Origin of the sequence: Paracoccus aurantiacus, from assembly GCF_007993065.1 — a bacterium.
Classification (GTDB): domain Bacteria; phylum Pseudomonadota; class Alphaproteobacteria; order Rhodobacterales; family Rhodobacteraceae; genus Paracoccus; species Paracoccus aurantiacus.
This window is the reverse complement of sequence record NZ_VOPL01000002.1, coordinates 1-57361: the sequence shown is the minus strand read 5'-3', so window position 1 is coordinate 57361 and position 57361 is coordinate 1. Positions and strand designations below refer to the sequence as shown.

Sequence of the window (57361 nt, the reverse complement as noted above, 5' to 3'; positions counted from 1 at the left end):
CGTTCCACGCCGAAGGAAGACGGATAGAGCCGCCGGTATCGGAACCAATGCTGGCCGCTGCCAGCCCGAGCGCCACCGAAACAGCAGAACCGGAACTGGACCCGCCCGGCGCAAGGGCGGGATCAAGCGCGTTCGGCGGGGTGGCGGTCATCGGGTTCACGCCAAGCCCGCTGAAGGCAAGTTCCGTCATATGCGTCTTGCCAAGGCAGCCCAGCCCGGCGCGTTCCGCGTTCACCAGCACCGCTGCGTCAGTGTCCGGCGTCCGGCCCTTCAACAGCGCGGACCCGCCTTCGGTTGCGACACCGGCGCTGTCGATATTGTCTTTCCAGCTGATCGCCACCCCGTCCAGCAGCCCGCGCCTGAGCCCGCTTTTGGCACGGTCATGCGCAGCAATCGCTTCTGAGCGCGCGCGCTCGGGCGTGAGCCGGGCAAAGATCAGATCCCGGTCGGGATGCCGTTCGACGGCATCGAGATAAGCGTCGGTCAGATCCACCGGAGAGACGAGACCGGCCATGATCCCGCGCCCCTGCTCGCATGCCGTCGCCGTCAGCCAGTCCATCCGCCAAACCCTCAGTTATCGACCTGTTTTCACCCGGCAAACGCTAATCCGAGCGTTGCGCGGCGTCCACCACTTTTGCTGCATGGACGCCGCGGGCGGGTCGGCATAGACTTTGCGCCATGAATGACGATTTTGATGTGGTGATCGCGGGCGGCGGCCTGAATGGGCCGGTACTCGGGTTGGCGCTGGCGGATGCCGGAATGCGTGTTGCAGTGGTCGATGCAGCCCCGGCCCGCGCCCGTGCCAGCGATGATTTCGACGGGCGCGCCTATGCTTTGGCGCTGGCGTCCGTGCGCCTGCTGAAAGCCATTGGGATCTGGGACGGCTTGGCCGATACCGCGCAGCCGATCCGCAAGGTTGTGGCAGAGCAGGCCCGCAGCGGCCAGACCGGGCATTTCGGCCTGTTCTTCGACAGCGCCGAGATCGAAGAGGGCGTTCTGGGACAGATGCTGGAGGACCGCTTCCTGTATCGCGCGCTGATCGGCGCGATGCAGGACCGGCTGGACCACATCCCGGAAACACAAGTTGTCGGTCAGACCGCCGATGCCGGGGGCATCACCGTCGCACTGTCCGATGGCCGAAGCCTGCGGGCGAAGCTGCTGGTGGGTGCGGACGGGCGCAAATCCGGTGTCGCCTCTCGGGCGGGGATCGGCCGATCTGGCTGGGATTACGGGCAAACGGCGCTTGTCGCGGCACTGAAAACCGACGTCCCACATGGCGGCACCGCGTATCAGGTGTTTCTGCCGACGGGCCCGCTCGCGGTGCTGCCTTTGCGCGGCAATCACGCATCCATCGTGTGGTCCCTGACACGTCGCCAGGCGCGCGCGATAGACGCCCTTGATGACCCCGGCTTTCTGGAGGTGTTGCAGCCGCATATCGCAGCAATCACGGGTGCGGTCACGCTTGCCGGGCCACGATTTTCCTATCCGCTGGGACTGACGCTGGCCAACGACTATATCGCCGAGCGTGTGGCCCTGATCGGTGATGCCGCGCATGGCGTCCATCCGATTGCGGGACAGGGGTTGAACCTTGGGCTGCGCGACGTGGCGGCGCTGGCGGAATGTCTGGTCGATGCCAGGCGGCAGGGTCAGGATATCGGTTTTGCAACCGCGTTGGAGCGCTATCAGGGCTGGCGGCGCTTCGATTCGACGGCGCTGGCGCTTGGCATGGACAGCGTCAATACGCTATTTTCAAACGATAATCCGCTTCTTCGCGCAGCCCGAGGGCTTGGGATGGGCGCTGTGAACGCGGTGCCGGCCCTGCGCCGCCGCTTCATGCGGCAGGCGGCGGGACTGACCATGCAGCCGATGCCGCGTCTGCTGACGGGACAGCGGCTTTAGTCGGCCTTGATCTGGCGCGCCTCGTCGATCAGCATGATCGGAATGCCGGCGCGGATCGGAAAGGCCAGACCCGCCGCTTTCGAGATCAGCTCCTGACGGGCGGCGTCGTAATGCAGCGCGCTATGCGTCACCGGACATACCAGCGCTTCCAGCATGTGACGGTCGAATTCGGGCACCTTGCGCCCAGCCTCGGGTGTTTCGGTCGTCATTGCAGCACCTCGTCCTGTTCGCCACCGCGCAATTCGTATTCCAGCAGCCCTTCCAGCAATTCGCGACGCTCGGTCAGGGTCTCTGCCTCCAGCAGGGCCTGTTTATCCTGCAGATCAAGTGGCAGCGCCATGGCAAGCGAATTGACCAGCAGTTCCGCCTCTGCATCGTCGGCGGCATCCCAGTCGGTCGAAAGCTGGTGCGCATCCATATAGCGCCGTGTCAGGGCCATGAAGCTGTCGCGCTGCCAGCCCGGATCACTTTCTGACGGGCCATGATCGGCGTCAAAGCCCGACCAATCGGCAAAGCCCTGCGGATAGGGGGCAAAGCCCTGCTCGGCCGAACTCAGCCGGAAACGCGATACCTGCCCCAGCGAAATCAGGTAGCGCCCGTCATCCTGTTCGGAAAATCCCACGATCCGCCCAGCCGATCCGATATGCGCCAGCGTCTCACCCTCTTCATCAAGCGGCTGGATCATCCCGATCAGCCGGTGCGGTGTGCGCAGTGCATCGTCAACCATTTGCAGGTAGCACGGCTCGAATATGTTCAGCGGCAGCCGCGTGCGCGGCATCAGCACGGCGCCCGGCAGAACGAAAAGGGGCAGCGTTTCCGGCAAGTCGAAGCCGCGATGGCTCATGCGAAGATCATGCTGGACAGCCGGCGGCGCCCCTTCTGCGCAATCGGATCAGTCGGCTTGAGCGCGTCGAAGATGGTGAAAAGCTGAGCACGCGCCGCACCGTCATTCCACTCTCGGTCACGGCGGAACGATTCAAGCAACTGATCGACCGCCTCCTCGACCTGCCCGGCAGCGTGAAGCGCGGTCGCATAATCGAAACGAGCCTGGCTGTCGTCCGGATTTGCATCGACCTTGCTGCGCAGGTCGTCCAGGGGACCGGCATTTTCGGCCTGACGCGACAGTTGCAGCTGTGCACGCGCGGCCTCGACCGGGCCGGCGGACGCGATCGCGGGCGGAACCTTCTCAAGTGTTGCCGCCGCGTCATCGACGCGCCCACCCGCCAGAAGCGCACGGACCCAGCCACCCCAAGCTTCGGCATTTTCCGCTTCCTCGCCGGTAATCGCCTCGAACGTCTCGGCGGCATCGTCGAAAGCGCCTTCGCTCAGCATCGCCTCGGCGGCTTCAAGCGCCTCGGACAGACCGCCATCATCGCCCGAAAGCGCGGTCAGCTTGTCGATGAACTTCTTGATCTCGCTTGGCGAAAGCGCGCCCTGAAAGGCATCGACCGGCTGGCCCTTGTAGAAGGCAAAGACGGTCGGAATGGACTGCACGCGCAACTGCCCTGCAATCATCTGGTTCTCATCGACATTGACCTTGGCCATGACGACACGGCCCTTCGCCTTCGCGACCTCGGCCTCCAGCGCGGGGCCGAGCGTCTTGCAGGGACCGCACCACGGTGCCCAGAAATCGACGATGACGGGCACCTCCATCGACTTTTCGACCACATCGGCCATGAAAGTCGCCTCGGTCACGTCCTTGATGATTTCGCCAGTCGCAGGTGCCGCGGCACCGTTTCCAATCAGCATCTCAGCCATCTGAACCTCGGATTCGTGTTTGAGCCCAATATGGGGCGTCAGGCCCCGCGGTGAAAGGGGCGCTTACAGATCAAAGCTGGCAAGGACGGGGACGTGATCGGACGGCTGTTCCCACCCGCGCACGGGCCGAAGCACACGGCTGCCGTGACCGGCATTGGCGATGTCGGGCGTGGCCCAGATATGATCCAGCCTGCGACCCTTATCGGCTGCGTCCCAATCCTTTGCGCGATAGGACCACCAGCTGTAAAGGCGACCGTCAGGAATATCCTTGCGCGTGATGTCCACCCATTTGCCGGCGTCCTGCGCGGCAGCAAGATGCTCGACCTCGACCGGCGTGTGGCTGACGATTTTCAGAAGCTGCTTGTGCGACCAGACGTCATCTTCACGCGGAGCGATGTTCAGATCCCCCACCATGATAGAGCGCTGCGGGCCGTCATCATGGAAGGCGTCGCGCATTTCAGTCAGGAAATCAAGCTTCTGTCCGAATTTCACATTGACCTCGCGGTCAGGAATGTCGCCGCCTGCCGGAACGTAGAAATTGTGTATCGTCACCCCGTTTTCCAGCCGCGCCGCGACATGGCGCGCATGGCCAAGGCTGGCATAGTCGCGGTCGCCCGCATCCTGCAGCGGCAGACGCGACAGGATCGCCACACCGTTATAGCCCTTCTGCCCGCGCGCCACCATGTAGCGGTAGCCAAGCGCCGCGAACCCTTCCAGCGGCACCTTCTCGACCGGGGACTTGATTTCCTGCAGGCACAGGATATCCGGTGCCTCTTCGCGCAGAAGGCGTTCGACAAGCCCGGCGCGCAAACGGACCGAATTTATGTTCCAGGTGGCGATGGTGAACATGGACGACCTTTCTGTGGGAGGGCGGAGCCTAGCGACACATTCCCTAACTGTCGAGTGGAGCCAGAAAATCCTTTGACCCTGCAGACTTGACCGCTAAAAGGCGCCCATCACGGGCAGGAGGCAGCCATGCAGATGACCATTGACGAGGCGCTGAGCCGGGGCGGCGCGGGCCGTTTCCAGAAGCGGCTTCTCGGGATATTCGGCCTTGTCTGGGCCGCAGATGCAATGCAGGTCATCGCAGTGGGCTTTGCCGCGCCGTCGATCATGACGACGTTCGGGCTGGAACGCGCGGTGGCGCTTCAGGTCGGCACGCTGTTCTTTCTTGGCATGTTCGTCGGCGCGTTCGTCTTTGGCCGGATCGCCGACAGGTGGGGGCGGCGCAACGTGTTGCTGCTGACCGTCGCGGCCGACGCATTTTTCGGGCTTGCTTCGGTCTTTGCGCCCAGCTTCGAATTGCTGCTGATCCTGCGCTTCCTGACCGGCGTCGCGGTGGGCGGCACGCTGCCCGTCGATTACGCGATGATGGCGGAATTCCTGCCGCCGAAGAATCGCGGGCGCTGGCTCGTGATCCTTGAAGGCTTCTGGGCGGTCGGAACCATCGTTGTCGCGCTGACAGCGTGGATCGCTGCCTCTTACGCGGCAGAGGCACCCTGGCGCTGGATATTCCTTGTCGCGGCACTGCCCGCGCTGATCGGGATTTTCCTGCGGCTCTGGGTGCCGGAATCGCCGATGTATCTGCTGAAACAGGGCCAGCAGGACCGGGCGCGTTCGGTGGTGAACCGCGTGCTGACATCGAACGGCGTGATGCCCGTCAGCCCCGATACCGAGCTGATGCTGGCAACCCCGGCAGAAGGCGCGCCGACCTCGATCTTTCAGGACAGCCTGCTGAAACGCACACTTGGCATTCTGGCGGTCTGGTTTCTGGTTTCGCTGTCCTATTACGGGGTCTTCGTCTGGGTGCCGGGCTGGCTTGCAAGCGAGGGCATGGGCTGGGTGCGCGGCTATGGATTCCTTCTGATCCTCGCACTGGCACAGGTGCCAGGATACGCGCTTGCCGCTTACGGCGTCGAACGCTGGGGGCGCAGACCGACCCTTATGGGGTTCCTGATCCTGTCGGCCATCGCCTGCTTCCTGTTCACGCTGTCGCTGAACCCGACGCTCGTCGCCGTTTCGCTGATCGTCATGAGCTTTGCGCTGCTTGGCTGCTGGGGTGCGCTTTACGCCTTCACCCCAGAACTTTATCCGACCAACCTGCGCGGAACTGGCATGGGCACAGCCTCGGCGGTCGCACGGCTTGGCGGCATCTTCGCGCCGACCTTGCTGACCTTCGCCTTCGCCAAGGGCTTCGGCTTCGCCATCGGGGTTTTCGCGGCACTTCTGGTGCTGGCGGCCTTGGCACTGCTGCTGGTCAGGACGGAAACCCGCGACCGCGCCATCGGCTGAGCGGGCCGGACGGGCGGCTGCCGCACGGTTTCAGGGGTGCCGGAATGAAAAAGACCCCGGCTTCCGCCGGGGCCAGTCGAGACAGGGAGGGTGTGGTCGCATCCCCGACCACTGGGCTTCGGGACCATAACTCGTGTTCCCTGAACCAGTTCCCCCCAATTTGTCGGGCGCTCACGCCACCAGCCGATATCCGCCGCTTTCGGTCACCAGAAGGCGCGCATTCGAAGGATCGGGTTCGATTTTCTGGCGCAGACGATAGATATGCGTCTCCAGCGTGTGGGTGGTGACGCCGGCATTGTAGCCCCAGACCTCGTGCAGCAGCACGTCGCGGGCAACGACCCCATCCTGCGCGCGATACAGGAATTTGAGGATATTGGTTTCCTTCTCGGTCAGGCGGATCTTGCGGTCCTTCTCGTCCACCAGCATCTTCATCGCCGGCTTGAAGGTATACGGGCCAAGCTGGAAGATTGCGTCCTCGGACTGTTCATGCGTGCGAAGCTGGGCGCGCAGGCGGGCCAGCAGCACAGGAAATTTGAACGGCTTGGTAATGTAGTCATTCGCGCCGCTATCCAGTCCCAGGATCGTGTCGGCGTCGGTATCATGGCCGGTCAGCATCACGACCGGGCATTTCACGCCCTGCTTGCGCAGCCGTTTGCACAGCTCGCGGCCATCGGTATCCGGAAGGCCCACATCCAGCACAAGCAGATCGAAAATCTGCGATTTGCATTTCTCGACCGCCTCGGCGCCGGTTCCGGCTTCGAATACGTCGAAATCCTCGGTCGCGACCAGCTGCTCGGCCAGGGCCTCGCGCAGATCCTCTTCATCGTCCACCAGCAGAATTTTCTTCAAACCAGCCATGCTCGTGCCTCCTTTGGCGTCATTTGATGGGAAGCTGGCTTGCGCATGCGGCTGCGTCCAGCCATGTTGCGAAATCCTCACGCGGTCTTGTCGCTGAGGCGCGAAATGTTTCAGTTTGTTTCAGAATGAGCCTGCTGCCGACCCTTGAAGAACAGATTTTCCGCGCCCGGGCAGAGCTGCGGATGGGCCTTGCCGTGGCTGTGGACGGCTGGATCGCGGCGTCGGTCGAAACCCTGCGCCCCGACCGTCTGGCCGCGATGCGTGCGCTTGGTCCGGCGGTGCTGGCAATCACTGCGCGCCGCGCCGAAACACTGAAGGCGCGCGCCTATGATGGCGAACTGGCCCGGATCGAGATCCCCGCCGACGCCGATCTTGGCTGGATGCGCGCGGTCGCGGACCCTTCGGCCGACATGATGACACCGCTGAAGGGGCCATTCCAGACAGCGCGCGGCGGCGATAGTGCGCCACATCTGGCGGCGATCATGCTGGCGAAATCGGCGCGACTGCTGCCCGCGATGCTGATGGTCCGGGCACCTGCCCCTGACGGGATGCCAACCCTGCCGGCCCGCGCCGTGATCGACACCCTCGCCGCCGAGGCCGTGCTGCACCCCGTGGCCGCCGCCCGGCTGCCGCTGGAAGCGTCAGAGCAGTCGCGGCTGCATATTTTCCGTCCCGAAGATGGCGGGATCGAACATTATGCGGTGGAAATCGGCGATCCGTCCCGAGACACCGCGCCGCTGGTGCGCCTGCATTCGGCCTGCTTCACCGGCGATGTGCTGGGCAGCCTGAAATGCGATTGCGGCCCGCAACTTCACGCAGCTCTGTCAACGATGGGCGGCGCTGGCGAAGGCGTTCTGCTTTATCTCAATCAGGAAGGCCGCGGTATCGGGCTGGCCAACAAGATGCGCGCCTACGCTTTGCAAAATCAGGGTTTCGATACTGTCGAGGCCAATCACCGGCTCGGTTTCGAAGATGACGAGCGCGATTTCCGCATCGGGGCAGAGATGCTGCGCGAGATGGGCTTTTCCGCCGTGCGGCTGATGACGAACAACCCGCGCAAGGTCGCGATGCTTCAATCGCACGGGATTGACGTGGTCGAACGTGTTCCCCTCATCCTCCCTGCCAACCGGTTCAACCGTGATTATCTGGCGACCAAGGCCGAAAAGTCGGGGCATCTGCTGTGAAGCCCGCGATATGGCTGACGCCGCGCGGGCTTTGGTTCCACAAGCGCATGATCCCGTGCAGCATCGGGCGCGGCGGCGTCACGCGCGACAAGCGCGAAGGCGACGGATCGACGCCGGCAGGGCTGCTGCACGTTGCAGAATGCTGGTATCGGCCTGACCGGATGGCGCGTCCGGCGCCTTGGGCGCGCCCTGTCGGGCCTCAAGACCTGTGGTGTGACGAAAGCGGGCATCCGGCTTACAATCTGCACGTCCGCGCGCCACTTGCCGCCAGTCACGAACGCCTGCGTCGCGCCGATCCGCTTTACGACATTATCCTGACGACCGACTGGAACTGGCCCGATGCGGAACCGGGCAGGGGTTCGGCCATTTTTCTGCACCAGTGGCGCAGGCCCGGCGCGGTCACGGCTGGTTGCATCGCCATGGCCCGCCACGACCTTCGCTGGCTTGCCGCCCGTGCCGAGCCGGGCACACGGCTTTTCGTCCCGCCTTCGGTCCCCAAATTCCTGAACGCCCGCCGTGGCGCGCAGGCGTTCCGGGTCTGACGCCTAGCGGTCGGCGTCGACCAGCCCCAGCAGGCGCAGCGCTTCGGTCACCTGATCCTGCACCGACAGCGCCATATCGACGACCGCGCCATCCTCGTCATCCGAAAGCATTTCCAGCGTGGCCAATTGCGAATCCAGCAGCTTGGCGGGGAAGAAATGCCCTTCGCGGTTCGAAAGGCGATCCGACAGGATCTGTTTCGTGCCATGGACATGCAGGAAGCGCACCCTCGGCGCGCCGCTGCGCAGGATGTCGCGATAACTGCGCTTCAGCGAAGAACAGCCCATCACAGAACTTTGCCCGTCAGCCTGATAGCGCCCGATCTCGGCCGCCAGCGCATGCAGCCAGGGATCGCGATCCGCGTCAGTCAGCGCGATACCGGCATGCATCTTCTCGACATTTGCCGTGGGATGAAAGGCGTCGCCTTCGGTGAAGGGCCAGTCCAGACGGCTGGCCAATGCCTCGCCCGTCGTCGATTTCCCCGCGCCCGAAACGCCCATGACAACGATATGCTGAACAATGGCGCTCATAGCAGCCACCAGCCGATCAGCGCGAAGCAGAAGCCGATCGTGCCCAGCAGTGTTTCCATCACAGTCCATGTCTTCAGCGTCGTCTTGGTGTCCATGTCCAGGAACCGCCCCACCAGCCAGAAGCCGGAATCGTTGAAATGGCTGAGCACGGTCGCGCCGCTGGCAATCGCGATGACCAGAAAACACAGGTCGAACTGGCTGAGCCCGGTGGTCGATGCGACCATGGGAGAGATCAGCCCCGCAGTCGTCGTCAGCGCAACCGTCGCCGAGCCTTGCGCGACACGCAGCGCGGTGGCGATGACAAACGCGGCAACGATCAGCGGCAGACCGATATTTTCCAGACTGCTGGCAAGTGCCTGCCCGATGCCGCTGGCGCGCAGCACACCCCCGAACATGCCGCCCGCGCCGGTCACGAGGATGATGGCGCAGATCGGGGCAAGGGCGCGGTCCATGATCCGCTCTAGATCGGCAGGACTGCGCCCGCGCCGCAGAAGAAACATCGCGACGATGACCGTAATCAGCAGCGCAACCGGGGTCTGGCCGATCAGGCGCAGCAACACCACAACCGGCGATTCGGCATCGACAAGCTGCATCGTCGACAGCGTGTTCAACCCGGTGTTCAGAAAGATCAGCCCAAGCGGCAGCATCAGGATGGTCATCACCCGCCAGAATTCGGGCGGCGAGACAGTTGTATTGTCGTTCGGGTCAGCGCCCAGAAGCTCGGGCACGGGAAGCACGACACGCTTGCCGATGAACAGGGCGAACAGGTAGCTGCCGAAAAACCATGTCGGGATGGCAAGGACCAGTCCCACGATCAGCAGCAAACCGATATCCGCGCCCAGCAGATCACCCGCCGCGACCGGCCCGGGATGCGGCGGAACGAAAGCATGCATCACGGCAAAGGCGCCGGCTGCCGGGAAGGCGTAAAGCAGAACCGAGCCGCCGAAGCGCAGCGCGACGCTGAAGATGATGGGCAGCATCACCACAAGGCCGGCATCGAAGAAGATCGGAAAGCCGAACAGTAGCGATGCGACACCAAGCGCCAGCGGTGCACGGTCTTCGCCGAACTTGTTGATGAGTCGGTCGGCCAGCACCTGCGCCCCGCCCGTGACCTCCAGCAGACGGCCGATCATGGCACCAAAACCGACCAGCAATGCAACCGAAGCGAGTGTTCCGCCAAAGCCTTCCATCATCGTCGGCACGACTTTTGCCAGCGGGATACCGGCCGCAATCGCCGTGACCAGACTGACCAGCACCAGCGAAACGAAGGCGTGCAGCCTGAATTTCATGATAAGAATCAACAGCGCCACGACGGCCAGCGCTGCAATCAAAAGCAATACCGTGGTACTGTGAACCGGCTCAATCGGAGTCATATTCCCCTCCCATAAAAGAACGGTTCATAGTTCCTCTCATTCCGCGCCGGTTGCAACCGCTCGTGCCAACAAGCGCCTGCATTTTGGGCAGCCTGATGCCGATGCGTTCAACAGATCGGTATCGCTAAGGTTGCGCCTTGAGGTCCGCCTTGCCTTTGCCCTATACGCCTCGCTGACAGGTTCGTTGGTGCATTGCGCGAACCGTCCGCTCCGGCGGTGACATGTCAGGTTTTTAAAGAACGGCCACGCGCGGCGAAGGAATCCGGAACGGTTTCGGGCATGCGGAAACCGTGGCGATTGGGCAAAGGCAGGCAGGCGTCGCGGGCCGAAATCCCGCATCTGCAGCGGACAAGGTGATTAGGAACGTGCTGATGAATCCGAGCAACATATTCCAGCGTCTGGCTGGTCGGAATTCCGCCCGCTTGGCCGAGGTCGAGATCGTGCGGCCCTATGTCGACAGCGAGTTCTATTTTGCACGCAACCCGGACGTCGCCGCGACCAATTCGGACGCTGCACAGCACTATCACCTTTACGGCTGGAAAGAAGGTCGCGACCCGTCGGCCGACTTCTCGACGCGGAAATACCTGTCATCCCATCCAGAGCTTCTGGTCAGCCAGACCGATCCGTTGCTGCATTACGCAAGCTCCGTCGACGCGCAGCGCCACACGTCGGATGAAGCTGCCGAGGAACGTCGGCGCGACGCTGAAACCCTGCGCCCGCATTTCGATGCCGGGTATTATCTGGAGCGCAACCCCGACGTCGCCGAAGCAGGGGCCGATCCGCTGCTTCATTTTGTGCAGCATGGCTGGCGCGAGGGTCGCGACCCCAACCCGGAGTTTTCGGTCGCGGATTATCTGGCCGCGCACGAAGATGTGGCCGAATCCGGGGGCAACCCGTTCCTGCACTATATCCGTCATGGCAAGGCAGAAGGCCGCGTGCTTCGCCGGGAACTACCTGAAGAAACCAATCTTTCTTCCGTGAGCGAGCCCTCCGCGGCAGAACCCTCCCCCGCAGAACCCGCCCCGCCCGAGGCCGGCCCAATCGGAAGCATGGAGGATATCCGCCCGCATTTCGACGTGCAGTATTACCTCGTCCATAACGAGGACGTGCGCGAAAGCGGTATTGATCCCGTGGCCCATTACTGGGGAAGTGGCTGGCTGGAAGGACGCGACCCCACGCCGGAATTCTCGACCCGGCATTATCTGGAAACGAACCCGGATATTTCGGGGCAGCCGCGCCCGATCAACCCGTTCTGGCACTATGTGATCGCAGGCCGGAACGAGGGGCGCACGCCGCAGCACCCCGGCGGCTACCGCGTCGAACAGCTTCGCCACACGAAGCCTCTGGAACAAAGCGTTGCCGACTGGATCCGGCGCACCGAGCCAGGCGACCTGCTGGATCAGGCAGAGATCGAAGCGCTGATCGCAGCCGAGCGTCCCGAGGCCGACGGCAAGCTTGTCGTGGCGCTTGGCCATGACAACTATCAGCGGGTCAGCGGCGGCGTGCAGTTCTGCATCAACCACGAAGAGCAGATCACCCGTGAACGTGGCGGGTCTTATCTGAACGTCCATCCATGGCAGCCCCTGCCCCGCCTTGCGCACGCAACGGATAACCCCGACCCCATAATGGTCATGGTTCTTGACGGAAACCAGATTGGCCTTGCGCATATGTCAGCCCTGATAGGTGCGATCCGCGCGCTGACGACGCGCCTTGGGCAGGTCCGCGTCGTCGTCCACCACCTTCTGGGCCACCTGCCAGAGCAGGTCTGCGAACTGGTTGAGGCAACTGGAAGCAGTGATTGCTGGTACTGGCTGCACGACTATTTTGCCATCTGTCCGGGCGTGACACTGCGGCGGAATGGCGTCTCATATTGCGGCGCGCCGCCGGTCACGTCGAATGCATGCACGCTGTGCCGCTTCGGTGCCGAACGTGTGACCCATCTTGAGCGGATGCAAAGCTTCTTCGACAGGCTGAACGTGCATGTCGTCGCGCCCTCGTCCGTGGCGCTGGATCTGTTCGATGCCCGCGCCGATTTCACGACCGCGTCGGAAACGGTGCTGCCGCATATGCTTCTGACAAATATCCCTCGCGACGCGAAGGGTTCAGAAGATGTGCCTTCCGATGAAAGCGGCGATCCGGACGATGATCGTGTCATCACTGTGGGCTTCCTTGGGACACCCGCGGCACACAAGGGTTGGCACGTGTTCGAACGGCTCATGTCGCAATTGCGCCGGAACCCGTCTTATCGCTTCGTATTTTTCGGCACCGCGACCCCGTCGATGCTGTGGGGGACGCGCACGCCTGTTCACGTCACCGCCGCAGACCCGAACGCGATGATCGACGCCGTTGCGGCGGAAAATTGCGACCTCGTGCTGCATTGGGCGACGTGGCCGGAAACCTTCTCTCTTTCCACATACGAGGCCTATGCCGGCGGGGCATGGGTGTTGACCAACCGCATCTCTGGCAATGTCGCAGCGACCGTGCGCGCGACCGAACGCGGCGAAGTCTTTGCAACGCAGGACGATCTGATCGCCTTCTTCGAGGATGGCCGCGCCGAAGCGATGGCGGAAGCGCTGCGTGCCGAACGCGCCACGAACAAGGTGGAGCATCAGTTGAGCCAGATGATTTACGACATTTGGGACGCCGAGGAGGCAACCGCATGAGCATCCACGCCTTCACGAGCTGCTCTTACAGCTATCTGAACCGCGCGCGCGTCCTCGCCTCGTCGTTGAAGCGGCAGCATCCCGACTGGGTGCTGTGGCTGGTCATGACCGACAAGGAGCCGGAGGGCTTCACGCTCGATCTCGACAAGGAAGACTATGACCGCATCGTCACCGCAGAAGAACTCTTCGGCGATGAAACCGAAAGCTGGCTGTTCGGTCATGACATTGTCGAGGCCTGCACAGCCGTGAAGGGTCGCGCCTGCGTGCATATCCTGTCACAGCCTGATTGCGAGAAGCTGGTTTACTTCGACCCCGACATCGCGGTGTTTAATCCGATGGACGAGGTGCTTGACCTGCTCGACGATTATTCCATCGTGCTGACGCCGCATCAGACCGACCCCGATGCGATGAAGAACCGTACGGCAATCATTGATAACGAGATCACGTCGCTCAGCTACGGGATTTTCAATCTCGGGTTCATCGCTCTGGCCAATGACGACGAGGGACGCCGTTTCGCGCAGTGGTGGGATGACCGGCTGCATGACTGGTGCCACGACGACCTGGAACACGGCATTTTCGTCGATCAGAAGTGGTGTAACCTTGTCCCCTGCTTCTTCGACGGTGTGAAGGTCCTGCGCGATCCGGGCTATAACGTCGCAAGCTGGAATCTCAGCAACCGAGAGATGCGCTACGATGCCGACGGCAATGCGCTCATCAATGACAGGCCGCTTCGCTTCTATCACTTCACGAAGCTTGGCCCGGTTGGCGATACGATGACGCAGCGCTATGCCGGCAACAATATCGAGATCTATGAGTTGTGGTGGTGGTACCGCAACGCGGTCTTGGCCGCTACGAGTAATGACATTCCAAAAGGCTGGTGGTACTACGGAAAATTCGATAGCGGCGTGAAGATACCAAAGGCTGCACGCGTTCTGTACCGACAACGCCAGGATTTGCGTAACGCATTCCCGGACCCGCTGAAAACTGGTGAGTCATCCTATTATGGCTGGCTGCAAGCAGAGACGGATCTGATGGAAGCTGGCGGCGATATGGGACGGTTCATCCCTGTTTAAGGACGGTAATGTAACATGAGTCTGATGAACTTCCTGACCATGGGCAGCTCCCATGAGCGTGACATCTTGAATCATTTCGATGGTCGTGTCCGTTTCGAAGGCGAAAAACCCGTTTTCGACACGCCGCTTGTGGTCATTCTGTTCACCAATCGCTGCGGGTCCAACCTGCTGGCCGATTATCTGCTGCATACCGGTCGCTATGCCGGTCTGACAGAAGCGCTGAACGGCCCGCATGTCGCCGAAATCTCGCAACGCATCGGCGTTGACAGCTTCCCGGAATATGTGCGTCGCGAGGCTAACAGCGCGTGTCACAGTGCGGCAAGGCAAACGGGTAACGAAAGCCCGGTCTTCGGCGTCAAGGCAAGCTCCAGCCAGCTTGCGATGCTGCTGCGCTGGAATATCACCAAGATGTTCAATGGGCTGGTGATCTATCACGCGGTTCGACAGGACATCATTGGACAGGCGATTTCGATGGTGATTGCCAACAGCACCGGGAAATGGATCAGCTCAATGGAGGCTGAAACCGCCGACGCGCCGGAATATTCCTATGACGAGATCCATCGTTGGGTGAATCGTTTCACACTGGAAAATGCGTCCGGCCATTTGCTTGCCGCATCGCTCAACACACCGCGCAGAACCTTTGTCTATGAAGGCTTCAGCAAAGATCCGCTGCCGGGCGTCAGGGCGGCCGTGGAAATGCTGGGGCAGGATGCGAGCGATATTTCCGTATCCGAGCCTTCGATCCAGCGTCAGTCAAACGCGCTGAACGAAGAATTCCGGCATCGCTACCTGGCAGATGTCAGGGCGAAGATGATGGCCGGCGGACCTCATAACGGAGTTCTCTGACGGCTATCGTCCGGTCGGCCTTCGGCGGATCGGACGTATTTCCGCGTGCCCCTCAGGGATGCATGGCGACCATTTCGGCGCGCTCGTCTTCAAGCCGCGCGACGAAATCATGCTTCTCGGCGCGGAACCGCGTTGCGTATTCGCTGTTCTTCTCGGTTCCGATCTTGCGATGCGTGGTCGGAAGTTCATCGGCGGCGGCAAGCTTCGCCCCAAGCGCGTCGGCGAACAGCCCGACTGTCTCATTCGCGCCGGCAGCGGTAATGCCTTCATAGCTCAGCCGGACCGGCGACAGCCCGAAACGCGCGATCATCGCCTCTGTCTCGATCTCGGCGTGGCGAATATGCTTGATCCAGCGCTCGATCTGACCGGCATCATAGCTGTAGGAGGCGTCGCTTTTCGCGATCGCGTCGGCATCGCTGTTGGCAGAGTGGCCAACCTGCGTCTGCACCATCTTGTGCAGCGAAACCCCCTGCGCGACGATGTCCTTGCGGATCAGCCAGAAGAAGAAAGCGTCGCTGAAATGGGACATGAACCCATCGGCACCGCCGAACGTCGCCCTGATCTGATGAGATGTGATTTCGAAGCCGAACATGTCACCGTGAATGTTATGCCGGCTGATCGCCGCGACAAACTGGTCGATGTCGCGCGCGCCCTTCGCGCGCGTGCTGGTAACCATGAGCTGGGGATTGAACCACTCCGTAGGGGTGCCCATCGCCTTGGTTTCGGTCAGGATGCTGGTCAGCCAGCTACTTCCGCTGCGCGGCGTGAACAGGATCGAATAGGTTTTCTTCGGCGCATCGCTGCGCGTCCAGAAGCGGTATTTCGCCTGATCCGCTTCCGGGTCAAAAATCTGCTCAGCCATCGCTCTTCCTCGTCTGGTCGTACCGCTTCGTGCTGGGCGCGCGCGCGCAACTGCACTGGAACCGGTCGGCTGTCCTGCGCGCAGGACCGCGCGCCCGCTGCCGGTGCAGGGGTTAACGTAATCGGAGGGACTTGAAAAGAGGACAGCGCGGGACAGACCTAGTCGATTTGCGGCGGCTTTAGAAAGTCCTTCAGTTCCACTCCGTGGAGGATGCGGCCCATGCGCGCCAGCATTTCGGGACGGCTGAGGCCCTGCCAGTCAGGGCGACCCCAGCGGGGCGTGTCGTAAAGCGCGCGGCGCAGGTCGAATTTCTCGGCGATGGGACGAACGATGATGTCGTCAAGGACCGTTGCGGGGGCAAAACGCTCCAGCACATCGTCGGGTGCTGCCAGCAGCGCCGCTTCGTAGGCGAAGGGGTGCAAAAGATCCTCGGCCCCGCGATAATTGTCGGCGCGAAAGGCCGGAAACGCCACATAGACAGTGCGATATCCCAGCCAGTGCAGCGCCTCGAACAGATCGAGGCTCGCGATCTCCTCGTTGCATTCGGCCCAGATCACCGGCTTGTTCTCACGGATATATTCGTGATCGCCGATCAGAGCCTGGCGCTCCATCCCCTCCAGATCCATCTTGAGGAAATCGTAGCCGCCATGCCCGGTACGCAGATCGCGAAGCGCCCGGCACGCAATCGCGCCCGGTGCTGGCTCTTCCTGAAAAGCAAATGACTGCGCACCGTGATTGGCTTCCAACGCGCCTTCGTTGCGGGGGACGATCCAGCCGGAACTTTGCCCGACACCGCCCGAAAAAACCTGAACAGGCACATTCAGGTTCGTCTCCAGATTGGCGCGAAGCGGCGCTGCAAGTTCTGGATTGGCCTCGACCGCCAGAACGCTGGACAAGCTGGCGGATCGCGCGACACCCATGCTGAACGTGCCAAGGAAAGCGCCCAGATCCCACAGCCGCGCCGACTCTGGCACGACGGTCGCTGCCAGCATGGCCTCGATCGCGGCCCATTCGCCATGCATCCGCAGTGCGCGCACGATCAGATCGGAAGGCCAATCAGGCAGTTGCAACGGTCCGTACAGGCTGTCTGGCGTTTCCAATTCAATCCCCATGAAAAATCGCGCAAATAAACGTTGCAATCATAGCGAGTAATACACTGTCGCGCAGGACCGTATGCCATGCCGTGACGCCTGCGGCAACGTCAACTGTCGCTTGCTTGACCCGGTAGGGCGTTCTGCTAGAGGTAGTTCTCCCGCAACACATTTGTGATCACAGGCCCCGCGTATGGCTGACCATAACGATCCCGCCGACATTCATCAGCGCTTTCTGAAGCTGCGCAGCTGGGATGAGCTTGATCAGTTCCTATCGGAAACCCCGGCATCTACGCCCTTCAACCGCGCGCTGCACTATTACGCCACGACATGGACGCCTTTCCGGAAAGATCCATTCGATCCAGCTGATCTGATCTCGCTCGATCAGGCGGCGGCGATGTATGGCCGCTATCCGGTCATCTTCATGGGCAGCAACCAATGGGCGGAAAAAAGCTTTGATCCGCTGCTTGATGCCGACGGCAATCTGTCGCGGCTTGTGGACCGCGCGGCGCAGGTCCGCGCCCAGAAGCCCGATACGCCCTGCTGCGTGATCGTGGTGCCGGAAAAGGATTATGTCATCAGCCGGCTGATCCTTGGCGAGGCACGCTTCGATGCCATTCACGCGGCGATGGAAAGGCTAGGAGCGCGCCTTCAGGCTTTGGATATTCAGCTGATCTTTGACCAACCTCTTCGGAACCTGCTGGGCGGGGGACACAGCGCCGATCTGGAATTCCCCGACAGTCATCTGTCCGGCGCGCATTACCTTGATATTTCCGCCACGCGCTTGTCGCCTTGGGCAAGGACGCGGGCGCCGTCGAAGATCGGCTTCGCACGGTGACGTTCCAGACCCATCCGGACCTGCTGCCGAAATTTTCGACGAAGGAAAGCACCACGCTTCCAACCGTCTGTGCGGATTTCGCCGGTGCCGATGTTGCGCTGAGCGAGGGACAGGCGCAACTCGTGACGCCGCTTGGCAAGAACCGGCAGCGTTTCGCGAACTCCGCGCCCGCATATTCCGATCAGGTCACGGTGCTGGGCGACTCGCATTCAAGCATCTTCGCGCAAAGGCGTCTGACCTATCTTTTCGCTTCGGCGTTCGAGACGGTGGAATTCGCTTGGAACCCCACCGGCAATGCCGGCATCCCCGATCTTTCCGCATCGCGCAATATCGTGCTGGAAATGTCGCAGCGCTTCCTGTTCCCCGGCAGCGGTCGCGCGGTCGCGCCGGCAATCGTCCGCACCCCTCCCGCCTCGCGCGAGGCGTCGGATGTTCGCGCAGCGCTCGCGCGCGCGATCTGGCGGCTCGGCGTTGATGACGCATCCCTGCCGGATGATCTTGTCGAACGGAACGAAATGTTCCTGGCCGGTTTCGACAGCCATATCGGGCAGGCAAAGAAGCTGGAAGCGCTGCTTGGCGCTTATGGCTACAAGATCGTGCGAAACTGACCCCGGCGCATCTCAGGCGCTTGGGGCGTCGCTCAGGATAATATCCAGCGCGGCCGATATCTCGTCCTGATTGGTTGGCAGTGGGATGATGCCGCCCTGACCACGCTCGCGCGCGACTTTCTCGACCGCATCGCCCTGCGCGCCCAGATCGAAGCTCCAGACCGGAAGGCCGGTCGCAAGCGCTTCATGGGTCGCATAGGAAAACGTCTCGGGCCAGATCGAGGGGATCAGCCAACGGTCGATTCCATAGCGGGCGACAAGGCCCGGAATGTCTGCGACCTGGTAATTTCCGTGTATGCGCGCGGGCTGCGCAAGCGGATAGCTTGGATCGACATTCCCGACCACGACCAGCTTGGCTTGACCGTGGCGCGACAGCAGGGACGACATATCCCGCAGAACAGCGGCACCCTTCTGATGACCGATATTGCCAAGAACGCCGATCACCGGCGCGTTGGCGCTGTTGGCTGGCCGTGTGACGGCGGGCACGTCGTGCAGCAGCTTGTGTGGCGTGATCTCGATCTTCGAGGACTGTTCCGGATAGGCCGCTTCGACCCGCTCGCGGCTGTCCTGCGAAAAGACGCGCAACACGTCGGCGCGCGCCATCAGCCGCCCCCAGCCCTCGCGCCAGTCGGACAACGTCACCGTGCCAGCAGACGTGGCACGCCATTCATGGGCAGGGTCGGTGTTTTCCTGCGCCGAAGGAACACCGCGAAAGATCCCGTCGGAATCGAGCAGCGTGTAGGATGGGCTGAGCGGAAAGAAATCGTGGAAAAGCACCTCGACCCGGTCATTCGGACCATCGGCGATCCTGCCGAGCACATCGGGGATTTCCAGCGGTGAACGGTCGCCGACGCCGCAGGAATACACGACCGTCTTCTGCGCCGGGATGCTCAGCAAACGTTCGATAAGGTCGGTGTCATTAGTCTGACCCAGCGTCACGCCGCCCGGCGTGACCAGTTCGATCTGCCAGCGCGACATGCCGCCAACCCGCAACATGATCGCGACATTTCCGTCAGCGACGTCATCGGCGGCGCGACGCTCGACGTAATGTTCGGCCCCGCCGCCCATCGAATGCACGAGATAGATGAGCACGTCTGCGCCGGGCGCGGAGGCCGCCAGGGCGATCCCCATGGCCAGGCGCGAGGTGAGAAGCGGGTCGGTGCCGATAAAATCCTGTACATCCGCGTCGAATCGCGGATAGCGCCGGGAAATCATCATGCCATTGCTGCGCATCAGGCGCTGCTTTTCTTCGCTGCCAAAAGACACGCCGCCGCGATGTTCGACAAACAGGCCACCAAAGCCGAGATTGCGCCCGCCGCGCAGCGCCGCACGCTGGCACCAGTCCACTTCCTCGCCATAGCCCTTGCCAAAGACGGTATCGAGTTCGGGCAGCGCGCGCAGATAGTCGATATTCATCGCCATGCAAAAGCCAACGCCGGTCGGCACATCGACCCGCTCACCCGTGCCGGGCAGTGTCGCTATACGGCTGTTGATAAGGTCAACCTGCCCCGGCTGCAGGTCAACACGTTCGCAGATGACGGGCGCGTTGAAGATTTCCGCGTCATTCGACATCGGCGTGACGGTCGCGACGCGGCTTTCTTCCAGCATTGGGCGCATCAGCTTGCTGGCCCAGCCTTCGGGGACAAACGCATCTGCGTTCAGCAGCACGACATGCGCGCCCGCCGGGATCGCTTCGGCGAAGGCCCTGTTGACCGAACGAATGAAGCCAAGGTTTTCGTCATTCTCGATCAGCGTCACCTGCCCGCGCATCTCGGGCGTAAGACCCTCGTGCCACGACCTCAGCCAAGGCCGCACGCGGTCGTCACTGGACCGATCCTCGACCAGAAGAAGATGAAAGGGCAGATCGGTATGTTTGATGACCCGCGCCAACACCTTTGGCAACAGGTCGAAACCGTTATAGACCGGAACCACGATGGTGATGCGCCCGCCCGGCAGGTCAGGCAGCGGCCCGATCGGGGCAGAATCCGGCGCGAAAGCGTCCGCGTTCAGTTCGCCGGAACGCGTGACGGTATTCAACCCGAGCGCGTCCTTGATACGCATCGCTGAATGCGTGTCGCGATGGCGCAAGTAATGCAGGCCCGGCGCAACGACCTTCAGGCTGTCGCGTGCGAAGGGCAGCACCTGCGAAAGCCGCATTTTGGTCAGATCGCGATGTTCGATTGCGGGCATCGGATAGACGAAGCTCTGGCCGTCATGCTCGACCCAGAAAACGGTGTTCGACTGCGACAGCGGCAGGTCCAGACGGAATCCCGGCAACATGTTTTCAGCGCCGACAAACTGGCTACTGACATCATTCCGCTGCAATGCCGGTTCGCCCGAGACGCTGTTCTCGGTATTGCTGAGCCCCACAGGGCCACCGACGGTCCAGCCTTCTACCCTCAGACGACCATCATTAACCGTGATCGCCTCGACATAGCCGAAGATCATTCCGCGCCTGTCGCGAAGCGCGAAACCGGGCTTCGAAAGACTGCCATGCCGCGCGGTATAGCGGTTGAAAACACTCTGCAGCACTTTGGGAAGCATGTCGTTCTGCCTGTTCAACGTGAGCCCCGCCTTTCACGAAGGTCTCCGCGACGCAGCGGACAACCCTACCCGAAGGGCAACATTCGATGGAGATCGGATCGGACGGCTTCTTCGGCACGGGCAGCATCCGCTCTCAAGCTCCCCTATGACCAATATGACGTGCAAGCGCAACAGCGCGCTGCAATGCGCTAGCCTGCGCGCGCAAGGATTCGCAGAAGATCGTCGGTGTCGAGCGGGGCCGGATTCCCCTTATAGGAAGAACTTTGCGTCGCTGCCACAGCGACATCGGCGTGCCGCGCTGCGGTCAGGCCCTGCGCGGAAAGCGAAGGCAGGCCCGCATCACGTGCCCAATCTGCCAATGCCGCAGGCGCGTCGCCAGCATCGACGCCGAATGCGGTGGCCAGCAGATCGCAGATATCGGCAATGCGGCGCGCGGCCTCGCCCGTTGCGCAGGCGCGATTGGCGTCAAGCACCGGCCCCAGCAGCACGCCGCAGATTGCGCCATGTGCGGCACCCGTTTCGCCCCCGATCACCCCTGCGAAACCGTGCACCGCGCCCAGACCGCCATTTGCAAGCGCGACACCGCCTGACAGGCTGACCCATGCCATGACATCGCGCGCGGCTGCGTCCTCGCCCTGCATCAGTTTTTGCAATGCCTTCAGACCTGGCGCGATTGCCGGGCCAGAGATCGCGTCGGTAAAGGGCGTCGCCTTGGCGGAAACATAAGGCTCGATCACCTGTGCCAGCGCGTCCAGTCCCGAAGCGAGCGTCACCGCGTGAGGGCAATGATCGGTCAGCGCGGGATCGACAATGGCGATGCGGGGCAGCATCCGGGCGTCGCGCAAGGACACCTTGCGGCCATGATCGGGCAGACCGATCACGGCGTTGCGCGTGGCCTCTGCCCCGGTGCCTGCCGTTGTGGACATGGCGATAAAGGGCAACGGGTCCACCAACAGCGGCAGACCGCGACCCACCACCTCCAGATGATCCATCGGGTCAGAGGTCGCGGGGATCAGCGCCGCCAGCGCCTTGCCCATGTCGATTACCGCGCCGCCGCCGATTGCCAACACCCAATCGGGCCGCGCCTCGCGGGCCTGTGTCAGCGCATCCAGCAGCATCGGCAAGGTGGGCTCTGCCCCGCAGGACAGGGTCGTGATCTGCGCGCCCGCATCGCGCAGCGCATCGACAAGCCAGACAGCCCGCGCGGGCGATGCGCCGTGGACGACCAGCCCGCGCCGGCCGAATTGCAGGGTCAGGCCGGGTGCCTTCGCGGCCTCTCCCCTGCCGAACAGCACCTGTCCGGGCAACGCGAAGCCGAAGGCGGGAATTGCGGGCGTGCTCATGTCGCGGAAATCGTCGCCTGCACGGCGCGCTGCCAGCGGGCGTATTTTGCGCTGCGCTCGTCTTCCTCCATCAAGGGATCGAAGCGCCGTTCCAGCGCCCAGCTTGCCGCAAACCCATCCTGGTCGGGATAGATCCCGGCTTTCATCCCGGCCAGCCATGCGGCACCCAAGGCCGTGGTTTCCGTCACCTCGGGGCGGTCGACCGACGCGCCCAGAATATCCGAAAGGAACTGCATCGCCCAATCGGATGCAGCCATGCCGCCATCGACGCGCAAGACGCCCTCTCCGTCGCTTTCGGCGGTCCAGTCCGCGCGCATGGCTTCCAGCAGGTCACGGGTCTGATAACCCACGCTTTCCAGCGCCGCGCGGGCAAATTCGGCAGGCCCGGAATTGCGCGTCAACCCGTAGATCGCGCCGCGGCTGTCGGGCCGCCAATAGGGCGCGCCAAGCCCGGTGAAGGCCGGCACCATCACCACATCCTGAGAAGCGTCCGCCTTATTCGCCAGCGGCTGGGTTTCCGAGGCCTCGCGGATGATCTTCAGCCCGTCGCGCAGCCACTGCACCACCGCGCCCGCAATGAAGATCGACCCTTCCAGCGCATAGGTGGTCTTTCCGTCCAGCCGGTAAGCGATGGTCGTCAGCAGCCGGTTGGTCGACGGCACCATCTGATCGCCAGTGTTCAGCAGCGCGAAGCAGCCGGTCCCATAGGTCGATTTCATCATGCCGGGCTTGAAACAGGCCTGACCGACGGTCGCCGCCTGCTGATCGCCTGCGACGCCGAGGATCGGGATTTCACGCCCGAACAGATCGGCGCGGGTGGTTCCGAAATCATCGGCGCTGTCGCGAACCTCTGGCAGCAGGTCGGCGGGAATGTCCAGAAGCGCAAGGATTTCATCGTCCCAGCGGTTCTCGGCAATGTTGTAAAGCATCGTGCGGGCCGCGTTGGTGGCATCGGTCGCATGCACCTTGCCGCCGGTCAGGTTCCAGATCAGCCAGGTATCGACGGTGCCGAAGGCCAGTTCGCCCTTCTCGGCGCGGGCGCGCGCGCCATCGACATTGTCCAGCAGCCATTTCAGCTTGGTGCCCGAAAAATAGGGGTCGAGCAGCAGGCCGGTCTTTTCAGTCACCATCTCCTCATGCCCCTGATCCTTCAGGGCGGCGCAGATGTCAGCCGTGCGGCGGTCCTGCCAGACAATGGCGTTGTGCAAGGGCTTGCCGGTCTTGCGATCCCAAAGCAGCGTCGTCTCGCGCTGGTTGGTAATCCCGATGGCCGAGATATTGCGCGCCCCGATCCCGGCCTTTTCGATCACCGCCCGCGCGGTCGCGGCCACCGTGGACCACAGGTCCTTGGGGTCATGTTCAACCCAGCCCGACTGCGGAAAATGCTGGGGAAATTCCTCTTGCGCCGTCGCGATGGGCCGCAGGTCGCTGTCAAACAGGATGGCGCGGGACGAGGTGGTGCCCTGATCTATGGCAAGAATATGGGTCATGGCGCAGCTTCCCCCGTGCTGCGGGACGCGGACGTCCCGGCGAATGTATCAAAAGAAAAGGCGGGCGACCGAAGCCGCCCGCGCCTCGCCCGGTCTTACTGCCAGGACTTGATCAGTTCGTCATAGGAAACCGTCTCACCCTGCGGCTTTTCGTTTTCCAGTGCCGCCACAGGTGCGCCGGGTTCGTCCAGCCATTCCTGCGGGTCCTTTTCCTCGTTCATCTTCGGACCGAGATCGCCCTGAACGCCTGCACGCTCCAGCCGCTCCAGCACCTTTTCCTGCTCGGCGCAGAGCGAGTCCAGCGCTTCTTGCGGGGTCTTGGCGCCCGACAGCGCGTCCCCGATATTCTGCCACCACAGCTGCGCGAGCTTCGGGTAGTCAGGAATATTGGTGCCGGTCGGCGACCACTGCACCCGCGCGGGCGAGCGATAGAATTCGACCAGACCGCCCAGTTTCGGCGCGCGTTCCGTGAAGGATTTGTCCTGAATGGTCGATTCCCGAACGAAGGTCAGACCGACATGGGATTTCTTCACATCCACCGTTTTCGAGCCGACGAACTGCGCATAAAGCCAGGCGGCCTGCGCGCGGTCCACGGGCGTCGATTTCAGCAGCGTCCACGACCCCACGTCCTGATAGCCAATCTTGGTGCCTTCTTCCCAATACGCGCCGTGCGGGCTGGGGGCCATGCGCCATTTCGGCGTGCCGTCCTCGTTCACGACCGCAGTGCCTTCCTTGACCATGTCGGCGGTGAAGGCGGTGTACCAGAACATCTGCTGCGCGATATCACCGCGCGCCGGGACCGGGCCGGCTTCACCGAAGGTCATGCCCATGGCTTCCGGCGGCGTGAACTTGTTCAGCCAGTCGATTGCCTTGGTCACGGCATAGACTGCCGCCGCGTCGTTCGTCGCGCCACCACGCGCCACGCAGGACCCGACAGGGCGCGAGTTCTCGTCCACGCGGATGCCCCATTCGTCGACCGGCAGACCGTTCGGGTCGCCCTTGTCGCCCATGCCGGCCATGGACATCCAGGCATCGGTGTAACGCCAGCCGAGGCTGGGGTCCTTCTTGCCGTAATCCATGTTGCCCCAGGCAGAGGTCGGGCCGCCTTCGATATAGGACATGTCGCGGCCGGTGAAGAATTCGGCGATGTCTTCATAGGCCGACCAGTTCACCGGAACGCCAAGGTCATAACCATACTTGGCCTTGAAATCGTCCTTGGTCTTCTGGTCGTTGAACCAGTCATAGCGGAACCAGTACAGGTTCGCGAATTGCTGGTCGGGCAGCTGATACAGGTCGCCATCCGGCGCAGTGGTGAATTTCAGGCCCAAATAGTCGGGCAGGTCCAGGCCGGGGTTGGTGAAATCCTTGCCCTCTTCCTCCATCCACTTGGTCAGGTCGCGGGCCTGCTGATAGCGCCAGTGGGTGCCGATCAGGTCGCTGTCATTGACATAGCCGTCATAGATGTTTTCGCCGGTCTGCATCTGGGTCTGCAGCTTTTCAACCACATCGCCCTCGCCGATCAGGTCATGGGTGACCTTGATGCCGGTGATCGCGGTGAAGGCCGGGGCCAGCACCTTCGATTCATATTCATGCGTGGTGATGGTTTCGGAAACGACCTTGATTTCCATGCCCGCAAGCGGGGCAGCGGCGTCGATAAACCACTGCATTTCCTTTTCCTGATCCTCGCGCGAGAGCGTCGACAGATCGCCGATCTCTGCATCGAGGAAGGCTTTCGCGGCATCCATATCCGCGAAGGCCGGTGCGCCTGTGACCATCAGCGCAAGCGCCATGGCGGTGGTCGTGTAAGTCAGTCTCATGTGATCCTCCCCTTGAGACGTTTTATATGCCGGGGGCGACAACCGCCCCACAGCTTATCGTGATGCCCTCAGACCCAGCGGAACACCGCTGTGGCGTAAAGGGCGCAAAGTCCGAGGCCCCACCAGACCGGGGCACCGAAGAAGAACAGCCAGCCAAGGCAGATGAAGGCTGAGCCGAGAAGCGTGATGAACAGCCGGTCCCCACGCGTGGTTTCGATCCGCAGGATGCCGCGGCGAGGCGTTTCCGGGAAGCGGACGGCAAGTATGGTGAACAGGACCAGCAGGCTTGCGATGATCCAGAAGAACAGCGCGACCGGGAAGGTCCATGCCATCCATCCGCCGGGGATCATCGGATCGGTCCATGCCTTCGCGCCTTCTTCCGTCACCGGCGTGGCCCAGATCAGGAAACCAAGGGTTGCGCCAAGGATGATGATCGCAGTGGCGTAGATCGCGGGCCAGTTCGCGCGGCGGGTCGGGATTGCAGTATCGGTCATCAGACCCTCCCCAGGGCGAAGCCCTTGGCGATGTAGTTGCGGACGAACCAGATGACCAAGGCACCCGGAATGATGGTCAGCACCCCTGCCGCCGCCAGCACGCCCCAATCCATGCCGGACGCGCTGACCGTGCGGGTCATGGTGGCGGCGATGGGCTTGGCGTTGACCGATGTCAGCGTGCGCGACAACAGCAGTTCCACCCAGCTGAACATGAAGCAAAAGAAGGCAGCTACGCCGATGCCGCTCGCGATCAGGGGCATGAAGATGCGGATGAAGAAGCGCGGGAAGGAATAGCCGTCGATATAGGCGGTCTCGTCGATCTCCTTCGGCACGCCGCGCATGAAGCCTTCCAGAATCCACACCGCCAGCGGCACGTTGAACAGGCAATGCGCCAGCGCCACCGCGATATGCGTATCGAACAGCCCGATCGAGGAATAAAGCTGGAAGAAGGGCAGCGCGAAAACGGCGGGCGGGGCCATGCGGTTCGTCAGCAGCCAGAAGAACAGATGCTTGTCGCCGATGAAGTTATAGCGGCTGAAGGCGTAAGCCGCCGGCAGCGCCACCGCAATCGAGATTACCGTGTTCATCACCACATAGATGATCGAGTTGACGTAACCCATGTACCAGCTGGGATCGGTCAGGATCACCGTATAATTCCGCAGCGTGAAGTTGTCCGGGAACAGGGTGAAGGCGCCGGTGATCTCGGCATTGGTCTTGAAGCTCATGTTCACGAGCCAGTAGATCGGCACCATCAGGAACAAGAGGTAAAGCGCCATCACCACGGCAGAGGTCTTGATCCGCATTACAGCTCCTCCGGGATGTCGGATGCCGAACGGTCCATGTTCGTCATCACGGTGTAGAAAACCCAGCTGACAAGCAGGATCACAAGGAAATACATCAGGCTGAAGGCGGCGGCCGGGCCAAGGTCGAACTGGCCCACGGCCATCTTCACCAGATCGATGGACAGGAATGTGGTGGCATTGCCCGGACCGCCGCCGGTGACGACGAAGGGTTCGGTATAGATCATGAAGCTGTCCATGAAGCGCAGCAGCACGGCAATCAGCAGAACGCCCGACATCTTCGGCAGCTCGATATAGCGGAAGACGGCCCAACGGCTGGCCTGGTCGATCTTGGCGGCCTGATAATAGGCCTGCGGGATGGATTGCAGCCCGGCATAGCACAGCAGCGCGACAAGCGAGGTCCAGTGCCAGACATCCATCACCACCACGGTGATCCACGCATCCAGCACATCGGCGGTATAGTTATAGTCGATGCCAAGCGCCGCCAGCGTATGGCCCAGCAGACCGATATCGGTACGCCCGAAGATCTGCCAGATGGTGCCCACCACGTTGAAAGGGATCAGCAGCGGCAGCGACATGACCACCAGCACGAAGCTGGACCAGAAGCCCTTCTTCGGCATGTTGAGCGCCACGAAAATCCCCAGCGGCACCTCGATCGAAAGGATGATGGCCGAGAACAGGATCTGGCGGCCAAGCGCCTCGTGCAGGCGCGAGGAATGGATCATGTCGTCAAACCATTCCAGACCCGCCCAGAAGAATTCGTTATTCCCGAACGTGTCGTTGAAGGCGTAATTCACCACCGTCATCAGCGGGATCACAGCCGAGAAGGCGACCAGCACCAGCACCGGCAGGACAAGGAACCAGGCCTTGTTGTTCTGTGTCTTTTCCATCAGGCCGCCCTCCCCAGCGGAGCGACGCGCCAGTCATCGGCATAGACATTGATCTTGGCGGGGGTGAAGGCGACGCGGGCGTGGCCCTCGACCGGCTGGCCTTCCGGCAGGACGATGTTCAGGGGGGTGCCCATGACCTCGCCGCGCAGGATGCGGTGACGGCCGGCATCCTCGATCCGGTTGATGGTCAGCGGAAGGCCCGCGCCATCGGTCAGCACGGCATGTTCGGGGCGTATGCCGATCTGCACCTTGCCGGCAGCAGGCGCATATTCCGCGCCCAGATCGACGCTTTCACCGCCCGGAAGCAGCGCCCGGTTGCCCTGCACATCGGCATCCAGAAAATTCATGCCGGGCGAGCCGATGAAGTAACCGACGAAGGTATGGGCCGGGGTTTCGAACAGCTCTTCCGGCTTGCCCATCTGGACGACGCGACCATCATACATGACCACGACCTTGTCGGCGAAGGTCAGCGCCTCGGTCTGGTCATGGGTGACATAGATCATCGTATGGCCGAATTCGCGGTGAAGCTGCTTCAGCTGCGTGCGCAATTCCCATTTCATATGCGGGTCGATGACGGTCAGCGGTTCGTCGAACAGAATCGCGTTCACGTCCTCGCGGACCATGCCGCGGCCAAGGCTGATCTTCTGCTTGGCATCCGCCGTCAGCCCCTGCGCCTTGCGCGACAGCATCGTTTCCATCCCGATCATCTGGGCGATCTGGTCGACGCGGGCCTTGATGTAATTCGCATCCATCCCGCGATTGCGCAGCGGGAAGGCCAGATTGTCGCGCACCGACATGGTGTCGTAGACGACCGGAAACTGGAAGACCTGCGCGATATTGCGCTCGGCCGTTGCCGCATCCGTCACGTCGCGGTCATTGAACAGCACCCGCCCGTGACTGGGCCGCAGCAGGCCCGAGATGATGTTCAGCAACGTCGTCTTGCCGCAGCCCGACGATCCCAGCAGCGCGTATGCCCCGCCATCCTGCCAGACGTGATCCATTTCCTTCAGCGCATAATCCTTGTCCGTCTGCGGATTCGGATAATAGCTGTGGGCGAGGTTTTTCAGCGTGATCTGTGCCATGGTCCCCTCAGGCCGCCATTGCATAGGATGCGGGCGCGGCAAGCCGGCCTGCGTCGTCGAACAGATAAACATGGGCCGGGTCCAGCCAGACCGTCAGCGGCTGACCGGGGGTCAGGTCATGCACGCCCTCGACCAGCCCGACCCAGCGGTCGGCGTCGTGATGGACATGGATGAACGTCTCTGACCCTGTGATCTCGGTCACGGACAGCGTGCAATCGAAGGGGATCGCCGCGTCGCTGTGCTTTGCCAGATGCAGGTGATTGGCGCGGAAACCGGCCTGATAGCTGCCGTCGGGCAGATCGCTGAAACCGGCAATCGGGGCGCTGCTGCCGCCAAGCGTGACCTGCCCGCCTTGCTTCTGCGCCGTCACGAAATTCATCGGCGGGTCGCTGAAGACGCGCGCGGTGGTCGCGTCCTGCGGCTGGCGGTAAACCTCGGTCGTGGGGCCGAATTGCGTTACCCGGCCCTCCCAAAGTGTGGCGGTGTTGCCGCCCAGAAGAAGCGCTTCCTCGGGCTCGGTGGTGGCATAGACGAAGATCGCGCCGGAGGCTTCGAAGATGCGCGGGATTTCGACGCGCAATTCTTCGCGCAGCTTGTAATCGAGGTTCGCCAGCGGCTCGTCCAGCAGCACCAGACCCGCGCCCTTCACCAACGCGCGGGCAAGCGCGCAGCGCTGCTGCTGGCCGCCCGACAGTTCCAGCGGTTTCCGGGTCAGCATGGGGGTCAGGCGCATCATCTCGGCGGTTTCGCGCACCTGCCGGTCGATCTCATCGGCGGGTCGGCCGAGGATGCGCAGGGGCGAGGCGATGTTTTCGTAAACCGTCAGGCCGGGATAGTTGATGAACTGCTGATAGACCATGGCCACGCCCCGGTCCTGCACACGCTGGCCGGTCACGTCCTGACCGTCCCAAAGGATACGGCCCGCGCTTGGCTGGTCCAGCCCTGCCATCAGCCGCATCAGGCTGGTCTTGCCCGCCAGCGTCGGCCCCAGCAGCACATTCATCGTGCCCTTCTGCAATGTCAGACTGGTGGGATGGATATGCACCCTGCCCCCAACCAGACGCGACACGCCCTGCAATTCCAGCGTCATTCAACCTCTCCTGCCGGTGACACACACCTGTCCGGTGCTGTCCCGTTCTTCTTATTCAGCCGCGTCTTTCGTCTTTGCCTGCCGCAGATACCCTTCCAGCGCCGCCACCTGGCCGGGCGCCAGATGCAGGCCCAGCTTCGTGCGCCGCCAAAGAATATCCTCGGCATCGTGGGCGTATTCGCGGCTGAGCAGCCAATCCACCTCTGCGCCGGTCAGGGTCGCGCCCAAATCCGGGCCCAGATCGGCCGCGGATCGTGCGTCACCAAGCACGTCAAACGCCTCAGTCCCGTAGGTGCGCACCAGCCGTCCCGCCCAGTCCGGGGTCAGAAACGGATAGTCGGTCAGCAGGCTTTCAGTCAGCGCAGCCACGCCATTCACCGGGAAGTCGCCACCCGGCAGCGGAACGCGCGCGGTCCAGTCCCCGCCTAGATCCGCGAACCAGGGGGCAAGCTTCGCCATCGCGCTTTCCGCCAAGCGCCGATAGGTGGTGATCTTGCCGCCAAAGACGTTCAGCAGCGGCGCGCCCTTGTCATCGACACTGAGAACATAGTCCCGTGTCGCCGCAGTCGCCGATTTCGCCCCGTCATTGTAAAGCGGTCGCACGCCGGAATAGGTCCAGACCACATCGTCAGGCGTGACAGGCTTGTCGAAATATTCGCTTGCGAAGGCACAGAGATAGTCGCGCTCCTCGTCCGAGCAGCGCACATCCTCTGGCGGGGCATGATGGTCCTTGTCCGTCGTGCCGATCAGGGTGAAGTCCTGTTCGTATGGGATCGCGAAAATGATGCGCCCGTCCGTCCCCTGAAAGAAATAGCAGCGATCGTGGTCGTAAAGCTTCGGTGTCACGATATGGCTGCCGCGCACAAGACGCACGCCCTCGGTGGAATCGATATGCGTCACGTCGCGGATCACCTGTTCGACCCACGGCCCGCCGGCATTGACGAGCGCGCGCGCGGTATAGGTGGCGGGACCGTCCGGGCCATCGACCTCGACCCGCCACAAATCGCCCTCGCGATATGCGGCGGTGACGCGGCTTCGGGTCATGATCTTAGCGCCGCGCGCCTCGGCATCGCGGGCATTCAGCACGACCAGCCGCGAATCCTGAACCCAGCAGTCGGAATATTCGTAAGCAATCCGGAAACCGGGTTTCAGCGGCTGGCCCAGCGGGTCTTGTGACAGATCCAGTTTCGACGTGCCCGGCAGAAACTTCCGCCCGCCCAGATTGTCATACAGGAACAGCCCCAGCCGGATCAGCCAGGCAGGCCTGCGCCCCTTCATCCACGGCATCACGAAGGACAGCAGCCGCGAGGTTGGTGTGTCATTCTCGAACCGCATATCGGGCGAATAGGGCAGCACGAAGCGCATCGGCCAGCTGATATGCGGCATGGCGCTCAGCAGGGTTTCACGCTCCTCAAGCGCCTCGCGGACCAGACGGAACTCGAAATATTCCAGATAGCGCAGCCCGCCGTGAAACAGCTTTGTAGAGGCCGACGATGTGCCTTGCGCCAGATCGCCCTGTTCTGCCAGCACGACAGACAAGCCGCGACCAGCCGCATCGCGCGCGATGCCGCAGCCATTGATTCCGCCACCGATAACAAACAGGTCGACCGGGTCTTGCGGCGTGGATTGCGACACGTTTCCTCCCTTGCCGCAGGCCATTTCCGCGACTGGATCAGGGGTAAAGCTTTCGTGAAAACAGTCAAGGAATTTTTTTCGAAAATGTTCGCTTTTATATAAATCGAACATTATGACGCGGCGTATTGGCGTGATATGAACGAAACCGACTGCACCTGACCGCGCTTCTCGACTTGAATGCGCGCTTTCGTTGCGTCAGTTTGCAAGCCTGTGAATGGGGGAGACATGGCGCTCAGCATCCGTCAGAACGAGATCCTTGAACTCGCGCGGGCCGAGGGTCGCGTCGTGGTCGATGATCTGGCGCAGCGCTTCGATGTGACGCTTCAGACGATCCGCCGCGATCTGGGCGATCTGGCAGAGGCAGGACTGGTCGACCGCGTCCATGGCGGCGCGGTGCCGCGCATGGGCATGGTCAATCTCGGCTACGAGGCGCGGCGACGGCTGCATTCCGACGCGAAGGCCGCGATCGGCGTCGCCTGTGCGGCGGCGATCCCTGACAATTCCAGCCTGATCCTGAACCTTGGCACCACCACGGAAGCGGTGGCGCAGGCGCTGATCCACCATTCCAACATCACCGTCATCACCAACAACATGAATGTCGCGAACATTCTCGCCGCGAATCCCGGTTGTGAAATCATGGTCGCGGGCGGTGCGCTGCGACGGTCGGACGGCGGCCTGGTGGGAGAGCTTGCGACCCAGTTCATCGAACAGTTCAAGGTCGATTACGCGATCATCGGCACCTCGGCGCTGGATCTGGACGGTGACATGCTGGACTATGACCTTGCCGAGGTCCGCGTCAGCCGCGCCATTTTGCGGCAGGCGCGGCGCACCTATCTGGTGACGGACCATTCCAAGCTTGACCGCTCGGCACCGGCACGGATCGCAAGCGTGGCAGAGATCGACACCATCTTCACTGACCAGCCCTTGCCCGAAGCCTTGGCGCAGCGCTGCCGGGACTGGGGCACTCGCATCCAGATCAGCGGCAGCGGCGGCTGATCGCGCGCTTAGACAGCACCACGGCGCGCACGGACAGTGACCTGTTCGTCACCCGCCGGATCAGCCTCCAGGCTTTGCAGGATCGGGCAGTCGGGCCGGCTGTCGCCGTGACAGGCATCGACAAGAACGCCAAGCGTGGCAGCCATTTCCTGAAGGTCACGGATCTTGCTTTCCAGAACCGTGATGTGATCGCGTGCGATCTGCTTGACCTCGGCGCTCCGGCGCGTCTGATCGCGCCAGAGGCCAAGCAGCTCGCCGATTTCGGCAACCGAAAAGCCAAGATCGCGGGCGCGGCGCACAAAGCGCAGCGTATGGAGATCGGATTCAGAGTAATCCCGATAGCGCGAGGCCGTGCGAGCAGCATGCGGGATCAGCCCCGTCTGCTCGTAATAGCGGATCATTTTCGCCGAAACGCCTGACGCGGCGGCAGCCTGACCGATATTCATTTCGCCTCCTTCACAAGTGCCGCCGGGATGGGCGGCTGAAAGCGCCGCAGCCGCAGCGCGTTCAGCAGGACGAAAACGCTCGACAGCGCCATGGCCCCGGCCGCGAAAACCGGCGACAGCAGGATACCGAATGCCGGAAACAGCAGACCAGCCGCCACCGGGATCAGCGCGATGTTATAGGCAAAGGCCCAGAACAGGTTCTGACGGATATTGCTGATGGTCGCCTTCGACAATGCAATTGCCGTCGGCACCCCCTGCAGACTGCCAGAGATCAGCACGACGTCCGCAGCCTCGATCGCAATATCGGTGCCGGTGCCTATCGCAATGCCGATATCTGCCTCGGCCAGTGCCGGGGCGTCGTTGATACCGTCGCCGACAAAGGCCAGCGTCCCGTAGTCGCGCTTCAAACGCCGGATCGCCTCGACCTTGCCGTCGGGCAGAACCTCGGCCACAACTTCGTCAATATCAAGGCGCGACGCGATAGCCTGCGCCGTGCTGGCCTTGTCGCCGGTGATCATCGCCACCTTGAGCCCGAGCTCGTGAAGTGCCCTGATCGCGGCTGGCGTCGTGCCCTTCACCGCGTCGGCGACAGCCAGAACGGCTGCCAGACGCCCGTCGATTGCAGCATAAAGCGGCGACTTGGCGTCCCCTGCAAGCCGATCAGCCGCATCCGAAAGCGCGGCGATATCAATGCCAAGCTGGTTCATGAAGCGGTCAGCACCGACCTCGACACGCGCGCCGTCAACAATGCCGCGCACACCGTATCCCGTCACCGATTCAAAGCCCGTAACCTGCGGCAACCGCAGCACCTCGGCCTCGGCAGCGGCTATGATCGCGCCCGCGACGGGATGTTCTGACCGCATCTCGACCGCGGCGACCTTGCCCAGCACATCGCCTCGATCAGAATGGCCGGCCAAAACCAGATCGGTCAGCTTTGGTTTGCCTTCCGTAAGCGTCCCGGTTTTGTCGAGGGCGACGACCTTCGCGTCGCGCAGAACCTGCAACGCCTCACCCCGGCGGAACAGCACGCCCAGCTCGGCCCCACGCCCCGTTCCGACCATGATCGAGGTCGGCGTCGCAAGACCCATCGCGCAGGGGCAGGCGATGATCAGAACGGCAACAGCGTTCACCAGCGCGAAGCTCAGCGCGGGTGAGGGCCCGAATGTCAGCCATGCCAGAAAAGTTGCAGCCGCGACGACCATGACCGCGGGCACGAACCACATCGTCACCTTGTCGACCAGACCCTGGATCGGCAGCTTTGAACCCTGCGCATCCTCGACCATGCGAATGATCTGGGACAGCACGGTATCGCTGCCAACCGCCGTCGCGCGAAATATCAGTGCGCCTTTCTGGTTCACGGTGCCGCCCGTGACGCGCGCCCCCGGAGCCTTGGCGACGGGCAGAGGCTCGCCCGAGATCATGGATTCATCGACATGGCTTTCACCCTCGGTCACTTCACCATCGACCGGAATCCGCTCGCCGGGGCGGACTTCGACCACATCGCCGGCGCGCAGCTCGGCAATCGGGATCTCATCGGTCGCCGCGTCGCGCCGAACGCGCGCGGTGCGCGGCTGCAGCCCCACAAGATGCCGGATCGCATCAGAGGCACGGCCCTTGGCCCGCGCCTCCAACAGACGACCAAGCAGGATCAGCGTGACGATGACGGCAGCGGCCTCGAAATAGACATTGACCGTGCCTGCGGGCAGAAGGCCCGGCGCGAAGGTCGCCACAAGAGAATATCCATAGGCGGCAAGCGAGCCGACAGCGACAAGCGAATTCATATCCGGCGCGCCTTTCAGCAGGGCCGGAATACCCGCGCGATAAAAGCGCATGCCCGGACCGAACATCACAAGCGAGGTCAGCATGAATTGCAGATACCAGCTGTTCTGAATGCCTATGGTCGAATGGATCAGGCCATGAACGCCGGGAATGAAATGTGACCCCATCTCCATCACGAAAACCGGCAGGGTCAGCAGCAGCGCCAGCGTGAAATCGCGGCGCAGCTTATGTTCCTCCTCGGTCTTGCGCGCCTGCGCGTCGCTCCGCTCGTCGGCTGAACTTTCAAGCGACGTGGCCTGATATCCTGCGCCAGCGACTGCGGCGATCAGTGCCGAAGCATCGGCCGTTCCCTCGATCGAGGCGCGTTCGGTCGCAAGATTGACCGATGCCCCGGTGACGCCCGGCACCGCCTTCAGCGCGCGTTCCACGCGCCCGACGCACGAAGCGCAGGTCATGCCCTCGATCCCCAGTTCGACCGCGCCGCGCGGCACCGAATATCCTGTGCGCTCGACGGCTGCGACCAGGGCCGCGGGGTCCACCTGCCCCGACGGTGTGACGCTGGCACGCTCGGTCGCAAGGTTGACGGAAACATCCGCCACCCCCGGCACCTCGCGAAGCGCGCGCTCAACGCGTCCGACGCAAGAGGCGCAGGTCATACCCTCGACCGGCAGCGTTATCGTGGCGCTGCCATCCGCCTTGACGTTCGTGACCGAATTCATCGCCGTTTCCTTCCTTCTCTGACAAGGTCCGGCTCCTCATATGAGGGTTCCAACGATTGGAAGGTCAAGGCCCGGTTCGACATTTTGTTCAGCCCGTCAATCGGGACCGGCTTGACTCGCGCGGAGCCCGCAGCCAATCCTTCAGCGCCAAGCGGATGCCAGCATGTATACACCGCCCCATTTCAATGAAGTCGACCGCGACCGCCTTCATTCGGTGATCGAGGAAAATCCGCTTGGAATTCTGGTCACGAATTCCGCAGGCTTGCTCGACGCGAACCATATTCCGTTTCATCTCGACCGGACCGCGGGCGAATCCGGCACGCTGGCCTGCCACGTTGCGCGGCAGAACCCCGTCTGGCAGGAACTCGCGTCGGGCGACCCTGTGCTCGTCGTGTTCCGCGGCAGCGATGCGTATATTTCGCCGCAATGGTATCCCAGCAAACAGATTCACCACCGGCAGGTGCCGACCTGGAATTATGTGGTCGCACATGTGCATGGAAGGGTGACGATCCGCGATGATCCGGCATTCGTTCGCCGCAACGTGGCGCTTCTGACGCGCCATCACGAACAGGGACAGCCTGCCCCCTGGAAGATGGGCGACGCCCCGCGAGACTATATCGACGCGATGGTTCAGGCGATCGTCGGGCTGGAGATCGAGATCACGCGGATCGAAGGCAAAGCGAAGCTGAGCCAGAACAAGGACATGTCCGACATCATCGGCGCAAGCGTCGCGCTGACCGAACGGGGCGATGCGGCAATCGGTTCCGCGATGCAAGAGGCAGCGTCGCGGAAGGTCCGCGAATAAACCGTATCCGGGCGCCCCACGCCGCCCCGCGCGTCTTGCTTGCCAAAAAGGAAGCAAACCCGGCCGAATGGCAGTTATTTGACTGCCGATACAATCACACTGTGTCCAGATAAAGCTCGACGGTTTCTTCGTCCGTCAGCTCTGCCATGTAATGCAGCTCCTGGCGCTTGGTCATGACGAGGTTGTCGATGAGATGCTGCGAGAAGACGCGCTTGATCTCGGGGCATTCTGCGAAGGTCTCGATCGCGTCGGACCAGGTGCCCGGCAACTGGTCAAGCTGCTTGTCATAGGCGTTGCCTTCAAACGCGGGGGGAGGGTCGATCTGGTCTTCGATTCCATTCAGCGCCGCGCCAAGGATCGCCGCGATCATCAGATAGGGATTCACATCGCCACCAGCCACCCGGTGTTCGATCCGACGCGCGCGGTTCGGGGATGACGGGATGCGGATGGCGGCCGTCCGGTTCTCATAGGCCCAGCCGATCCCTGTCGGCGCATGGGCATTCGGCACCAGTCGGTCATAGCTGTTTTCATGCGGCGCGAAGATCAGGGTCGATCCGGGCATCGCCCGCAGAAGGCCGCTGACCGCGTGGCGAAGCGCGGGTGCGCCCGCCTCGGTGCCATTGTCGAAGATGTTGCGCCCCTCGGCATCGAGAACCGAGAAATGCATATGCAGCCCCGACCCTGACCAGACGTCATAGGGCTTGGCCATGAAGCTTGCAGCAAAGCCGAATTCGCGCGCCACGCCCTTGGTCAGCATCTTGAACAGCCAGGCATCATCCGCCGCCTTCAACGGATCGGCCTGATGCATCATGTTGATCTCGAACTGGCCAAGCGCAGCTTCGGAAATCGCGGTGTCTGCGGGGATGTCCATCTGCTCGCAGCAATCGTAAAGCCGCGTGAAGAACTGATCGAATGCGTCGAGCGCCCGGAGACTGAGCGTTTCGGCACCCGTACGCCGCTTCCCCGACCGGGGCGAGGGCGGCACGCGCAGGGTCTTTCCGGAATCGTCGATGATGAAAAACTCCATCTCTGTGGCGACGACCGGCGTAAGCCCCGCGGCCTTGTAGCGGTCCACGATCCGGGCGAGTGCCTGCCTCGGGTCGCCTTCATAGGGGCGGCCATCGGGGTGGAACATCCAGATCGGCAGCAGCGCCGACGGCGCGCCAAGCCAGGGCATGGGCATGAAGCCACGTTCGGTCGGCATCAGCAGCGCATCGGGGTCGCCGGTTTCGAAGACCAGCGGGCTGTCCTCTATATCCTCTCCCCAGATGTCCATGTTCAGCACGGAATACGGAAATTTCGTTCCCTCGCTGAGGATCTTGTCTGCGAAGCGCGCCGGGATGCGCTTGCCACGCGGCACGCCGTTAAGGTCGGCGGCCGCCACACGGATCGTGCGGACTTCGGGATGCTCGGCTAGCCAGCTCATCAATCACCTGATCAGTTGCGGTCGGTATCTTATCCGGCGCGCCGCGCCCGGAAGATGTCGGTTCAGCCGCCGGTTGACCACACCGAAAATCGAGATGAGCAGCAGCGTCAGCAGGATGAAATAGGCGGCGATAATCGGGTAGGCAACGAACGGGTTGAACGTCTTGTCGGCGAAATAATTCGCGTAATAAAGCGCATCACCCTGCTGTGCGAAGGCCGGGAAGCTGGCGAAAAAGACCAGCGTGGTGGCATGGAACAGGAAGATCGCTTCGTTCGTATAAGCGGGCCAGGCCAGCCGCATCATCGTCGGCCAGACCACCCGGCGGAACTTTCGCCAGCCCGTCATGCCATAGGCGTCCGCAGCTTCCAGATCGCCCTTCGGGACCGATTGAAGCGCCCCGTAAAAGATTTCGGCCGAATAGGCGGCGGTGTTCAGGACCAGCACGATCAGCGCGCCCGCCCAGGCCTTCGTCAGCCAACTGGTCGCGACGGTGATGCCGAAAATCTCGACGCCGCTGCGCGGCAGCAGCACGAAAAGCTGGTAGGCCAGGAAAAACTGGATGAACAGCGGACTGCCCCTGAACAGGAAGATGAACCATTCCGCCGGTTTGCGAAGCAGGGCGTTGTCAGATGCCTTCGCCAGCGCCACCGCGTTGGCAATGAAGAAGCCGAAAAACAGCGCCAGCGTGCCGAAATAGATATTCCAGATCAGGCCAGAGCCGATAAGCGTGAACTGGGTGCAAAGGTCGAAATCCGTGCGCGGCAAAAGCCGCTCGCCAATGCCGATGGAGCGCAGTCCGTAATCGGTGATGGTCTGCGCGCAATTCATGACGCGGCCTTTCGCATCGCTTCGCCGGCCATAGTCGCCTGCCCCAGGGACAGGCGCCGTCTCACGCGCCGCAATACCCGTTCCGAAACCGCTGTCATCAGCAGATAGAACACGAGAATGCCAAGGAAATAGTAAAGCCGCCAGTCGGGATGCGGATAGGAAAACGTGCTTGTCTTGGACGAGCCAAGCTCTCGGGCCCAATACACGATATCCTCAACCCCCAGCAGGAACAGAAGCGGGGTCGCCTTTATCAGGATCATCCACAGATTGGACAGGCCGGGCACGGCATAGGACCACATCTGCGGAATCAGCACCCGCCGCGTCACCTGCCTTTGCGTCATCCCGTAGGCCTCGGCCGTTTCAAGCTGGGCGCGCGGGACCGAATTCATCGCGCCATAAAGCACGTTCGATGCAAAGGCCCCGAAAACGATCGCGAAGGCCAGAACCGCAAGGAAGAAGCCATAGCTGTCATGGACCCAGGGCGCGCTGTCGGAACGCGGCAGCTTCGCAGCGGCACAAACGACGAAATCGTTGCCCTGCCGCACAGGCACCGAGGTGTCGCAATAGACCCGGCTGCGCAGATATTCGAACAGCTGGTCGAGCGCGATTGGCACGAACATGAAGAAGATGATGTCGGGCACACCACGCACCATCGACGTGTAGATCTTGCCGAACCAGCGCACAGGCAGGATCTGAGAGCGAGAGGCAAGTGCCCCGCCAAATCCGAACAGCAATGCCACCGGCGCGGTGATCGCAAGCAGCAGAAGTACCGTGCCGAAGCTTGAATAGAAGCGCAGATGCGTGCCCGTTGTCAGGTAGCATGACAGCCATCGAAGGCCTTCGAGCGATTTCGGATCGGCGCAGTATTCGAACATGTCGGCATGGCCCCGCCGCCGCAAATGGCGGCGGCGGGGCAGCGATCCTTATTCTGCGACCGGGGTGATGGTTGCGTCGGCCTTTGCGACCGGCTCGCCATCGGCGCCGAAATAGGTCGCGCCATCGGCGAACCATTTTTCGATCAGGCCGTTCAGGGTGCCGTCCTCTTTCATCGCGGTGATCGCCGCATCCAGCTTGTCACGCAGCTCCGTGTCGGACTGGCGCAGGCCGATGCCGATACCGCCACCCAGCGGAACGTCCTCGCCGACCCAGGCAAGTTCGCCATTCGATTCGTTCACCGCAGGCTCAAGAAAATCCTTATCGGCAAAGACCGCTTCGGCTTCGCCGTTGCGCACAGCGGCAAGTGTCTCGTCCGGGGTCGCGAATTCCAGCAGCGTCGCGCCCGATTCTGCAACATGCGCTGCCTGTATCGTAGCGGTCTGTGCGGCAACGAGCGCGCCTTCACCGACATTGGTGTCGGCCGACAGCGCCGCATAGGCCGAAGCCGCCGGCGGGAAGTAGTTCTGGGTGAAGTCGATTTCCTGCTTGCGCTCGTCGGTGATCGACATGCCCGCCATGATCGCATCGTAGTTCGACGATTTCAGGTTGGGGATGATCGAATCCCAGTCGTTCTTGACCCACACGCATTCCAGTTCCGCGCGCTTGCACACCTCGTTTCCGACGGCGATATCGAAGCCGTCAAGCTCGCCCGCGTCGTTGACGAGATTATAAGGAGGGTAGGCCCCCTCGGACGCGATGCGAACCGGCGCTGCCGCAGCGAAGCCTGCGCTCAGCGCGAGGGCTGTCGCGGCAAGTATCAGCTTTTTCATGTTGTGTTCTCCCGTTGGTAAAAGTCACACCGCCATAGTGGCGCTGAGGAACTGGCGCAGCCGTTCAGATTTCGGCGCGCCAAAGACCTGATCGGGCGGACCTTCTTCTTCGATCCGTCCCTGATGCAGGAATACGACGTGGTCACTTACATCGGCCGCAAGCCGCATGTCATGGGTGACGATAATCATGGTGCGATGTTCGGCGGCAAGGTCCTTGATAACGCGGACCACCTCCTGCTGCAGCTCCGGATCGAGCGCGCTTGTCGGCTCGTCAAACAACAGGGCTTTCGGCTCCATGCACAAGGCGCGTGCAATGGCGGCGCGCTGCTGCTGGCCGCCAGAAAGTTGCGCCGGCCAGGCGGGGGCCTTGTCGCCAATGCCGACCTTGTCCAGAAGGCTGCGCGCGCGTTCTTCGACCTGCGCGGCAGGCTGACCCAGAACCGTAACCGGCGATTCCATGACATTCTGCAGGATGGTCATGTGCGACCACAGATTGAACTGCTGAAACACCATCGAAAGCTGGGTTCGGATGCGCGTCACCTGCGCGCGGTCAGCGGGCGCACGCGACAGGCCCTCGCCCTTCCAGCGCACCGGCTCGCCCTGAAACAGGATCTCGCCCTTCTGGCTGTTTTCCAGAAGATTACAGCACCGCAGAAGCGTCGATTTGCCGGACCCGGACGAGCCGATCAGGCTTACGACGTGGCCGCGCGGGGCGCTCAGCGAAACGCCCTTCAGCACCTCCAGCGGTCCGTAGGACTTGTGGAGGTCGCGGATTTCGATGACGGGCGTATCTGAACTGGTATCTGTCATGCTGCCGGTTATCTGGCGCGATTTCATCCCGGATTGCAACGCCTAGATGCGAAGCCTAGATTTAGGCAAACATCAAGCAGCGGCGAAACATGAAAATCGGCATTCTTCAAACAGGTCAGGCCCCTGATGGTCTGCGCGGGGCGCATGGCGACTACCCCGATTTCTTCCAGCGTCTGCTTGCCGGGCGCGGGCTGGATTTCCGCAACTACCATGTCGAGGCACTGGAATTTCCCGACACGGTCCGTGATGCCGACGGCTGGCTGATAACCGGCTCTCGGCACGGTGCGTATGAGGATCATCCCTTCATCGCGCCGCTCGAGGCGTTCATTCGCGACGCCTATGCGGCTTCGGTTCCGCTGGTCGGGATTTGCTTCGGACATCAGATCATTGCACAGGCATTGGGCGGCAAGGTCGAAAAATACGCAAGCGGCTGGTCCATTGGCGCGCAGGATTATGACTTCGGCGGCGAGACGCTGACCCTGAATGCCTGGCATCAGGATCAAGTGACGCAGCGTCCGCCCGTGGCCGAGGTCGCGGCAACCAACGGATTCTGCGAAAACGCGGCGCTGATCTATCCCGGCCATGCCTATACCGTGCAGGCACATCCGGAATTCGACGACGCTTTCGTCAATGGCCTGATCGAAACCCGCGCCAGAGGGGTCGTGCCGGATGACCTTCAGGAACGCGCGCGCGCGCGGATGGGTGGCAGGCGCGACAATGCGGTAATTGCCGACAGGATTGCCGATTTCTTCCACGCCATGCAGACTGCGCGGCAAGGCGCAGCGTAACCCGCCTGCCCGCCTGGTGTCCGGTAACGGGACCGGCGGGCATCCAAACTGCGACGGCCAGCCCCACGCCACTCTTTTGCGCAGGGCTGGCCGGACACGACATACAGGATTCAAATGACCCCCGACTGGCTTGAACAGACACCGAAGGCAGCGCAGGACTACGTTGCCAACCGCAGGCTGGACGAGATCGAATGCATCGTCGCCGATATCGCCGGCGTCGCGCGCGGCAAGGCGATGCCCGCGTCCAAGTTCGCGCGTCAGGAAAAGTTCTTCCTGCCAAACTCCATCTTCCTGCAGACCATCACCGGCGAATGGGCGGACAACCCCTCTGGCGCGTTTACCGAACCGGACATGATCCTGACCCCCGACTATCAGACGACCACCGCTGCGCCGTGGACCGCAGATTTCACGCTTCAGGTCATTCATGACGCATATGACCAGCAGGGCCAGCCTGTGCCGGTCGCACCACGCAATGTCCTGAAGCGCGTCGTCGGACTGTTCGAGGCACAGGGCTGGCGTCCTATCGTCGCGCCGGAAATGGAATTCTTCCTGGTCGCGCGCAATACCGACCCCAACCAGCCGATCATTCCGCCGATGGGCCGTTCGGGACGGCGGGCCGCCGCGAAGCAGGCCTATTCGCTGTCCGCGGTGGACGAATATGGCAAGGTCATCGACGACATCTATGACTTTGCCGAAGCCCAGGGGTTCGAGATCGACGGAATCCTTCAGGAAGGCGGGGCCGGCCAGATCGAGATCAACCTCGCCCACGGCGACCCGGTCCGTCTCGCCGACGAAATCTTCTTCTTCAAGCGCCTGATCCGCGAGGCCGCGCTGCGTCACGACTGCTATGCGACCTTCATGGCGAAACCGATCGAGGGAGAGCCGGGCAGCGCCATGCATATTCACCACTCTGTCGTGGATCTTCAGACCGGGCAGAACATCTTTTCCGACGACAAGGGCCGCGAGGCCGCGCCGTTTCTGCATTTCATTGCCGGAATGCAGGCCCATCTGCCCGCCGCGATCGCGCTGCTGGCGCCCTATGTAAACAGTTATCGCCGCTACGTCCCCGACTTCGCCGCGCCGATCAATCTTGAATGGGGCCGCGACAACCGCACCACGGGCATCAGGGTTCCGATTTCCGGGCCAGAGGCGCGGCGTGTGGAAAACCGGCTAGCAGGGATGGATTGCAACCCGTATCTGGGCATCGCAGCCAGCCTTGCCTGCGGATATCTGGGCCTGACCGAGGCCCGCGACCCGCGCCCGGAATGTCTGGGGGATGCCTATATCTCGGAAGATGAACTGCCGCTGACGCTTGGCGACGCGCTGGATCTGATGAGCGAAAGCAAGCCGATGCGGGAGGTTCTGGGCGATGAGTTCATCAATGTCTATGAATCGGTAAAGCGAAACGAATACAAAGAGTTCCTGCAGGTCATCTCGCCGTGGGAGCGAGAGCATCTGCTGCTGAATGTCTGATCGCCGCCGCAGTCATCCTGCGCCCGCCAGACCGGACCCCGAGGCCGAGGACGCGACATGAACCTGCTGTTTTCGAATGACCGGCGGGGCGAATACCCGCCGTCGCTTTACGCCGATCAGGTTGAACCTCTCGAACCGTTTCCATCGCTGCGCGGGGAACGGCGTGCCGATGTCTGCATTGTCGGGGGCGGCTATACCGGGCTTTCGGCCGCCATTCACCTTGCCCGTGCCGGGTTCGATGTCACCCTGCTGGAGGCACATCGCGCAGGCTTCGGCGCGTCGGGCCGCAATGGCGGTCAGATCGGATCGGGCCAAAGGCTCGACGTCGCGGAACTGGAGGCGATTGCCGGCAAGGACCGCGCGCATATTCTCTGGAACATGGCCGAGGAGGCGAAGCGCCTGACGCGTGCCTTTGCGGATCAGGCGGGCGTTCCGGTGCATGACGGCGTGGCGCATGCCTTCCGCAAACCGGAGGAGATCGACGCCGCGCGGCGCGGGCTGGAATTGCTGCAACGCGATTATGGCTATGACCGGATCGACCTGCTTGGCGGCGACGATTTTCGCGCCCTGCTTCCGTCGCCCGCCTATTGCGGTGGCGAGCTGGATCACGGCGCGGGCCATGTGAACCCGCTTGCCCTGGCGCTCGGCATGGCAAAGATTGCCGACGGCGCAGGTGCGAACCTGTTCGAGATGAGCCACGTGCATCACATCGCCTTCGCGCGCACGGCAAGCGACAAGACAATCGTGCAGACCGACACGGGCCGGGTCATCTGCGCTCACGTGATCCTTGCCGGGAACGGCTATCTTGGCAATCTGTCTGACAAGGTTGCCGCGCGCGTCATGCCGATCAACAATTTCATCGTCGCGACCGCGCCCCTGGGCGACACGGCGGCAGAGGTGCTGACACGGCGGATCGCCGTTCACGATACGAAATTCGTGGTGAATTACTGGCGGCTGGATGACGAAGGGCGGCTTATCTTCGGCGGTGGCGAGAATGTGAGCTATCGCTTCCCGCGCGACATTGCCGCAAAGGTCCGCAAGCCGCTGGCGCAGATTTATCCGCAGCTCGCGGATATTCCCTTCACCCACGCATGGGGCGGCACGCTGGCCATCACCATGAGCCGTCTGCCCTGTTTTATCCGCCCCGCACCCGGTGCGTTGTCGGCAAGCGGCTTTTCGGGACATGGCGTGGCGCTGGCGACGCTGGCGGGCAAGCAGATGGCCGATGCGGTGGCAGGCGAGGCATCCGGCTTCGACATCATGTCGGCGCTTCCGACCCCCGCCTTTCCGGGGGGTCAGATGCTGCGTTGGCCGCTGCTCGTCGCGGGAATGGGATGGTATGCGATGCGCGACCGGTTGGGCCTGTAACGCCCACTGTGACATGCCCCCGTCAGGAAAGCCGCGGGAATTCGATCTTCGGGCAGCGATTCTGCACCACGGTCTTGCCCGCCGCTTCGGCCTTGCGCGCCGCTTCCGGATGGGCAACGCCAAGCTGCATCCAGATGAATTTGAGGTCGGGCAGCGATGTCAGCGCCTCATCGACGATGCCGGGAACGGCGGCGGGGCGGCGGAAAATATCGACCATGTCCACCTGCACATCGTCCGGGATCGACGACAGGTCAGGATAGACTGTCTCGCCCAGGATTTCCTTGCCCTCATGGCCGGGATTGACCGGGATGATGCGGTAGCCAAACCCCTGCAGGAACCGCGCAACGCCCCAGCTTGGGCGTTCAGGCTTCGGCGAAAGGCCGACAACGGCGATTGTTCTGGTTTCATCCATGATGCGTCGCATCGTCTCGGCTTCGGACATCACACATACCTCCTGATCGCGCACAACCTTTCATAGAAAAAGCGCCCGGTCCATAAGACCGGGCGCAAGTCGCGGAACGAGGGACAGTGATCTGAGCGCGGCCGTTCCGTGGCAACGCGCCCGTGCAAAGAATATGGGGGCCGATTCGGCGATTCCAAGGCCTGTCGCGGATTTGTGAACGAAGCGGTCTTGAAACCGGCGGCACCAGCCGGCGCCGGTTCAGGGCTTGATCTTCAGCCACATGTCCTTGGCTTTCATCAGCATATCGCGCGGATGGGACAGCAATTCCTGCTTCCGGTTGGCAGAGCCGACGAAATAGACACGCTGCCCGATGGTCACGAACTGGCGCGGATCGCCCGGTTCCGACCGGCCTTCGGTCAGCGCGACGACACAAAGCCCATCGAAACCGGGCGTATAGGCGCGCGGATTTGCCTCGAACAACGCGCGATTGGCTTCCGAGGCAAAGTGATATTCGCGCCCGCGCCAATTGGTGACGATCTCTGCCCGGCCGGATACCGCCTTTTCCTGCGTCACATAGGCAACAGGGTCATACCCGCTCAGCGCCCAATCCTGCGCGAAAGCAGGAAGCGGCAGTGCCAGCAGCGCGGCAATCAGGGATGATTTCAATCGGTTGTCAAACATGGCGCGGTTCGTTTCGTCTGCACATGACATGGCATCCGACCCCGCGCCTGTCCATGATTCGGCGCGTGACCTCAAGCCGATTTGAAACGTCGTGCGGCGGCGTAAAGCCCGACCGCCGCGGCATTCGACACGTTGAGAGAGCCGAATTGCCCCGCAAACGGGATACGCGCCAAGTAATCGCACGTGTCACGGGTCTTTTCACGCAATCCCGGCCCCTCTGCCCCCAGAACCAGACAGACCGGGCGTCCCGCGACACGATCCAACACCTCCTCCAGCCCTTCATCGGTCTCTCCGGCAAGGCCGATGGTGACGAAACCGGCAGCTTTCAGCGCCTCCAGCGCATCGGCGAGGTTGCCGACCCTCAGATAGGGCTGCCGTTCCAGCGCGCCGGATGCAGTCTTGGCCAGTGCGCCCGTTTCGGGCGCGGCGTGGCGTGCAGGTGCAACGACCGCGCGCGCGCCGAAAACCTCGGCCGAACGCAGGATCGCGCCCACATTATGCGGGTCTGTCACCCTGTCGAGCGCCACGACAAGCGGCAAACCGGCGCCGCTGATCGCAACCTCATCAAGATGGCCCCAGCCAAGCGGCTTCACCTCCAGCGCGCAGCCCTGATGCACGCTGTCGGGCGGCAGGCCGACGGTGCGGTCGAAGACGCGGGCGTCGGTGATTTCTGGTGTCATCCCCGCAAGATCGCCAAGCCGGTCAAGCGCGTTCTGCGTCACGACAAGACGCAGCTTTTCGCGTGCGGGGTTCGCCAGCGCGTCGCGCACGGCGTGAAGGCCGAACAGCCAGATCGTTTCTGCCGCCGATGACTTTCTGGCGCGCTCTTTCGCGATCACCCAATCCGGCTTGCGGTTCTTCTGTTCGGCCATTGGCATCCCCTTTTGCCTGCCCTTCTGCGCCATACGGTGCAGCAGGCGCAAGCCCGAGCTGAATTTCTGCCAGATTGCGGCCCGATTCTTGCTTGACGCCCCGCGCCGCCCCGCTTATTTCCCCCTGACGCCGAATGGCTCGGCGGGCGACGTGCTGCAAGGTGCGGCAGCGGACTGTAACTCCGCCGGGGAGACCCATGCCTGGTTCGATTCCAGGGTCGCCCACCATTTTCCCGACGAACCGATCTCTTGGCCTCGATCCAAAGCCCGCGACGACGCGGTCATGTCGTGACGAGGTCGGTGCGCACCAGCTTCTGGCAAGACGCGCGATCTGCCCCGCCGATCTGGCGCAACAGAAGATCGGCCAGTTCCCAGCCCGACTGACGCCTTGAGAAATGAGAGGCATGGATGCGGCCGCCGACATAGCTGGCAAGATTTGTGCCGGCGCGCATCGCAAAGCCGATACCGTCGATCCCTGCGCCGATCCGTGCGCGCACGCCGGCGCGCGCGCCCAGCAACACCATCTCGTTCACGCAGAGGAACGCGTCGGCGCGATTTTCGCCTGCCAGATCGGCTGCAATACCGCGCGCGGCCTCTGCCGAGGGCTCTGCGTGAAAACGCAACGCCGGATCAGGGGAAAGACCATGTTCCGACAACGCGCGTTCATACCCGCGCAGACGCTGGCGCACAAATGTCTGCCCCATATCGCCGTCAATCAGCGCAATCCTGCGATGACCGTCGCGCAGCAGCGCATCCGTCCCCTGCCAGGCGGCATGTTCGTTGTCTATATCGAACCACGAATGCGCCGAAAGCAGTTCCGTCCGACCGAAGGTCACAAAGGGAAAATCGGCCTCCAGCAGATATTTGACCCGCTCATCCTGCAGACCGATATGATCAAGGACAATGCCGTCCGCCAGGCGCCCCTGCACCACATCGCGCACGCGGTCCAGTGATTGCTCGGCCGCGCTGACCGGCACGGCCCTGACTGCGTAATCGGTGCTGGCCAGGCGCGCATGTATCCCGTTCAGCAGCCCGACAGAGCCGGAATCGCCGACCTCCTCCTCGGGTGACAGACCCAGGAACGCCATGATAACGAAGGTCTTTCCGGTTCGCAGCCTGGCACCTTCCAGATTGCGGACATAGCCCATCCGCGTCGCCGTCGCGCGGACCCGATCGACCATTTCGGGGCTGATCCTGTCCCCATCCTTCAGGGCGCGCGCGACCGTCGTGACCGAGACGCCCATCTCGGCCGCGATGGATTTCAGCGTGACGGCGGGCGAACGCTTGGCGGACATTCCTTAGCCCTTCAGCGCCATGACGCCGGGTATTTGGTCGTCCAGGAGCCCCGTTCTGCGCCGGATTGCCGTCAGCGTCCGGGGCTGGCCAGGCAGAAGCGTCATCCCGTTATCGGACCAGACCGTATCGCCGCCGTGATCCCATGTCACCCACAGCGCCGGGCGGTCGGTCGTCAGTGTCACCGTTTCGCGCCCGTCGCTGTCGGTGCCATGCGCCGCCGTAATCTGCGGATTGCCGAGCGCGTATTCCTTGGGCCGGGCGGCCAAATAGTCATTCTCGCCATGATGCGCACCACCATCGCTCCAATCGAAATGCAATAGCGCATCAGAAGGTAACGCGTCGGGCGCAAACCGGGCAATTTCAAGTGCACGCTCGGTCGGAACCTCGATCTGCCAGCGGCCAAGCTTCTGGGGCTGGCCGTCGAACGGCACGACCTGCGCCGATACTGACAGCGGAACCGGCTGCGCGGTGTCATTCACCGCCCAAAGAACGATTTCGCCGGTGTCATGATCCGGCTGGGCCGAGATCAGGACCGGGGCATAGAAGCGCCGCGCGGCATAGTGCAGCACCTTCCAGCCGCCGCCATATTCAAGCCCGGCCCAACTTGCCACCGGCCATGTGTCATTAAGCTGCCAGTAGAGCGTGCCCATCGTGCGCGGCTTGTTCATCCGCCAGAACTCGATCGCGGTTTTCATGGCCATCGCCTGCGATACCTGGCTGAGCCAGACCATGTCGGAAAAGCCGTCAGGAAAGCGGAAATACCGCGCCAACGTCTCGACGATACGGCTGTTGCCGCCCGGATTGCGCTGGTGAACATCCATCACGTTGGACGACACGTTGCGATCCTCGGGCAGTGTAAAGCTTTCGATCACCCGCATCGACGGGAAAGACTGAAAGCCGAATTCCGAACAGAAACGCGGTCGCACGCTGCGATAATGTTCGAAATCCTTTGCCGAGTGCCAGACATCCCAGAAATGCATGTCGCCCGAGGCATCGTCATGCCAGCCATCGCCGAAGTTCAGCCGCCCGACCGAAGGACTGGACGGCCACCACGGCACATCGGGCGCTTCATCCTCGATCGCCTCCTCCAGCGCGTGGTTCAGTCGGTCATACATCGCGAGATAGCGGTCGCGGTCGGCCTTGCTTTCGTCGAACCAGCCAAGCGCCCCAACAAGTTCATTGTCACCGCACCAGAGCGCGAGGCACGGATGCGCCGAAAGCCGGCGGATCTGCTGGCGCGCTTCATGGCGGACATTGTCAAGCCACGCCCGGTCGGCTGCCGGGTACAGATTGCAGGCGAACATGAAGTCCTGCCAGACCATCAGACCGCGTTCGGAACACATCTGATAGAACCAGTCCGGCTCGTAACTGCCGCCGCCCCAGACGCGGATCATGTTCATATTCGCTTCGACCGCGCTGTCCAGCAGGTCGGCCACCACCGCCTGCGTCGCCCGCGCGGGCAAGGCGTCTGCGGGAATCCAGTTCGCGCCGCGCATGAAAATCTCGCGGCCATTCACGCGGAACGCGAAGCGGTTCCCGACCTCGTCAGGATCGCTGAGAAGCACGATCTCGCGAAGGCCGATGCGCAAGCGGCGATGCTCGTCCCCGATGCGCACGTCCAGATCATACATCTCCTGCGGGCCGTGTCCGACGGGCCACCACATGCGGGGATTGTCGATCTCGGCCGTCAGGGTAACGCGGCCACTGCCCGGCCACAGTGTCACATCGGTCGCGACCGTCTGCCCGTCGATGGAAAGCGAAGCACGGGTTTCGACGGGTCGCGCAGCATCGACAAGCAGGTCAACCGACAGCCGCACCCGGCCATCAGCGTGGTGCTGGCGGATCATCGCATCATCCAGCCGCAGCGGATCGGCCCGACGCAATTTTACGCTGCCATAGATACCCAAAGGGCTGAGCGCGATGTTCCAGTCCCAGCCCGCATCGCATTGTGGCTTTCGCAGGAAGTTGTAGTGCGGCAGACGGTTGTTCCAGAAAATATGCGGGACCGGGAACGCGAATTCATCCGCCTTGCGCTTCGCCTCTGCCGAGTTCGACAGAAACCGGATCGAAATCATGTTCCGCCCTTCGACAACCGCCTTGCTGACGTCAAGATCATGGCGAATGAAACGGTTCTGCAATTGGCCGACCGGCATGCCATTTACGCGAACTTCTGCCTGACAATCCACGCCGTCGAGGACCAGCGTATGCCGCCCGTCCGCGGGGGCCGGCAGATCGAACTCACGCTCGGCCAGCCACTCGCTTTCATGCACCCAGTCAAGGCTGACTTCGCGGTCGCGCCAATAGGGATCGCTGATCCGTCCGTCAGCCAGCAGCGCCGAATGAATGTCGGCGGGAAAATCCACGGCAAGACACTGATCGCCATTTACCTGCGACACGGTCCAGCCCTGATCGAGCGAAATTTCTGAAACCGAATTCTGACTATCCATTGTCCCAGCCCCTGACCGCGCAGACGCATCGCTCGCGCCCGAACAGCGATTCTGATTAGGTGTAACGATACACCCTCTTTATTTCCTGATTGTGCGCAGCGTCAAGGAGAAAAGTTTATCGTTACACCAAGTTGGATCGTGTTCATTTCATGATCCGGGCACGACATCCAAAGCGTGATCAGATCGGGGCCTACAGCCCCTCTGCTTCCAGGCGCCTCTCAATGGCTTGAGTAAGCGTTTCCGGTTGTTGAGGCAGGTTAAATCCGACGCGCCACGACCCCACATCATCGTCGGAAAGCGGGCCAAGCGTTTCGAACTGGTTCTCTAGCGTGAAATACGCCCAGTTTCCCGGCCCGGTCCCGCGCGCGAAGCGGATATCGTAAAGATCGTCCGGGTAGAAATCGGCGTCCTTGTGAACGACCTTCCACGGACGCTTTCGGTTCGGGGCGTCTATCGCGGTTATAAGCACGCCAGTCGGCCCGAACAGGCGCCCCGAATTGATGATCCCGTCGTCGAAATCCGGCGTATCGCGACGTGCGCGAAAAAATTCCGCGATGGTGGCGCCATCCTTTGCATTCATCAGCCGGCCAAACGCATAGGTGCCGTCGCTCAATGGCACGGCAAAGACGCTTCCCGCCTCTACGCCTTTGAATTTTCGACCGAACCAATCATAGCCGTCTTTCGCGGTACGTCTTTGATGCATAGCTTCGGGGCCCTCTACTTAGCTGCACGTCCGGGTCGTCGCCGTTACGCGGCTTCTTTCCTTCTGGTAGCCCTTATCAAACTGAACAGCGCGGGGATCGCCAGCCCTGACGCGATCCTGACTGTAGGAATCGACGCGGTTTCCTTCGAAGCCCGGCCCATAGCGCTGATTGTTTCCTTCATCGGCCCATGCGCCGAACTGATCCGAGCGCAGCGTCCCGGCACCGCCGTTCGAATTCTCGATGTGGTATTGCTCGGCACCACGCGCTTCGCCATAGGTCTGGACGCGCGTAATTTCATATTCGCGCAGGCCGCCATGCAGGCGGTTCGAATCCCGGTGTTCCTGCATTCGGGTGGTATATCGCGTCGCCTCGGTCTGGCCGACATAGACGGTCCGCACGAGATTGCCCTTCGAATCGAATTCGCCCAGCCCGTAAACCACATAGCCTTGCCCACCAGCGCCGGGATAGCTTGGCTCTACCAGCCCATACGGGTCCGTTCCTGACAGCGGATCGGTCGGATAGGCATAGACATTCGCACCGCCGAGCAGACCGAGCGGGTCCTGGTTCAGATAGATGCCCGCAGCCGGATCATAATGCCGGAAGCGGTTATAATGCAGGCCGGTTTCCTCGTCGTGATACTGGCCCTGAAAACGCAGGTTCTGTTCGACACGATCGACCAGAACGCGATCGACACCGCCCCATGCCTTCAGCGAAACCTGCCAGACGAGCTCGCCATTCTCGTTCGAGACTTCCTGTGGGGTTCCAAGGTGGTCAAGCCAGTACAGCAGGACGCGCGCCTCTTCCTCGGCCGAGTGGCGACGGATCTGGGCCGCGGGACGGAAGGTTTCCGGTTCGTGCACGTAAACGACGGCAAGGGGATCGGCCGGGCCGCTTGCATCGCCGCGCCCTTCGGCAAGCAGCACCGGGCCGTCCCACAGGAACCACGTCACATCGTCGCGAACCAGTTCCGCGATGCTGTCTGTTCCGGGCGCGCCGGGCGCATTGGCTGCCGCAATAACCTCGTGATGGGACTTGCTGACGCGCCGACCAAGCGCATCATAGGCAAAGCGCGTCCGCCGGCGGGTGCGACCGCGCGTCTCATCAACCTCGATCAGCCGGTTGTCGTCATTATAGACGTAGCGGAACTGATGCGATCCGCCCTGCCCGCGGCGCATGGCGATGCGATTGCCCGCGTCGTCGTATTCGTAATGGCAGTCGCCACGCATCATCAGCCGCCCGTGCTGGACCGACGCATCGCGCGGATTATCGACGCCGATCAGCACCGTGTTCGCAGGATCGAACCCGAACCGCTCCTCGTGGTCGTCAGAACTGGCGCTGCGCAGACGATTGCGCTGATCGTAGCCGAAAACAGTCTCGCCATTCGTCAGGCTGCCGATCGAGGTGATGTTCGACACGCTGTCATAGCTGTAGCCGCGCGCAAAGACGGGTTGCCGCGCGGCGCTGCGATACCCGGCCTGACGGCGAATCCGGCCCTGCGGATCGTATTCGGTTTCGCGCGTGACGGCCCCGCCCTGACGCCGCAGTTCTCGGCCGATGCGGTCGCGCCGAATGTCGACGATCTGACGGTCGCCGTAATGGACCGCCGCCAGTGCGTTATTCGCGTCATGGCCATAGCGGATGAAACGCCCATCCGGCAGGATCGTGGTGGTGCGCAGGCCACGATCACTATAGCTGTGCAGAAGCTCTGCCCCGTCCTGAACCTCGGACAGAACATGTCCCAGCGGATCGTGGACGTAACGCAGCTTGCGTGATGGATTATCGGCGAGGGTCATGCGGCCCAGCAGGTCGTATTCATAGCGCGCCCAGCCACCATCGCTGCTTTCGCGAAGGATCAGCCGCCCCATCGCGTCACGCTGATAGCTGTGATGCCGATAGCCGTCGCGCACCGTCACAAGCTGACCGGCAAGGTCATAGCCATATTCCATCCGGCGGCCGTCATAAGCGGTCTCGACCACGACATTGCCGCTGCCGTCATATTCCAGTCGATAGCTGTCGCCGACCTCGTTTGTCAGCGCGGTCAGCCTCATTTCCGTATCGTAATCATACTGAAGCCGGGTGCCGTCGGGATTTCTGCGCGTCACAGGCAGGGACAGGCCGCGCCAGTCCCATTGCCAGACCGCGCCCTTGGCATCGCGAACTTCGGCGACATTACCATCGGCATTATACGCCGTGCTGATCCGGCTTCCGGCAGCATGCATCACCTGCACGACGCGGTCGCAGGGGTCGTAATCGTAAGTGACCGGCTCCACCCCCTCGACTTGTCGCCGGGCCAAGCGCCAGAACCTGTCATACTCATAGCTGACCGTGCCGCCGGCCGGCGTGCGTTCTGATTTAAGATACCCCGCCTTGCCCCAGGAATAGCGGCGGAGCGTTCCCTCTGCGTCCTGAATGTTCAGGGTCAGTCCGCGCTGATCGCGCAGAATATGAATGCTGTAGCCAAGCGGGTCCGTAACCTGCACGAGGTTTCCGCGCGCGTCGTATTCCCGCTCCGTCGCGTGACCAAGCGCATCCTGTTCCAAGGCCACATTCATGAAATTCCGGCTGAGCGGGTCGTCACTGGCATAGTCCAGCCGTGTCGCCGCGCCTGCACGGTCGGTCGTTTCGACAGGGCGGCCGAATTCGTCATGCTGCCAGCGCGTTTCGGCCCCAGTCGCGTCGCGCAGAACAAGCAGTTCAGCGAAGCGGTTATATTCCATCTCGGATTGCTGGCCAGAGGGGCCGGTGACATGGGTCACCAGACCGTATCGGTCATAGCCGAAGATTTCGACCGCGCCGGTCCCGGTGACGCTGCGGGTGATGCGCAGATCAGGGTCGAACTGGAACTCTCGGTAATGCAGGTCGCCGTCACCCCACGTCCGGATGCAGCGCGCTTCCGTCCCGCGTGCGACATCATCCCATTCGAAATGGTATGACAGCCCGCCCCGAAGGGTTTCCCTGACCATCAGATGGTTGCGGTAATCGTGCCTTGTTTCAGCCCCGACTGCATCGGCAATCGCCGTCAGGTCGCCATGCGGACCATAGTGATAGCGGACCAGTATCTGCTGCTGCTCTGCGTCGCTGCGCGCCACGGACAGGAAACGGCCTTCCTCGTCATGCGTGAACAGATAGGCGATCTCGTCCGCGCCCGTCACGCGGATCAGGTTGCCGGCACCGTCATAATCCAGTGCGATGCGATTGCCATTGGCATCCGCGATCAGGTCCAGCCGCAGCCGGCCCTCGCCGCCCGGAACCGGGCCAAGCCGGTATTCAAGTCCGCTTTGCCTGCGGATCACCCAGTCATCTTTGCCGCGACAGATCGCGACCAGCTTTTCTGCGCGGTGATAGAAGCTCTGCCCCGTTTCCATCTTCGGCAACAGGATCAGGCGCCCTTCCTCCAGCCGCAGAACATTGCAGTTCTCGGCCGGGGCAAGTGCCATGTCGAGCGGGTGGTGCCACTTGCGGCCAAGCGCGCCGTTCTGGCTGGAGGAGGACAGCCAGATACGCGCCCAGTCGATCTCGATCAGGCCCGAGATCGTGAAATCGACCTGCCGCGTGTAAAGCTCGCCCGAGGCCACATCGACGGGGTGCCCCGAGAAGACACGGTTGCGGAAGCCATTCGCGAAACGCCCGCCAAGCCCGCCGCCAATCATGCCGAACAGTTCTTCGCCGATGACGCCGCCGGCCTCGCCAAACAGCGCCTCGCCGATCTGTCCGCCGATTGGGGCCAGAATGGCCGAGCCGAGCATTCCCCCCAGGGCATTCGCCCCGAAGGTCATCAGGCTGCACAAGCCGCCCGCGGCGAAGGCCGCCGCAGCCCCGAAGGTCAGCGCGACAGCACCGCCGACGATGACCATGCCCATCGCGACATCGACCATCCATTGCGGGACTTCGGACTGGATTTCCAGATACTGGGCGGTTTCTGCGCCGATGAAGATGTTGTCGAAATCGGATTTGACGGTCCCGTCGCATTCCGACACGTCATCCGTTCGCACCGCAGGATATTCGTTCAGGAAAACGCTGTCGCTGCCCGTTGCGAGGCGTTTCTTGCCGTGGTTCTTGCAGTCAACCGTGTCGATGATGGCGCGTGCCGCGGCGATGCGCGATGGCCCGTAAAACACGTTGGGCGAGCCGGTCGAGATCGGGCCTTTCGGGCTTTTTGCAAGCTGACCGAACCTCATCCCGGTCAGCGCCCCGCCACCTGTCGCCGCAACGATGCCCCCGGCTGCCGCTATGACCCCAAGCGCCGCGCCGCCGGTGCCGATAACCGCCACGAGCGCAACCGCCGCCGCCAGACCGAGCGCCGCCCCGATGAGAAAGCCCATCATGGCAGAGCTGTGTTCGATTTCGTGACCGATATGGGCGGCTGCTAGCGCGGCGGGCATCTCGACCTACCGGGTCCAGGAAACCGAATTCAGGATCTCGTCGAACACCGGCTTCACCTCTTCGAAATTCTCGCGGGCTGCGGTGACGACCACGGTCTGCACGATCCGGGAATCGATGTCGGTCTGAAAGAATATCTGCTGCTGCTGCAACATCACCCCTTGCGGGCGCATGCAGAAGGACAGCTCGACCGCCGGAACACCGCCAAAGGTGGTCTGCTGGCGGCTGAGAAGATCGAAATTCTTCACCTGCCCCATCAGTTCTTTCAGCTGGCGGTTCACGAACTTGTCGAGATCCTCGTTGCCCTGCATCTCGCCCTTCGAGCACAGAAGGTTGGGCAGGACCTTGTAGCTTGGCTTGGGCGGGGCGACCCAGGTAATCATGCTGCGATCGGCCCAGCCATCGGGGACGTTCAGGGTGAAGTTGTCGGTCAGGCAAACGGACATGGAAGCTCTTTGATGAAGGGTTGGTTCAGCGAAATTTCTGCTCAGAGGATGCTTGCGCGACGCGCACCACCCCCGCCACCAGAGGGCGTCGACGCATCGGTATCAGGTGCGGTTTCTCGCGGGTTCACGTAGGTTTCGGCACCCTCGATGATGACCTGACCCTTGCTGATCTGGATGAAATTATTGGCGTCTGCTTTCAGCAGGATGTTTGGCGCTTCCAGGACGATCCCGGTCGCGGCCTTCACCGTCACGGCACCGGATTCCGATACGGTGATGATATCGTTCTTCACCGTCGTGTACTGACCTGCCGCAAGCACCGAGATATGCTGTTCACCGGTCTTCACGGTGGTCGAGTGGTTGCCGGTTTCGACCGTCATTGCGTGGTTGCCGGTTTTCACGGTCAGCGAGTGATCGCCCTTCGACACGGTTGTGCCGTCATCGCCCGTCACCTGAAGCGTCCGGGAGCCGCTGACGGATTCGCTGCGATTGCCGGTGACACTGACCGACATGTTGCCCGTGACGCTCTCGCCGTGATTGCCGCCGACGCTCAGTGTCTTGTCGGCTGCGATATTTTCGGTGTGGTTGTTGCCGACGGTGATGGTCTTGTCATTGCCGACCGACTCGGTCTGGTTGTTTCCGATCGTTTTCGCGCGATTGTTTCCGATATTCTGGTTCTGGTCGTTCAGGATCATGACGCGATGGTCTTTCTGACCATGCATATAGATCTCTTCGCCGCCGGCCTGATCCTCGAAGCTCAGTTCATTGAATCCGCTGCCCTGATGGGTCTGCGACCGCAGGACCATCTTGCTTTTGTTGTCGGGCAGGGGATAGGGCGGCGCGTTCTTGCCGTTGAAGACATTGCCGCAGACGACTGGCTTGTCAGGGTCGCCATCCAGAAATTCGACCATGACTTCCATGCCGATACGGGGGATCATCATTCCGCCCCAGCCGCCACCAGCCCAGTTCTGCGAGACTCTGCAGCGCATGGAATATTTCTCGTGCAGATCCCAGTGGAACTTCACCAGAATCCGCCCGTATTCGTCGCAGTCGATCTCGCCCTCGCCGACAACCTCGGCGGTTTGCGGGCCCTGGACCACCGGAACGCGGGTCCGGCGCGGTGGCGCCATCGGGGCCGTGTCGGGCATCAGCACATAGCGGCCCGTGAACGCATAGCCGTCGCTGTCCTGCCCGCCAGAGCCATAGGCCTCGCTGACAAAATGATGCGTCGCTGACAGGCACAGATAGCTGTCGCCCGTGCCGGGGATCCGGTCGCCCGACAGCACAAGACGCATCCCCGAACCCAGCGAGACGCAATCCCCGATCGCCCGGTTCCGACGGTCGCCGCCGCGTTCCTGCGCCATGCGCAGCGCCGAAACGATCCGCCCGAC

General features: G+C 62.3%; 50 protein-coding genes and 1 tRNA gene (1 of these 51 cut by a window edge). 15 read left to right on the top strand and 36 right to left on the bottom strand.

From position 1 onward, the window contains the following. On the bottom strand, positions 1-559 hold the 5' portion of the coding sequence (locus FQV27_RS05730; protein ID WP_147096912.1) for an amidase. It extends 770 nt beyond the left edge of the window; the window shows 559 of its 1329 coding nt (coding positions 1-559); the start codon lies at positions 557-559; its stop codon lies beyond the left edge, outside the window. Between the two features lie 119 nt (positions 560-678). Between FQV27_RS05730 and FQV27_RS05725 the strand changes: the two genes are divergently transcribed. Next, complete coding sequence (locus tag FQV27_RS05725) at positions 679-1899, top strand: UbiH/UbiF/VisC/COQ6 family ubiquinone biosynthesis hydroxylase (protein ID WP_147096911.1); 1221 nt, start codon at positions 679-681, stop codon at positions 1897-1899. Here the strand turns inward: FQV27_RS05725 and FQV27_RS05720 are convergent. The 4 genes from FQV27_RS05720 to FQV27_RS05705 form a co-directional block, all read right to left on the bottom strand. After that, on the bottom strand, positions 1896-2108 hold the full coding sequence (locus FQV27_RS05720; RefSeq protein WP_147096910.1) for a Trm112 family protein: 213 nt from the start codon (positions 2106-2108) through the stop codon (positions 1896-1898). The two genes, FQV27_RS05725 and FQV27_RS05720, sit on opposite strands and share 4 nt — an antisense overlap. Beyond that, a complete protein-coding gene (locus FQV27_RS05715; protein ID WP_147096909.1) occupies positions 2105-2743 on the bottom strand; it encodes an LON peptidase substrate-binding domain-containing protein in 639 nt (212 codons plus the stop codon). The genes FQV27_RS05720 and FQV27_RS05715 overlap by 4 nt, the downstream gene beginning before the upstream one ends. Then, complete coding sequence (locus FQV27_RS05710; RefSeq protein WP_147096908.1) at positions 2740-3657, bottom strand: thioredoxin family protein; 918 nt, start codon at positions 3655-3657, stop codon at positions 2740-2742. The genes FQV27_RS05715 and FQV27_RS05710 overlap by 4 nt, the downstream gene beginning before the upstream one ends. 63 nt (positions 3658-3720) lie before the next feature. Next, positions 3721-4506 (bottom strand): exodeoxyribonuclease III, encoded by a 786-nt coding sequence (locus tag FQV27_RS05705; protein ID WP_147096907.1) that lies wholly within the window; start codon positions 4504-4506, stop codon positions 3721-3723. A gap of 126 nt (positions 4507-4632) precedes the next feature. Between FQV27_RS05705 and FQV27_RS05700 the strand changes: the two genes are divergently transcribed. Continuing rightward, the gene (locus FQV27_RS05700) at positions 4633-5949 is read left to right on the top strand and encodes an MFS transporter (RefSeq protein WP_147096906.1); all 1317 of its coding nucleotides are present in this window, start codon (positions 4633-4635) and stop codon (positions 5947-5949) included. 171 nt (positions 5950-6120) lie between these two features. Here FQV27_RS05700 and FQV27_RS05695 read toward each other — a convergent pair whose 3' ends face one another. After that, positions 6121-6807 (bottom strand): response regulator transcription factor, encoded by a 687-nt coding sequence (locus tag FQV27_RS05695; protein ID WP_147096905.1) that lies wholly within the window; start codon positions 6805-6807, stop codon positions 6121-6123. A gap of 125 nt (positions 6808-6932) precedes the next feature. On the opposite strand from FQV27_RS05695, the gene ribA reads away from it, so the two are divergent. Together ribA and FQV27_RS05685 are read left to right on the top strand one after the other, a co-directional pair. Further along, positions 6933-7991 (top strand): GTP cyclohydrolase II, encoded by a 1059-nt coding sequence (gene ribA / locus FQV27_RS05690; protein ID WP_147096904.1) that lies wholly within the window; start codon positions 6933-6935, stop codon positions 7989-7991. 47 nt (positions 7992-8038) lie between these two features. Continuing rightward, a complete protein-coding gene (locus tag FQV27_RS05685) occupies positions 8039-8533 on the top strand; it encodes a L,D-transpeptidase family protein (RefSeq protein WP_186827258.1) in 495 nt (164 codons plus the stop codon). 3 nt (positions 8534-8536) lie between these two features. On the opposite strand, the gene FQV27_RS05680 is transcribed toward FQV27_RS05685, so the two are convergent. After that, positions 8537-9061: a gluconokinase gene (locus FQV27_RS05680; protein WP_147096903.1), complete on the bottom strand. Its 525-nt coding sequence runs from the start codon at positions 9059-9061 to the stop codon at positions 8537-8539. Continuing rightward, positions 9058-10434: a GntP family permease gene (locus FQV27_RS05675; protein ID WP_147096902.1), complete on the bottom strand. Its 1377-nt coding sequence runs from the start codon at positions 10432-10434 to the stop codon at positions 9058-9060. Before FQV27_RS05675 ends, FQV27_RS05680 begins: the two co-directional genes overlap by 4 nt. 371 nt (positions 10435-10805) lie before the next feature. Here FQV27_RS05675 and FQV27_RS05670 point away from each other — a divergent pair, with 371 nt between their 5' ends. The 3 genes from FQV27_RS05670 to FQV27_RS05660 are packed head-to-tail and all read left to right on the top strand — an operon-like array spanning position 10806 to position 15016. Next, entirely contained in the window at positions 10806-13097 is a 2292-nt protein-coding gene (locus FQV27_RS05670) for a glycosyltransferase family protein (protein WP_147096901.1), read from the top strand. Further along, positions 13094-14170 (top strand): glycosyltransferase family protein, encoded by a 1077-nt coding sequence (locus FQV27_RS05665; protein WP_147096900.1) that lies wholly within the window; start codon positions 13094-13096, stop codon positions 14168-14170. The genes FQV27_RS05670 and FQV27_RS05665 overlap by 4 nt, the downstream gene beginning before the upstream one ends. A 15-nt stretch (positions 14171-14185) precedes the next feature. Next, entirely contained in the window at positions 14186-15016 is an 831-nt protein-coding gene (locus tag FQV27_RS05660) for a Stf0 family sulfotransferase (protein WP_147096899.1), read from the top strand. A 52-nt stretch (positions 15017-15068) separates the two neighbouring features. Here the strand turns inward: FQV27_RS05660 and FQV27_RS05655 are convergent, their stop codons facing one another. Both FQV27_RS05655 and FQV27_RS05650 read right to left on the bottom strand, forming a co-directional pair. Beyond that, positions 15069-15878, bottom strand: coding sequence for a Stf0 family sulfotransferase (locus FQV27_RS05655; RefSeq protein WP_147096898.1), 810 nt, complete (start codon positions 15876-15878; stop codon positions 15069-15071). 158 nt (positions 15879-16036) lie between these two features. Continuing rightward, positions 16037-16978 carry an FkbM family methyltransferase gene (locus tag FQV27_RS05650; RefSeq protein WP_186827231.1) on the bottom strand — a complete coding sequence of 314 codons (942 nt, stop codon included), beginning with the start codon at positions 16976-16978 and terminating at the stop codon, positions 16037-16039. A gap of 184 nt (positions 16979-17162) precedes the next feature. Between FQV27_RS05650 and FQV27_RS05645 the strand changes: the two genes are divergently transcribed. Beyond that, positions 17163-17807: a nucleotidyl transferase family protein gene (locus tag FQV27_RS05645; protein ID WP_147096896.1), complete on the top strand. Its 645-nt coding sequence runs from the start codon at positions 17163-17165 to the stop codon at positions 17805-17807. Further along, complete coding sequence (locus FQV27_RS05640) at positions 17804-18415, top strand: hypothetical protein (protein ID WP_147096895.1); 612 nt, start codon at positions 17804-17806, stop codon at positions 18413-18415. Before FQV27_RS05645 ends, FQV27_RS05640 begins: the two co-directional genes overlap by 4 nt. A gap of 12 nt (positions 18416-18427) precedes the next feature. Here FQV27_RS05640 and FQV27_RS05635 read toward each other — a convergent pair whose 3' ends face one another. From FQV27_RS05635 to glpD, 10 genes are all read right to left on the bottom strand, one after another. After that, the gene (locus FQV27_RS05635) at positions 18428-20959 is read right to left on the bottom strand and encodes a glycosyltransferase (RefSeq protein ID WP_147096894.1); all 2532 of its coding nucleotides are present in this window, start codon (positions 20957-20959) and stop codon (positions 18428-18430) included. A gap of 188 nt (positions 20960-21147) precedes the next feature. Beyond that, positions 21148-22287 carry an iron-containing alcohol dehydrogenase gene (locus FQV27_RS05630; protein WP_147097374.1) on the bottom strand — a complete coding sequence of 380 codons (1140 nt, stop codon included), beginning with the start codon at positions 22285-22287 and terminating at the stop codon, positions 21148-21150. Between the two features lie 11 nt (positions 22288-22298). Continuing rightward, entirely contained in the window at positions 22299-23792 is a 1494-nt protein-coding gene (gene glpK, locus FQV27_RS05625) for a glycerol kinase GlpK (protein ID WP_147096893.1), read from the bottom strand. Positions 23793-23887: 95 nt separating this feature from the next. Continuing rightward, on the bottom strand, positions 23888-25609 hold the full coding sequence (locus FQV27_RS05620) for an ABC transporter substrate-binding protein (RefSeq protein ID WP_147096892.1): 1722 nt from the start codon (positions 25607-25609) through the stop codon (positions 23888-23890). A 68-nt stretch (positions 25610-25677) separates the two neighbouring features. Then, entirely contained in the window at positions 25678-26103 is a 426-nt protein-coding gene (locus FQV27_RS05615; protein ID WP_147096891.1) for a DUF2160 domain-containing protein, read from the bottom strand. Further along, a complete protein-coding gene (locus FQV27_RS05610; RefSeq protein WP_147096890.1) occupies positions 26103-26906 on the bottom strand; it encodes a carbohydrate ABC transporter permease in 804 nt (267 codons plus the stop codon). The genes FQV27_RS05615 and FQV27_RS05610 overlap by 1 nt, the downstream gene beginning before the upstream one ends. Continuing rightward, positions 26906-27793 carry a carbohydrate ABC transporter permease gene (locus FQV27_RS05605; RefSeq protein WP_147096889.1) on the bottom strand — a complete coding sequence of 296 codons (888 nt, stop codon included), beginning with the start codon at positions 27791-27793 and terminating at the stop codon, positions 26906-26908. The genes FQV27_RS05610 and FQV27_RS05605 overlap by 1 nt, the downstream gene beginning before the upstream one ends. Further along, a complete protein-coding gene (locus FQV27_RS05600; protein ID WP_147096888.1) occupies positions 27793-28875 on the bottom strand; it encodes an ABC transporter ATP-binding protein in 1083 nt (360 codons plus the stop codon). The genes FQV27_RS05605 and FQV27_RS05600 overlap by 1 nt, the downstream gene beginning before the upstream one ends. A gap of 7 nt (positions 28876-28882) precedes the next feature. Continuing rightward, positions 28883-29965 (bottom strand): ABC transporter ATP-binding protein, encoded by a 1083-nt coding sequence (locus FQV27_RS05595; protein WP_147096887.1) that lies wholly within the window; start codon positions 29963-29965, stop codon positions 28883-28885. Positions 29966-30016: 51 nt separating this feature from the next. Then, positions 30017-31624, bottom strand: a complete 1608-nt coding sequence (gene glpD, locus FQV27_RS05590) for a glycerol-3-phosphate dehydrogenase (RefSeq protein ID WP_147097373.1) — start codon at positions 31622-31624, stop codon at positions 30017-30019. A gap of 201 nt (positions 31625-31825) precedes the next feature. On the opposite strand from glpD, the gene FQV27_RS05585 reads away from it, so the two are divergent. After that, positions 31826-32596 (top strand): DeoR/GlpR family DNA-binding transcription regulator, encoded by a 771-nt coding sequence (locus FQV27_RS05585; protein WP_147096886.1) that lies wholly within the window; start codon positions 31826-31828, stop codon positions 32594-32596. An 8-nt stretch (positions 32597-32604) separates the two neighbouring features. Here the strand turns inward: FQV27_RS05585 and cueR are convergent, their stop codons facing one another. Together cueR and FQV27_RS05575 are read right to left on the bottom strand one after the other, a co-directional pair. Continuing rightward, positions 32605-33042: a Cu(I)-responsive transcriptional regulator gene (gene cueR / locus FQV27_RS05580; RefSeq protein ID WP_147096885.1), complete on the bottom strand. Its 438-nt coding sequence runs from the start codon at positions 33040-33042 to the stop codon at positions 32605-32607. Then, positions 33039-35540, bottom strand: a complete 2502-nt coding sequence (locus FQV27_RS05575) for a heavy metal translocating P-type ATPase (RefSeq protein ID WP_147096884.1) — start codon at positions 35538-35540, stop codon at positions 33039-33041. The genes cueR and FQV27_RS05575 overlap by 4 nt, the downstream gene beginning before the upstream one ends. A gap of 163 nt (positions 35541-35703) precedes the next feature. Between FQV27_RS05575 and FQV27_RS05570 the strand changes: the two genes are divergently transcribed. Then, positions 35704-36345 carry an FMN-binding negative transcriptional regulator gene (locus FQV27_RS05570; protein WP_147096883.1) on the top strand — a complete coding sequence of 214 codons (642 nt, stop codon included), beginning with the start codon at positions 35704-35706 and terminating at the stop codon, positions 36343-36345. Positions 36346-36439: 94 nt separating this feature from the next. Here the strand turns inward: FQV27_RS05570 and FQV27_RS05565 are convergent, their stop codons facing one another. Genes FQV27_RS05565 through FQV27_RS05545 form a run of 5 tightly spaced genes read right to left on the bottom strand, consistent with a single transcriptional unit; the run spans position 36440 to position 41115 of the window. Then, positions 36440-37771, bottom strand: a complete 1332-nt coding sequence (locus tag FQV27_RS05565) for a glutamine synthetase family protein (protein ID WP_147096882.1) — start codon at positions 37769-37771, stop codon at positions 36440-36442. Between the two features lie 3 nt (positions 37772-37774). After that, positions 37775-38599 (bottom strand): ABC transporter permease, encoded by an 825-nt coding sequence (locus FQV27_RS05560; RefSeq protein ID WP_147096881.1) that lies wholly within the window; start codon positions 38597-38599, stop codon positions 37775-37777. Then, entirely contained in the window at positions 38596-39474 is an 879-nt protein-coding gene (locus FQV27_RS05555) for an ABC transporter permease (RefSeq protein ID WP_147096880.1), read from the bottom strand. Before FQV27_RS05555 ends, FQV27_RS05560 begins: the two co-directional genes overlap by 4 nt. Before the next feature lie 48 nt (positions 39475-39522). Then, a complete protein-coding gene (locus FQV27_RS05550; protein WP_147096879.1) occupies positions 39523-40305 on the bottom strand; it encodes a transporter substrate-binding domain-containing protein in 783 nt (260 codons plus the stop codon). Between the two features lie 24 nt (positions 40306-40329). Further along, positions 40330-41115, bottom strand: a complete 786-nt coding sequence (locus FQV27_RS05545) for an ABC transporter ATP-binding protein (RefSeq protein WP_147096878.1) — start codon at positions 41113-41115, stop codon at positions 40330-40332. Between the two features lie 89 nt (positions 41116-41204). Between FQV27_RS05545 and FQV27_RS05540 the strand changes: the two genes are divergently transcribed. The 3 genes from FQV27_RS05540 (at position 41205) to FQV27_RS05530 (ending at position 44744) form a co-directional block, all read left to right on the top strand. Further along, complete coding sequence (locus FQV27_RS05540) at positions 41205-41903, top strand: type 1 glutamine amidotransferase (protein WP_147096877.1); 699 nt, start codon at positions 41205-41207, stop codon at positions 41901-41903. A 114-nt stretch (positions 41904-42017) separates the two neighbouring features. Further along, on the top strand, positions 42018-43376 hold the full coding sequence (locus FQV27_RS05535; RefSeq protein WP_147096876.1) for a glutamine synthetase family protein: 1359 nt from the start codon (positions 42018-42020) through the stop codon (positions 43374-43376). A gap of 57 nt (positions 43377-43433) precedes the next feature. After that, a complete protein-coding gene (locus tag FQV27_RS05530; RefSeq protein ID WP_147096875.1) occupies positions 43434-44744 on the top strand; it encodes an NAD(P)/FAD-dependent oxidoreductase in 1311 nt (436 codons plus the stop codon). A 22-nt stretch (positions 44745-44766) separates the two neighbouring features. Here the strand turns inward: FQV27_RS05530 and FQV27_RS05525 are convergent, their stop codons facing one another. From FQV27_RS05525 to rlmB, 3 genes are all read right to left on the bottom strand, one after another. Further along, positions 44767-45186: a CoA-binding protein gene (locus tag FQV27_RS05525; RefSeq protein WP_147096874.1), complete on the bottom strand. Its 420-nt coding sequence runs from the start codon at positions 45184-45186 to the stop codon at positions 44767-44769. 219 nt (positions 45187-45405) lie between these two features. Then, positions 45406-45828, bottom strand: a complete 423-nt coding sequence (locus FQV27_RS05520; RefSeq protein ID WP_147096873.1) for a YHS domain-containing (seleno)protein — start codon at positions 45826-45828, stop codon at positions 45406-45408. Positions 45829-45899: 71 nt separating this feature from the next. Next, positions 45900-46700 (bottom strand): 23S rRNA (guanosine(2251)-2'-O)-methyltransferase RlmB, encoded by an 801-nt coding sequence (gene rlmB, locus FQV27_RS05515; protein WP_147096872.1) that lies wholly within the window; start codon positions 46698-46700, stop codon positions 45900-45902. A 144-nt stretch (positions 46701-46844) separates the two neighbouring features. Between rlmB and FQV27_RS05510 the strand changes: the two genes are divergently transcribed. After that, positions 46845-46928 (top strand) — tRNA-Tyr (locus FQV27_RS05510). A gap of 53 nt (positions 46929-46981) precedes the next feature. Here FQV27_RS05510 and FQV27_RS05505 read toward each other — a convergent pair. The 6 genes from FQV27_RS05505 to FQV27_RS05480 all read right to left on the bottom strand — a co-directional run. Continuing rightward, a complete protein-coding gene (locus FQV27_RS05505; protein ID WP_147096871.1) occupies positions 46982-47995 on the bottom strand; it encodes a LacI family DNA-binding transcriptional regulator in 1014 nt (337 codons plus the stop codon). 3 nt (positions 47996-47998) lie between these two features. Beyond that, on the bottom strand, positions 47999-50443 hold the full coding sequence (locus FQV27_RS05500; RefSeq protein WP_147096870.1) for a beta-mannosidase: 2445 nt from the start codon (positions 50441-50443) through the stop codon (positions 47999-48001). A gap of 190 nt (positions 50444-50633) precedes the next feature. After that, entirely contained in the window at positions 50634-51146 is a 513-nt protein-coding gene (locus FQV27_RS05495) for an Imm26 family immunity protein (protein ID WP_147096869.1), read from the bottom strand. A gap of 18 nt (positions 51147-51164) precedes the next feature. Then, entirely contained in the window at positions 51165-55529 is a 4365-nt protein-coding gene (locus FQV27_RS05490; protein ID WP_147096868.1) for an RHS repeat-associated core domain-containing protein, read from the bottom strand. 6 nt (positions 55530-55535) lie between these two features. Next, complete coding sequence (locus tag FQV27_RS05485; protein WP_147096867.1) at positions 55536-55973, bottom strand: DcrB-related protein; 438 nt, start codon at positions 55971-55973, stop codon at positions 55536-55538. 41 nt (positions 55974-56014) lie between these two features. After that, a partial coding sequence (locus FQV27_RS05480) for a type VI secretion system Vgr family protein (protein ID WP_147096866.1) occupies positions 56015-57361 on the bottom strand: 1347 nt, incomplete at its 5' end.

Excerpts from the sequence above, each read along its gene's own strand:
- FQV27_RS05565 (WP_147096882.1), bottom strand. The coding sequence starts at position 37,771 with ATGAGCTGGCTAGCCGAGCATCCCGAAGTCCGCACGATCCGTGTGGCG.
- FQV27_RS05605 (WP_147096889.1), bottom strand. The coding sequence starts at position 27,793 with ATGGAAAAGACACAGAACAACAAGGCCTGGTTCCTTGTCCTGCCGGTG.
- FQV27_RS05725 (WP_147096911.1), top strand. The coding sequence starts at position 679 with ATGAATGACGATTTTGATGTGGTGATCGCGGGCGGCGGCCTGAATGGG.
- glpK (WP_147096893.1), bottom strand. The coding sequence starts at position 23,792 with ATGACCCATATTCTTGCCATAGATCAGGGCACCACCTCGTCCCGCGCC.
- FQV27_RS05560 (WP_147096881.1), bottom strand. The coding sequence starts at position 38,599 with ATGAATTGCGCGCAGACCATCACCGATTACGGACTGCGCTCCATCGGC.
- FQV27_RS05500 (WP_147096870.1), bottom strand. The coding sequence starts at position 50,443 with ATGGATAGTCAGAATTCGGTTTCAGAAATTTCGCTCGATCAGGGCTGG.
- FQV27_RS05620 (WP_147096892.1), bottom strand. The coding sequence starts at position 25,609 with ATGAGACTGACTTACACGACCACCGCCATGGCGCTTGCGCTGATGGTC.
- FQV27_RS05715 (WP_147096909.1), bottom strand. The coding sequence starts at position 2,743 with ATGAGCCATCGCGGCTTCGACTTGCCGGAAACGCTGCCCCTTTTCGTT.
- FQV27_RS05670 (WP_147096901.1), top strand. The coding sequence starts at position 10,806 with ATGAATCCGAGCAACATATTCCAGCGTCTGGCTGGTCGGAATTCCGCC.
- FQV27_RS05645 (WP_147096896.1), top strand. The coding sequence starts at position 17,163 with ATGGCTGACCATAACGATCCCGCCGACATTCATCAGCGCTTTCTGAAG.
- FQV27_RS05595 (WP_147096887.1), bottom strand. The coding sequence starts at position 29,965 with ATGACGCTGGAATTGCAGGGCGTGTCGCGTCTGGTTGGGGGCAGGGTG.
- FQV27_RS05545 (WP_147096878.1), bottom strand. The coding sequence starts at position 41,115 with ATGACAGATACCAGTTCAGATACGCCCGTCATCGAAATCCGCGACCTC.
- FQV27_RS05550 (WP_147096879.1), bottom strand. The coding sequence starts at position 40,305 with ATGAAAAAGCTGATACTTGCCGCGACAGCCCTCGCGCTGAGCGCAGGC.
- cueR (WP_147096885.1), bottom strand. The coding sequence starts at position 33,042 with ATGAATATCGGTCAGGCTGCCGCCGCGTCAGGCGTTTCGGCGAAAATG.
- FQV27_RS05705 (WP_147096907.1), bottom strand. The coding sequence starts at position 4,506 with ATGTTCACCATCGCCACCTGGAACATAAATTCGGTCCGTTTGCGCGCC.
- FQV27_RS05665 (WP_147096900.1), top strand. The coding sequence starts at position 13,094 with ATGAGCATCCACGCCTTCACGAGCTGCTCTTACAGCTATCTGAACCGC.
- FQV27_RS05485 (WP_147096867.1), bottom strand. The coding sequence starts at position 55,973 with ATGTCCGTTTGCCTGACCGACAACTTCACCCTGAACGTCCCCGATGGC.
- FQV27_RS05570 (WP_147096883.1), top strand. The coding sequence starts at position 35,704 with ATGTATACACCGCCCCATTTCAATGAAGTCGACCGCGACCGCCTTCAT.
- FQV27_RS05575 (WP_147096884.1), bottom strand. The coding sequence starts at position 35,540 with ATGAATTCGGTCACGAACGTCAAGGCGGATGGCAGCGCCACGATAACG.
- FQV27_RS05610 (WP_147096890.1), bottom strand. The coding sequence starts at position 26,906 with ATGCGGATCAAGACCTCTGCCGTGGTGATGGCGCTTTACCTCTTGTTC.
- ribA (WP_147096904.1), top strand. The coding sequence starts at position 6,933 with ATGAGCCTGCTGCCGACCCTTGAAGAACAGATTTTCCGCGCCCGGGCA.
- FQV27_RS05490 (WP_147096868.1), bottom strand. The coding sequence starts at position 55,529 with ATGCCCGCCGCGCTAGCAGCCGCCCATATCGGTCACGAAATCGAACAC.
- FQV27_RS05530 (WP_147096875.1), top strand. The coding sequence starts at position 43,434 with ATGAACCTGCTGTTTTCGAATGACCGGCGGGGCGAATACCCGCCGTCG.
- FQV27_RS05540 (WP_147096877.1), top strand. The coding sequence starts at position 41,205 with ATGAAAATCGGCATTCTTCAAACAGGTCAGGCCCCTGATGGTCTGCGC.
- FQV27_RS05520 (WP_147096873.1), bottom strand. The coding sequence starts at position 45,828 with ATGTTTGACAACCGATTGAAATCATCCCTGATTGCCGCGCTGCTGGCA.
- FQV27_RS05695 (WP_147096905.1), bottom strand. The coding sequence starts at position 6,807 with ATGGCTGGTTTGAAGAAAATTCTGCTGGTGGACGATGAAGAGGATCTG.
- FQV27_RS05615 (WP_147096891.1), bottom strand. The coding sequence starts at position 26,103 with ATGACCGATACTGCAATCCCGACCCGCCGCGCGAACTGGCCCGCGATC.
- FQV27_RS05710 (WP_147096908.1), bottom strand. The coding sequence starts at position 3,657 with ATGGCTGAGATGCTGATTGGAAACGGTGCCGCGGCACCTGCGACTGGC.
- glpD (WP_147097373.1), bottom strand. The coding sequence starts at position 31,624 with ATGGCCTGCGGCAAGGGAGGAAACGTGTCGCAATCCACGCCGCAAGAC.
- FQV27_RS05685 (WP_186827258.1), top strand. The coding sequence starts at position 8,039 with ATGATCCCGTGCAGCATCGGGCGCGGCGGCGTCACGCGCGACAAGCGC.
- FQV27_RS05585 (WP_147096886.1), top strand. The coding sequence starts at position 31,826 with ATGGCGCTCAGCATCCGTCAGAACGAGATCCTTGAACTCGCGCGGGCC.
- FQV27_RS05495 (WP_147096869.1), bottom strand. The coding sequence starts at position 51,146 with ATGCATCAAAGACGTACCGCGAAAGACGGCTATGATTGGTTCGGTCGA.
- FQV27_RS05505 (WP_147096871.1), bottom strand. The coding sequence starts at position 47,995 with ATGTCCGCCAAGCGTTCGCCCGCCGTCACGCTGAAATCCATCGCGGCC.
- FQV27_RS05635 (WP_147096894.1), bottom strand. The coding sequence starts at position 20,959 with ATGCTTCCCAAAGTGCTGCAGAGTGTTTTCAACCGCTATACCGCGCGG.
- FQV27_RS05535 (WP_147096876.1), top strand. The coding sequence starts at position 42,018 with ATGACCCCCGACTGGCTTGAACAGACACCGAAGGCAGCGCAGGACTAC.
- FQV27_RS05700 (WP_147096906.1), top strand. The coding sequence starts at position 4,633 with ATGCAGATGACCATTGACGAGGCGCTGAGCCGGGGCGGCGCGGGCCGT.
- FQV27_RS05680 (WP_147096903.1), bottom strand. The coding sequence starts at position 9,061 with ATGAGCGCCATTGTTCAGCATATCGTTGTCATGGGCGTTTCGGGCGCG.
- rlmB (WP_147096872.1), bottom strand. The coding sequence starts at position 46,700 with ATGGCCGAACAGAAGAACCGCAAGCCGGATTGGGTGATCGCGAAAGAG.
- FQV27_RS05525 (WP_147096874.1), bottom strand. The coding sequence starts at position 45,186 with ATGTCCGAAGCCGAGACGATGCGACGCATCATGGATGAAACCAGAACA.
- FQV27_RS05720 (WP_147096910.1), bottom strand. The coding sequence starts at position 2,108 with ATGACGACCGAAACACCCGAGGCTGGGCGCAAGGTGCCCGAATTCGAC.
- FQV27_RS05675 (WP_147096902.1), bottom strand. The coding sequence starts at position 10,434 with ATGACTCCGATTGAGCCGGTTCACAGTACCACGGTATTGCTTTTGATT.
- FQV27_RS05660 (WP_147096899.1), top strand. The coding sequence starts at position 14,186 with ATGAGTCTGATGAACTTCCTGACCATGGGCAGCTCCCATGAGCGTGAC.
- FQV27_RS05600 (WP_147096888.1), bottom strand. The coding sequence starts at position 28,875 with ATGGCACAGATCACGCTGAAAAACCTCGCCCACAGCTATTATCCGAAT.
- FQV27_RS05555 (WP_147096880.1), bottom strand. The coding sequence starts at position 39,474 with ATGTTCGAATACTGCGCCGATCCGAAATCGCTCGAAGGCCTTCGATGG.
- FQV27_RS05655 (WP_147096898.1), bottom strand. The coding sequence starts at position 15,878 with ATGGCTGAGCAGATTTTTGACCCGGAAGCGGATCAGGCGAAATACCGC.